The sequence below is a fragment of the Janthinobacterium violaceinigrum genome (genome assembly GCF_009208555.1).
Lineage (GTDB): Bacteria > Pseudomonadota > Gammaproteobacteria > Burkholderiales > Burkholderiaceae_D > Janthinobacterium > Janthinobacterium violaceinigrum.
In genome coordinates this window covers 55,384-113,054 of sequence record NZ_WFLI01000002.1, presented here as the reverse complement: position 1 = coordinate 113,054, position 57,671 = coordinate 55,384, and the positions used below count along the sequence as shown (strand labels likewise).

Here is a 57,671-nt window from a genome sequence, read left to right as displayed (position 1 = left end):
GACATGGGCGAATACATCGTGCAGCTGGCCGGCGAAAAGCCGTCGCACATCGTCATGCCGGCCATACACAAGACCAAGGCCGATATCGCCGGCCTGTTCGCCGAGCACATTCCCGATGCGCCGTACACGGAAGACGTCGACAGCCTGATCCAGACGGGCCGGCGCGCCCTGCGCCAGGCCTTCGTCGAGGCGGACATCGGCCTGTCGGGCGTGAACTTCGCGGCGGCCGACACGGGCACCCTGTGGCTGGTGGAAAACGAGGGTAATGGCCGGCTGACGACGTCTGTGCCGGAGATCCATATCGCCATCATGGGCATGGAAAAAGTGGCGGCCAAGCTCGAACATATCGTCCCGCTGGCCAGTTTGCTCACGCGGTCGGCGACGGGGCAGGCCATCACCACGTATTTCAACCTGATTTCCGGCCCGCGCCGCGCCGGTGAAAAGGACGGGCCGCGCGAAGTGCACCTGGTGCTGCTCGATAACGGCCGCAGCCAGGCCTACGCGGACGAGCAGCTGCGCGCCACCCTGCAGTGCATACGCTGCGGCGCCTGCATGAACCACTGCCCCGTCTACACGCGCATCGGCGGTCACGCCTACGGCACCACGTATCCGGGGCCGATCGGCAAGATCATCTCGCCCCATCTTCTGGGGCTCGATGCGACGGCCGACCTGGCGACGGCGTCCAGCCTGTGCGGTGCTTGCGGCGAGGTGTGCCCCGTGCGCATCCCGATCCCGCAGCTGCTGGTGCGCCTGCGCACGGAAGCGAACCGCAATCCGGCAGAGCAGGTGGCCCATCCGCTGCGCGGCCAGGGGGCCAAGTTCAGCCGCGGCGAGAGCCTGGTCTGGCGCTTCTGGAGCGGCGCCTTTGCGCGCCCAATCAGTTATCGCCTGTTCCGCTGGGCCGCCACGCGCCTGCGGATGCTGACGCCGCGCGCGCAGCTGGGCTGGACGCAGCACCGCAAGCCGTTGACGCCGGCGCCGCGCAGCCTGGCCGACCTGCTCGATGCACGGGGGCAGGCGGAATAGCCAGGCCCCGCCACTTCGCAAAAAACACGCTACACACAATTACATCAAAAGCCGTTTTTTCACTCAACCCGCATCCACCGGAGGAGACCCGACATGCACACCTGGACCCAACTTTACACACCGCTCGGCAGCTTGTGGCTGTCGTCGCTGGCGGCAGCCATACCCATCATTTTCTTCTTCATCGCCCTGGCGGCATTGCGCATCAAGGGCCACGTGGCGGCCGCCGTCACCCTGGCGCTGGCGCTGGCCGTGGCGATTTTCGCGTACGGCATGCCCGTGCCGCAGGCGCTGGCGGCGGCCGGCTATGGTTTTGCCTATGGTTTGTGGCCGATCGCATGGATCATCGTCACGGCCGTCTTCCTGTACAAGATCGTCGTCAAGACGGGGCAGATCGACATCATCCGCGCCTCCGTGCTGTCGGTCACGGACGACCAGCGCCTGCAGGTGCTGCTGATCGGCTTTGCCTTCGGCGCCTTCCTGGAAGGGGCGGCCGGCTTCGGCGCGCCCGTGGCCATCACCTCGGCCTTGCTGGTGGGCCTGGGCTTCAATCCGCTGTATGCGGCGGGCCTGTGCCTGATCGCCAACACGGCGCCCGTGGCGTTTGGCGCCATGGGTATCCCCATCATCGTGGCGGGGCAGGTGACGGGCATCGACCCTTTCCTCATCGGCGCCATGGCGGGCCGCCAGCTGCCGCTGCTGTCGCTGCTGGTGCCGTTCTGGCTGGTCTTCATGATGGATGGCGTGCGCGGCGTGCGCGAAGTGTGGCCGGCCGCGCTGGTGACGGGCTTCAGCTTTGCCGTGACCCAGTACTTCACTTCCAACCATATCGGCCCTGAACTGCCGGACATCACGTCGGCCCTCGTCAGCCTCGTGTCGCTGACCTTGTTCCTGAAAGTGTGGCAGCCGAAGAATGCGAAAGTGGCCCACGCCGTCGGCGGCGGCACGGCCGCATTGTCCGGCTTTGGCGGCGGCCAGGCGGGCGTGCGCGGCGGCGGCAACCGCGCCGCCTCGCCGTACACGATGGCGCAGACCATGCGCGCCTGGGCGCCGTTCGGCCTGCTGACGGCCATCGTCACCGTGTGGAGCCTGCCCGGCTTCAAGGCCCTGTTTGCGGCCGGCGGCGCCCTGTCCGGCCTCGTCATCAAGATCCATGTGCCTTACCTGGACCAGCTGGTGATCAAGACCGTGCCCATCGTGGCGGCGCCGAAGGCGTACGAGGCCGTGTTCAAATTGGACTTGCTGTCGGCCGTGGGCACGGCGATCCTGCTGACGGCTGTGTTGTCGATGCTGATGCTGCGCATGCAGCCGCGCGACGGCTGGAAGGCGTTCGTGGAAACCCTGGTGGAATTGCGCCGTCCCGTGCTGTCGATCGGCCTGGTGCTGGCGTTTGCCTTCGTTGCCAACTACTCGGGCATGTCGTCCACCCTGGCCCTGCTGCTGGCCGGCAGCGGCGCCGCCTTCCCGTTCTTTTCGCCGTTCCTGGGCTGGCTGGGCGTTTTCCTGACGGGCTCCGACACGTCCTCGAACGCCTTGTTCTGCTCCCTGCAAAACACGACGGCGCACCAGATCGGCGTGTCCGACACCCTGCTGGTAGCGGCCAACACGACGGGCGGCGTGACGGCGAAGATGATCTCGCCCCAGTCGATCGCCGTCGCCTGTGCGGCGACTGGCCTGGTGGGCAAGGAATCGGACCTGTTCCGCTTCACCCTGAAGCACAGCCTGCTGTTTGCCGTCATCATCGGCATCATCACCATGCTGCAGGCGTACGTGTTTACGGGCATGATCCCGCACTGAGGTCCTTGCGTAGAAGTACGTAGTAAAACTAGATGAAATGCTAGTGAAACGTGCAAAGGGTCATGAAAATAACCTGATGCACTGCAACATGGCGAGGATGGCCCGGCGCAATGCCGGGTCCGCGGCGATGCCGTCCGCATCGAGTCCCGAGCCCAGTAGAGGCAGACTGATGCAGGCCTCGTCGATCAGGCGCGCCGACATGGTGCGCACCGTTTCGCGCAGGGCCGCCTGCGCATGCGTGGCGCGCGGCGAGGCGTTCAGCAGCACCAGCGGCTTGTCGATGAATGACTCATTTCCCACCATCCAGTCCAGCGCGTTCTTCATGGGGCCGCTCACGCCATGCGCGTATTCGGGACTGGCCAGCATCAGCACGTCGGCTGCCAGGATGGCGTCGCGCAGGCCCGTCACGGACGGCAGGCTGTCGGCGTCGAGGTCGGGATTGAATAGCGGTAAGTCACCGAGTCCCTGATAGATGCGGATATCGAATGGCGCGGGGGCAAGCCCGGCAATGGCGTGCAGCAGGGCCGTGTTCAGCGAGGCGGCGCGCAGGCTGCCGGCGATGGCGAGGATGGTAATGGGTGTTTGCATCCCGTCTGTATAGCCCATCCTGTGCTCAAGCGCAAGGCGAGCAGGATGGTGCTATCGATGCTGCAACAGCCGATGAGGGGCTGCAATGCGGGGCTGGGTACTGCGGTGCTATTAACGGCTCAGGCCGCTCATCCAGCTTGGCTGCGGGTTGGCGCGGGCCAGTTCGCGCATGCGGTATTCCAGGTCGTAGCGGTCGGTCGATTCGGCCAGGTACGCTTCTTCATAGGCGCGTTCGCGGCGGTCGCTGCTTTGGTTCAGCCAGGCGCCGACGCGCTTGGCGGCGTGGACCAGGGTAGCGACGATGTTGTTGTTTTGCGTGGTGTGATAGCTAAATGCGGTAGACATGGAAGACTCCTTGTGTGGTGTGCCGCGTTGTGCTGCACTGCAATATAAGTATAGCGATTCCAAGTTATAAGGCTACTTTTGATTTCAAATGTCAGCTATTCAATTTTGAAATAACAGGCGGGAAAGCTGCGCAATACGGGGCTTTAAGGCATAATGCCGGCGCAGTATCGTAGTTTTACTACAAGACTGTTTTATCCTGGATGTTGTTTTCAGACGCAGCCCGCAGACGTGCCGCGCCCGCAAGACATCGTTCTGACGAGAAACGGTCGGCCGTGTGCCTGCCGCGCGCAAAATGTGCCATGCCTGCCCCCCGTATCGTTGATGGCAGTCATGGCCCACGCTGATATCTGCGTGCATCTTGCGCGCCTGGTGCTGCCCGGGTGGAATCGCTTCCATGCCTGGCAAGATCAACTTGGAATTGAAAAATGGAGAAGGTATGGAATACGTAAAGCAAGGCCAGGGCGTACCGTCCGCACGGGCCGGCACGCAAAACAATACAGGCGCCCTGATCATTGTCACGGTCCTGTTTTTCATGTGGGGGCTGCTGACCTCGCTCAATGATGTGCTGATTCCCCATCTGCGCTCGATCTACACCTTGACCTATGTCCAGGCGATGCTGGTGCAGTTCTGCTTCTTTGGCGCCTACGCCATCGTCTCGCTGCCGGCCGGCATGCTGATCAAGAAAATCGGCTACCAGCGCGGCGTCGTCGCGGGCCTGCTGATCGCGGCCGCCGGCTGCGCCATGTTCTATCCCGCGTCCACGGGCAGCTATGCGCTGTTCCTCTTGTCCTTCTTCATCCTGGCGGCCGGCATTACCGTGCTGCAGGTGGCGGCCAATCCGTATGTGACGGAACTGGGCGACCCGCAGACGGCGTCGAGCCGATTGACCCTGACGCAAGCGTTCAATGCGCTGGGCACCACCGTGGCGCCTGCGCTGGGCGGCATGCTGATCCTGTCGGGCACCGTGCTGACGGTACAGCAGTTCGACCTGCTGCCGGCGGCCGAGCAACTGGCCTACCGCGCCAAGGAAGCCGCTTCCGTGCAAGGCCCCTACCTGGTGCTGGCCGCGACCCTGGTGATCCTGGCCGTGCTGTTTGCGCTGGCAAAATTGCCGAAGATTTCGCATGCGGACGATGCGGCGGCCCTGGCGCAGGACGGCAACAAGGTCTCGATCTGGTCGCACCGCCACCTGGTGCTGGGCGCGCTGGCCATCTTCCTGTATGTGGGCGGTGAAGTGAGCATCGGCAGCTTCCTGATCAACTTCCTGGGCGAGAGCCATATCGCGGGCCTCAGCCACGCCGACGCCGCCTATTTCGTCAGCTACTACTGGGGTGGCGCCATGCTGGGCCGCTTCGTCGGCTTTGCCGTGATGCGCTATGTCAGCCCGGGCAAGACCCTGGCCTTCAACGCTGCCGTCGTCATCGCGCTGATCCTCGTTGCCGTATTCTCCAGCGGTCACACGGCCATGTGGGCATTGATCGCCGTGGGCCTGTTCAACTCCGTCATGTTCCCGACCATCTTCAGCATGGCCCTGAACAAGCTGGGCGCGCAAACGGGGCAAGGTTCCGGCATCCTGTGCATGGCCATCGTCGGCGGCGCCATCGTGCCGTTCATCCAGGGCTTCCTGGCCGACCACATCAACCTGCAACTGTCCTTCCTCGTGCCGGCCCTGTGCTACACCTTCATTCTGTACTTCGGCTGGAAGTACGCCAGCATGTACAAGGACGACGCCGCCAAATAAGCGCGGTGCCGTGCGGTAAATAAAAAGGGGGGCTGCGGCCACCCTTTTTTTTGGTTAGTGGGCGAACTGCGTGCCCAGCACGTCCTGGCAGACTTCGAGCCAGGCGCGCGCCGCGTGCGACAGATAGCGTCCGCTCCAGATGTGCGCCACCTGCCACGCCACTTCCGGCTCGACGATGCGCACCGCATCCAGCGGTTCGCCGGCCAGGCGCCTGATGAACGGCTCGGGCAGCAGGGCCACGCCCAGGCCCGCCGACGCCATCGCCACCAGCCAGTCCCACTGGCCGCTCTGCGCCGCGATCATCGGCGTGAAGCCCGCTTGCGTGAAATGCTGGCGCAGGCTGCGCGTGAGGGCGAAATCATCTTTCAGCAGCACCAGCGGCAAGTCGGCCAGCGCCTTGAACGGGAGTGTCGTGCGTTCTTTCTGGAACGTGCCCGGTTCGGCCAGGGCCCAGATCGGGTAGCTGGCCACTGCCACGGCCACCAGGTCGAGTTCCGGATCGGCCGGCAGCACCGTCATGCCGATTTCCAGTTCGCCGGCCGCCACCTTGCGCTCGATCTGCTGGCCCGTGTCTTCCTGCAGGGTCAGGCTGATGTTCGGGTGGCGCGCGCGGAACGCCTTCAATACGGGCGTAAACAGCACATTGATCATGGGCGGGATGCCCACCGTCAGGCTGCCGCGCTGCAAGGCCTGGGTGTCGCGCACTTCCAGGGTCAGCTGGCGCATATTGGCCAGCATTTCCTGGCCGTGCTGGTAGACGATGCGGCCCGTGTCCGTCAGGGTCAGCTTGCGCCCGTCGCGCACGAGCAGCTGCGCGCCCACCTCGTCTTCCAGCTGGCGCACCATCTTGCTGATGGTGGACTGGGTCAGGTGCAGCGATTCGGCAGCCTGCGTAAAGCTCGAGAGGCGCACGGTTTCCACGAAATAGCGCAGGGAACGGATATCCAAGAGGGTGCTCGGGAGTGGCAGGGCATGAAAATATCGACTGGATGTGGCGAAATTAATTCATGCCATGCATGTAAGCAGGATTTTATACTGAATCCCCTTATGGAGCTGGTGTATGACTGCCATCCAGTTTGAGAATATTAAGAAGATCAGGAGCATCACGATGTACGAGGACCGTATCCGCCACCCAGGCTTGCTCAGCAAAATCATGAGCGCCGATGAGGCAGCCAAATTATTCCACAACGGCATGCGTGTCGGCATGAGCGGCTTCACCCGTGCCGGCGACGCCAAGGCCTTGCCGCGCGCATTGGCCGAGCGCGCCCTGCAAGATCCGTTGAGCCTGACCCTGATCACGGGCGCTTCGCTGGGCAATGGCAGCGACGGCCTGATGGCCGAGGCGGGCGTGCTGGCGCGCCGCATGCCGTTCCAGGTCGACCCCGTCTTGCGCGGCAAGATTAACGACGGCGAAGTCATGTTCATCGACCAGCATCTGTCGGAAACGGCCGAGCAGCTGCGTTCGGGCAACCTGGCCGCCGTCGATATCGCCGTTATCGAAGCGACGGCCATCACGGCCGCGGGCGCCATCATCCCGACCATGTCGGTGGGCAATTCTGCCGCGTTCGCCCAGCAAGCCACGCAAGTGATCATCGAAATCAACCTGTCCACGCCGCTGGCGCTGGAAGGCTTGCACGACATTTATATCCCGCAAACCCTGCCGGGACGCGAGCCGATCCCCCTCACGCGCGTCGACCAGCGCCTGGGCAGCACGGCCATCGCCATCGACCCGGCCCGCATCGCCGCCATCGTCATCACGGACAGCCCCGACAGCCCGTCGAACGCCTTGCCGCCCGACGCGGAAACGCAGGCGATTGCCGGCCACGTGATCGCCTTTTTGCAGGGCGAAGTGGCGGCCGGGCGCATGGGGCCGGAATTGCTGCCGCTGCAGGCAGGCATCGGTACCATCGCCAACGCCGTGCTGCATGGCCTGATCGGCTCGCCTTTCAGCAATATGACCATGTATTCGGAAGTGCTGCAGGACAGCGCCATCGAGCTGCTCGATTCTGGCCAGCTGGCGTTCGCGTCGGCTTCGTCGATTACCCTGTCGGCCGCCGTGCACCAGAAGCTGATGGACAATATCGACCATTATCGTTCGAAGATCGTGCTGCGCCCGCAAGAGATCAGCAACCATCCCGAGATCGTGCGCCGCCTGGGCATTATCGCGCTGAACACGGCGCTCGAGTTCGACATCTACGGCAACGTTAATTCCACGCACGTGTGCGGCACGCACATGATGAACGGCATCGGCGGCTCGGGCGACTTTGCGCGCAATGGGCAAGTGTCGATGTTCGTGTCGAAATCGGCGGCCAAGGGCGGGCGCATTTCCAGCGTCGTGCCGATGGTCTCGCATGTGGACCATACGGAGCATGACGTCGACGTGCTGGTGACGGAATGGGGTTATGCGGACTTGCGCGGCCTGGCGCCGCGTGAACGGGCGCCGCTGATCATCGAGCGTTGCACGCATCCCGACTACCGCGCACAGCTGCGTGCCTATTACGATGCGGCATGCCAGCGCGGCGGCCACACGCCGCATATCCTGCAAGAGGCGCTGTCGTGGCATACGCGCTACCAGGAAACGCAGAGCATGCTGGCAGCACAGTAAGCGCGCGTCAGCGCAAAAAGAGGCAGGACGGGCAGGGCGGTGCAGCACCGCGCCTGCCTTTTTTATTGCTTAGTACATATGCAGCGCCTTGGCGCCCAGGCCCAGCAGGGCAAACGTGGTGGTGGCCTGGATGCCCATGAACCACAGGAAATGGGTGTGCATGTGCTTGCGGATGTCGCCCAGTTCCGTGCGCAGGGCGTGGCAGTCGCCGCGCAGATCGCCGCGAAACTGCGTCAGGTCGGCGCGCAGCAGCTGCGATTCGTCGCGCAGCTCCGTGCGTACATTGTCGAGGCCGTCGCCCAGGCGCTGTTCCAGGGTCTTGAACCATTGCCGGTCGTGTTCCCGGTCCGTTTCCAGTTTTGTCAGCCGCGCTTCCATACGGACAGCATTGTGCGCGCTTTGCTGTTTGTCAAGCCGGTCCGTGGCATAGGCTTCGTTCATCTCACGCTCCTTCGCGCCAGCCGCGCTGCACCAGCGCAGGCGGCTTCACTCCACTGTCCGCTTTTGGCGCCGGCGCGGTTTGCGCCGGATCAAACGTCAGACAGCTGGCGCAAAGCGCAGGCGGATGCCTGCCGTGACGACAGCCAGCAGGTCGTCGATATGCGCGTTCATTTCCGGGTGCGGCGTCCATGGGTCGTCCGCATCCATGACGATGCGCAGCGACACGAGGCCGTGCAGCGATTGCCAGAAGATCTGCGTCATCGTGTGCAGCGTCGGCTCGTCCTGGCGTACCTGGCCCGCCTGTGCCAGTTCCTTGAACAGGTGCAAGGCATACGCGTACGGGTCTTGCTCGATATTGCCATGTTCGACCAGGGCCGCGTCGATTTCCGCATGGGGACGCAGTTCCATGAAGATCAGCGAATACTCGTCAGGATGCTGGAATCCGTACTCGATGTAGGCGCGGCCGACCAGGGCGATGCGCTGCCACGGATCGTCGCTGGTGGCGCAGGCAGCGCGCATGGCGCGCACCAGTTCCAGCAAGTCCTTGTCCATGGCCTGGGCGATCAGGGTGGCCTTGTCGCGGAACAGGGCGTACACGACGGTGGTGGAAAATCCGGCCGCTTCGGCCACCTTGCGGATGGAGACGGCGCGCGCGCCACCCTTCTTGATGAGGTCTTTGACGACGTCGATGATGTGCTCGCGCCGCGCCTGAGCTTCGCGTAACTTTCTTTCCTGTATGTTAGTTAACTTCTTGTCCACGACTCTTTCCTGGCGACTCTATGAAAGCAAGAATTATAGGGCGGCGATGGGCCGCCAATGTGTCTGGCATTGTTACAATTCAGTTTTTTGTCCGGTCGATGCGACAGCTGGCCGATTTTTCGTGTTTTTGCCCGGCGCTTTTCCATCGATGCCCCGGATTGGTGCATAAATTGCCCGGCCAGGCTTTGCGAATGGGGCCAAAGGGCGGAAAATAGCGGGATAGCTTACACTGCGTTTTTTAGCGCAACGGCGGCAGCCCACGAGGCAACGCCGGAACACTTACATTGGACGGGATCATTACATGACCATTAAAATCAGCCAGAACTTCGACTCGGGTGCCATCGACGTGGTGAGCGCCACCAGTGCCGGCGCCATCGACCTGAACTTGCGCAAGGATAGCCACGCCGACATCCATCAGTGGTTCCACTTCCGCCTGCAGGGCGCGCGCGGCCAGGCGTGCACGATGCGCTTCCTGAACGCGGGCCAGGCCACCTATCCGGCCGGCTATGAAGACTACCAGGCCGTGGCCAGCTACGACAGCGAAAACTGGTTCCGCGTGCCGACCTCGTTCGACGGCCAGGTCATGACGATTTCGCATACGCCGGAACTCGACAGCGTGTACTACGCCTATTTCGAGCCGTATTCGTGGGAACGCCACTTGCGCCTGCTCGGTGAAGTGGCCGAGCATCCGCTGGCGCGCGTGTCCGACCTGGGCAGCACGGTCGACGGCCGCGACATGAACATGGTCACCATCGGCAACCCGCAGGCGGAAAAGAAGATCTGGGTCATCGCGCGCCAGCATCCGGGCGAATCGATGGCCGAATGGTTCGTCGAAGGCCTGATCGACTCGCTGCTCGACGACGCCAACCCGATTGCGCGCAAGCTATTGCAGCGCGCCGTGTTCCACATCGTGCCGAACATGAATCCGGACGGCTCCATCCGCGGCAATCTGCGCACGAATGCGGCCGGCGCCAACCTGAACCGCGAATGGATGACGCCTACACTGGAAAACAGCCCGGAAGTGCTGTGCGTGAAAAACAAGATCCACGAAACGGGCGTCGACATGTTCTTCGACATCCACGGCGATGAAGCGCTGCCGTACAACTTTGTGGCCGGCAACGAAATGCTGGAAAACTTTACGCCAGAGCAAGCGGCGCACCAGAAGGCCTTCATCGAGCGCTACAAGCAGGCCAGCCCCGACTTCCAGGACAAGTTCGGCTACGCGGCCAGCAAGTACAAGTCCGACATGCTGACCCTGGCGTCGAAATACATCGGCCACCACTTCGGCTGCCTGGCGCTGACCCTGGAAATGCCGTTCAAGGAAAACGCGGACTTGCCGGATCCGGCCGTCGGCTGGAACGGCGCGCGCAGCGCGGCCCTGGGCGCGGCCATGCTGCAGCCTATCCTGCTGTCGCTGGACTGATCGGCGTTGTTCATGGGTATCGAGATCGAGCGTAAATTCCTGCTGGCCGGCGACGCCTGGCGCGGCCTGGGGCAGGCGGTGCTGCTGCGCCAGGGCTATCTGTCGTCGGCGCGCGAGCGCGTGGTGCGCGTGCGCATCGAAGGCGAGCAGGCGATGCTGACTATCAAGGGCGCGAACGTGGGCGCGACGCGGGGCGAGTGGGAGTATCCGATCCCGCTGGCCGACGCGGCCGAACTGCTCGACGGCCTGTGCGAACAGCCGCTGATCGAAAAATACCGCCACCGCATCGAACACGCGGGCATGGTGTGGGAAGTCGACGAGTTCCTGGGCGCCAATGCCGGCCTGGTGGTGGCCGAGATCGAACTGGCCTCGGAAGACCAGCCGTTCGAGAAGCCCGACTGGGTCGGCGCGGAAGTGTCGGGCGATGCGCGCTACTACAATGCGAATCTGATCCGCCACCCGTTTTCACAGTGGTGACGAGGCGTCAAAAGGCTTGTTGAAATGAAAAAGGCGGAACTGGGGTTCCGCCTTTTTTTCTTTGAACGTCTTGTCGTCAACCTATCGACACCTCTTCAAACCGTAGCGAGCAAGCCCGATATCGGGTTGAGTACCGTGAGTAACGCCGACCCGAGAGCGGGCTGCGCAGTAGGTTTGAAGAGCGTGTCATCAGATCAATGGAAATGCTCGGTACCTTGCGGCGTATCTTCCGGCATTTCCGCATGCGCCAGCTCGCCCACGGGGTCGGCAAACAGGGGCGCGCCGCAATCGTCGCAGTATTCACCGACAAAACGTTCCGCGTGACGCTTGATCTGCGTCACGCCGGCGGCGTTCAGGTGCTCGATGATTTCATCGACGGGCGTCTTCTGTTTGTCCAGCGCGGCGATGCCCACCTGGATCAGGCCTTCGATCGGCGTGCCATCCTCGTCTTCCTGGCCGTACAAAGGCCAGACGATGCCGTAGATGACGTCCGGCGCCTGGCGCAGGGTGAAGGCGATGCGGTACTCGTCCACCTGGCCGTCGGCCGCTTCCTCGCCGAAGCCGGCGATGACGGCGCGCAGTTCCGACGGCTCGATGGCCAGGGTGTGCGTCAGGTAATGCACGGCGGCGCGCACGGAGACGGGGCGTATCAGCTTGTCCGCTTCGCGGCAGGCCACGTAGTACGCTTCCGGCAGCAGCAATTCCAGGCCGCAGCCGGGCAGCAGCCGGGCAATCGTCGGCGTCGCCTGCGTGCGCCATTGCTCCAGGGCAGCGCTGCGCTCGGCGATGAAGTCGAGCTGGCTGGCCGGCGTTTGCCAGCGGAACAGCGGCGCGCCGGCGGGCGCCACCACGGCCACCAGCAGGTAGCGCGTGTCGGCCAGGAAAGGCGCCGTTTCCGCTTCCTTGCTTGAAGGCTTGACGGCCGTGCCTTTCAGCGCGGCCTGCGCCAGCTTCTGTGTCTTGGCATAGGTTTCGACATGGCTGCGCGGCAACTGGTCGATCGAATACAGGGTCGGCGCCATGGCCATCTTCGTGCCGTCGGCCAGCAAATGGGCGGCAAAGTGCGCGGACAATACGCCGTGCGCGTCGCCGGCCATGGGGCCGGAGGCGATGGAAAAGCGCGTCCACGCGAGGATGGGCACGGCCACCAGCAGGGCGTCGTAGCGCACGTCGTCGTGCACCATGACGGTCGATTCGCTGACGGCTTCAACGCAGTCCATCAGCACGTCGTAGGCGTTCAAGTCTTCCTTGAACAGGCTGCCCAGGGTGTTGTCGATGGTGTCCTGGTGGCCGGTTTTGAGTAATTTCTGGAGCTGCGTATCCAGGCTGTGTTCCCAGGACCGCTCTTCGAGACGGCTGGCTGCCTGTACGATCGCCTGGGCAAAGGTGACCAGGCGCTGGCTGTCGGCAGTCAGTTTATGGGATGAATCTTTGGAAGGACGACGCATAGCGGGATAAGAGTCTCGGAAAGTGAAAAAAATGGATCAGTCAAACAATGATAAACCCTTATAACCGTATTGTAGAGGATTCGGCCGCACGCAATACGTAAGCTGTCCCTAGATCATGCCGATAGTCGAAATTTCAAGGAAAAACAGGGTGCAGGGACGAAAAAAAGCGCCGGTCGGAACCGGCGCTTTTATCTTGCCTCACGGCTGGGCTGATTACTCGGCCAGCAGTTGACGCAACACGAATGGCAGGATACCGCCATGCTTGTAGTAATCGACTTCGATCGGCGTATCGATGCGCAGCAGCACTTTCACGTCGACGCTGGTGCCGTCGGCGCGGTGGATGACCAGGGTGGCCAGTTGCTGTGGCTTGATTTCGCCTTCGAGGCCTTTCAGGTCGAAGGTTTCATTGCCGGTGATGCCCAGGGTTTGCACGCTGTCGTCGCCGATGAATTGCAGCGGCAGCACGCCCATGCCCACCAGGTTCGAGCGGTGGATGCGCTCGAACGAACGGGTGATCACGGCTTTCACGCCCAGCAGCTGGGTACCCTTGGCTGCCCAGTCGCGCGACGAGCCCGTGCCGTACTCTTCGCCGCCGAAGACCATGGTTGGCGTGCCTTCAGCAACATATTTCATCGCTGCGTCGTAGATCGACATTTCTTCGCCGGAAGGCTGGTGAATCGTGATGCCGCCTTCGACTGCCGAACCGTCTGCCTTGGCAGGGATCATGCGGTTTTTGATACGCACGTTGGCGAACGTGCCGCGCATCATGATTTCATGGTTGCCGCGACGCGAGCCGTAGGAGTTGAAGTCCGCTTTCAGGACGCCGTTTTCCTTCAGCCATTTGCCTGCAGGACCGTTTTCCTGGATCGAACCGGCTGGCGAGATGTGGTCGGTGGTGATGGAATCGCCGAACACGCCCAGTGCGCGCGCGCCTTCGATGCCGGTGGCCACGGCCGCTGGCGTCATCGAGAAGTTGTCGAAGAACGGTGGTTCAGCGATGTAGGTCGATTTCGGCCAGTTGTAGACTTGACCGGACACGGTGGTGACTTTCTCCCACAGCTTGCCTGGCGCGCCCTTGACGTCTGCGTAGTTGTCCTTGAACACCTTGGCGTTCATGGCGAACTTCATCATGGCCGAGACTTCAGCCGAGGTCGGCCAGATGTCGCCCAGGTAGATGTCCTTGCCGCCCTTGCCCTTGCCGACTGGTTCCGTCATCAGGTCGCGTGTCATGTTGCCGGCGATGGCGTAAGCGACGACCAGCGGTGGCGAGGCCAGGAAGTTCGAGCGGATGTTCGGGTGAATGCGCGCTTCGAAGTTGCGGTTGCCCGACAGCACGGCCGATGCGACGATGTCGTTGGCGGCGATGGCGGCGTTCATTTCAGGCGTCAGGTCGCCCGCATTGCCGATACAGGTGGTGCAGCCGTAGGCGGTCACGCCGAAGCCCAGTTTTTCCAGGTACGGCAGCAGGCCGGCAGCCGTCAGGTACTCGGTGACGACGCGCGAGCCAGGAGCCAGCGAGGTCTTGATGTGCGGAGCGACTTTCAGGCCCGCTTCCACGGCTTTCTTGGCCAGCAGGCCGGCAGCCAGCATCACGCTCGGGTTCGAGGTGTTGGTGCACGAGGTGATCGCGGCGATCAGCACGTCGCCGTTCGACACTTTCACGCCGTTCGTCGTTTCGTACACGGCAGCCAGGTCGGCCGGGTTCTTGTTGAAGCCGTTTTCCGTCGTCGGCTTGGCGAACAGCTCGGCGAAGTTGGCTTTCACGTTGCCGATTTCGATACGGTCTTGCGGGCGTTTCGGGCCGGCCAGCGACGGAGCGACGGACGCCAGGTTCAGTTCCACCACGCGGGTGTAGTCGATGTCGCCGGCTTTTGGCACGCCGAACAGGTTTTGCGCCTTGAAGTAGCCTTCGAACGCGGCGATTTCAGCCTTGCTGCGGCCGGTGCCCTTGAAGTAGTCGATGGTGGCTTCGTCGACTGGGAAGAAGCCCATGGTCGCGCCGTATTCCGGTGCCATGTTGGCGATCGTCGCGCGGTCGGTCAGGGTCAGCGATTCCGTGCCGTCGCCGAAGAATTCGACGAACTTGCCGACGACTTTCTCTTTGCGCAGCAATTCGGTGATGGTCAGGACCAGATCGGTGGCGGTGCAGCCTTCGCGCAGCGCGCCCGACAGGTTCACGCCGATGACGTCTGGCGTCAGGAAGTAGACCGGCTGGCCCAGCATGCCCGCTTCCGCCTCAATGCCGCCCACGCCCCAGCCGACCACGCCGATGCCGTTGATCATGGTGGTGTGCGAGTCGGTGCCGACCAGGGTGTCAGGGTAGTACACGTCGCCGGCTTTCTTGCCTGCGTGGTGCACGCCGCGCGCCAGGTATTCCAGGTTGACCTGGTGGACGATGCCGAAGCCTGGCGGCACGACGCCGAAGGTGTCGAATGCCTGCATGCCCCATTTCATGAACTGATAGCGCTCGTTGTTACGCGAGAATTCCAGTTTCATGTTCAGGTCCAGCGCTTTCTTTTCGCGGTAGTGATCGATGGTGACCGAGTGGTCGACCACCAGGTCGACCGGCACCAGCGGTTCGATTTTCTTCGCGTTGATGCCCATCTTGGCGGCCACGTTGCGCATGGCGGCCAGGTCGGCCAGCAGCGGTACGCCGGTAAAGTCTTGCAGCACGACGCGCGCCACTACGAACGGGATCTCGTCGGTGCGCTCGGCGGTCGGGCCCCAGCTCGCCAATTGCTTGACGTGTTCTTCGGTGACTTTTTTGCCGTCGCAGTTGCGCAATACCGATTCGAGCACGATGCGAATCGACACTGGCAGGCGGGAGACATTGATGCCCAGGCTTTTTTCCAGCGCAGGCAGGGAGTACAGCTTGCCCTTCTTGCTATCCGAAATATTAAAGTCCTTGAGCGTGTTCAGAGTGTTGCGGGACATGACCTCTCCTTGTTGGGTATCGTCTATTTATTGATTATTCAAATTACAAAACATGACTGAGCCCCCGAAGAGGCCCTTGCTGCTCACATCAGCCGCCGGTCGCCGGCAGCACGCCCAGCGATGGCGGGGCTTCCACCACTGCCGCCGGCTTGGCTTGCTCCGCATCCTTGCATTCGTTGGCCAGCTGGCGGCCTTGCTTGGAGTCGAGCAGCATGCCTTTGGCCGGGATGCCGATCCAGACCAGACCGTACAAGCGGTTCTCGAAGCGGTTGGCGCCGGTGGTGGTGCCCACGCGGCTCAGGCGGTGCAGGCGCTTCTTCCAGCGCAGGGCGATGTGTTTGTCGTCAGTCGCATTGGTGTAGATGGTAATCTTGTTACCAAGTTCACAATTGAAGTCGGTGGAGGCGGAGCCTGCCGTATCCGGTTCATCGGACTCTTCCTTGTCGACCACCGACATGGCCAGCGGATGCGCTTCCTTGGCGGCCGCCTTGGCCTTGGTGGTCTTGGCTTTCGGCTTGGCCTTGGCCGTCTTGACCGCCTTGGCGTTTGCCGCTTCCTTGGTGTCCGTGGCGGCGAAGCTGGCTGGCGCCAGCGTGAGGGTCATGGCGCCCAGCGCGACGCTGCAGGCAATTGCTAATTTGGAGATGGACATCGTGTAATTCCTGTCAGTTTTCAGTGGTGCTGGTAGGCAGCGCGTTCAATAATGCAGCGGCCGCCTCGGGCAGGCCCAGGCCTGCCAGTTTGGCGCGTTGCAAAACGGTCCAATAATATCGGTAGCTGGCGCGGTCGTGCAAGCGGCCATTTTGCGCAATCGGTCCCCAGTTGGCGCGCAGCGCTTCATTGAGGATGTTGCTGGCCTCGTTGACTTCGGACAGGCGCGGCGTGAAGGCCTTGATGATGGGCTTGATCTGGTCCGGGTGGATGCTCCACATGCGCGTGTAGCCGAACTCGGCCGTCGCGCGCTGGGCGTCGTTTGCCACCACGGCCGAATCGCGCACGTCCGTCGTCACGTTATGCGACGGCACCTTGCCGTGCGCGTGGCAGGCGGCGGCCACTTCCAGCTTGGCGCGCACCACCAGCGGGTGCGTGAACTGGCCCGGCGTGCGCATGGCGGCGGCGGGAATGGCGCCGTAATGGGCCGACACGAAATCCATGATGCCGAAGGACAGGCATTCGACCTGGGGCAGGGCGGCGATGGCGTAGGCGTCGCGCAGCGCGCCATGCGTCTCGATCAGGATGTGCACGGGCAGGTTGTCGCGGCCGGCGCGGCGCGCGTGCAGGTTGATCAGGTCGATGGCCAGCATGGCATCCTGCACGCCGCCCACCTTCGGCACGGCGATATAGGCCAGGCGGCTGGCGGCGCCGCAGATGATTTCCACGTCGCGCGCGAAAAACGGGCTGTCGACGTCGTGCACGCGCACGCCGATGCGGTTGAACTGGTTCTCGTCGCTGGCCAGCAGGCCGGCGATCATGTGGGCGTGGGTTTCTTCATTGCCGGCGCTGGCGCCGTCTTCGCAGTCGAACGTGATGTCGAACAGGGGGCCAAGCTCTTGTTGCAAAGCAATCGATTTACGCATCAGCTTTTCGGAGCCGGCGTAGTGGTCGCAAGCGGCGAGCAACAGCGGCTGGCGTTTGCCTTGGAATAAAACCTCGGAAGGGTGCATGCTTAAGGCATTTCTGCAGGTAAAAACTACTTGATAAACAGTCGGGCCGCACAGGCCGCGCCGCGCCATGCGCGTAGCGGCCTGCGTAGCGGGCGGCACGTCTGTGCCGCGCCGCCAGGACTGGACTTAGGCCAGCAGGTGTTTCACGCCTTCGCGCTCTTCGGTCAGTTCTTTCAGGGTCAGGTTGATGCGCTCTTGCGAGAATGCATCGATTTCCAGACCTTGAACGATGGTGTACTCACCGTTGTCGGTGGTGACCGGGAAGCCGAACACGGTGCCTTCAGGGATGCCATACGAGCCATCCGAAGGAACGCCCATGGTGGTCCACTTGCCGGCGGTGCCCAGCATCCAGTCATGGATGTGGTCGATGGCGGCGTTCGCTGCCGACGCTGCCGATGACAGGCCGCGCGCTTCGATGATGGCCGCGCCGCGCTTGCCGACGGTCGGCAGGAAGGTGTTGGCGTTCCATTCCTGGTCGTTGATCAGGTCCTTGACAGCCTTGCCGTTCACGGTGGCGAAGCGGTAGTCGGCGTACATGGTTGGCGAGTGGTTGCCCCAGACGGTCAGCTTCTCGATGTCTTTCACGGCGGTGCCGGTCTTGGCAGCGACTTGCGACAGCGCGCGGTTGTGGTCCAGGCGCAGCATGGCGGTGAAGTTTTTCGCCGGCAGCGATGGTGCCGATTTCATGGCGATGTAGGCGTTGGTGTTGGCAGGGTTGCCGACCACCAGTACCTTGACATTGCGCGAAGCGACGGCGTCGAGCGCCTTGCCTTGTACCGTGAAGATCTGTGCGTTCGCTTCCAGCAGGTCCTTGCGTTCCATGCCTGGGCCGCGTGGACGCGCGCCCACCAAGACGGCCACGTCGACATCCTTGAATGCGGTCAGCGGATCGGAGTGGGCGGTCATTTCCGTCAGCAGCGGGAATGCGCAGTCGTCGATTTCCATCATCACGCCCTTGAGCGCCTTCTGGGCTTTTTCGTCCGGGATTTCAAGCAGTTGCAAGATGACAGGCTGGTCTTTGCCGAGCATGTCGCCATTGGCGATGCGGAACAACAGGGCGTAGCCGATCTGGCCGGCGGCGCCGGTCACTGCAACACGCATTGGGGTTTTAGCCATGATGAATCTCCAAAAATGGGAAAGAAAACGGGCTTGAAGCTGGGCTTACGCTTATCCGGAAAAACTATAATGATACCAAAACCGGCCCGCGCCACCGAATTGCTGGTGTACGCTGCCGTCACGCTTGTGCTGCACGAGACCAGAGTGGCTGGCCGACAACATAAAACGCTGGCTCACAAGTTTTATCGAGGGCAGTTTAGGCCTCCGATCTGTATCTGTCAATCATATCTTATGTCTTATATAAGACAGATAACTACGTGTGTTTTACTGGACGCGGGCAGTGATTTGTGTTGAAATGTCGGACTATGAATTCCGCCTCGTCCAATCTGACCAACAATGCCACTGCTGCAAGCGGGGCGGTCAGTCCGACCGCGGGCACCCCGGCCACGCCCGTCGCCGCAGCGGCCAATGCCCCTGCCGCCGTGGTGGCCGGCACCAATACCACTGCGGCGGCGCTGCCCGTCGCTAGCGCTTCGCCCACCTTCAGTCCCCTGTACCAGCAGATCAAGGCGCTCATTACGCAGAGCCTGCAATCGGGCGAATGGAAGCCGGGCGAACTGATCCCCAGCGAAGTCGAGCTGGCCGGCCGTTTCAAGGTCAGCCAGGGCACGGTGCGCAAGGCCATCGATGAACTGGCCGCCGAGAATCTCGTCATGCGCCGCCAGGGCAAGGGCACTTTCGTTTCCACCCATCATGAGGCGCGCGCGCATTTCCGCTTCCTGCGCCTGGTGCCGGACGAAGGCGTGCCGCATTATCCGGAAAGCAAGTTTATCGAAGTCAAGCGCGTGCGCGCGCCGGCCGACGTGGCGCGCCTGATGGACCTGAAATCGGGCGACGCCGTCATCTTCATCAAGCGCGTACAGTATTTCGACGGCGTGCCCACCATCGTCGAGGAGCTGTGGCTGCCCGGCCTGATCTTCAAGGGCCTCACGGCCGAGCGCCTGGTGGAATACAAAGGGCCCATGTATGGCCTGTTTGAAACGGAATTTGGCACGCGCATGATCCGCGCGTCCGAGCAGATCCGCGCCGTGTGCGCCGATGCGGGCGCCGCGCAGCTCCTGAATATCGACCTCGGCACGCCCTTGCTCAGTTCCGAGCGCGTGTCGTTTACCTACGGCGACAAGCCGGTCGAACTGCGCCGGGGCCTGTACCTGACCAGTCGTCATCATTATCAGAATGAACTCAGTTGAAGCGGCGGGGCGTCTGCGGGCGCCCGAACAAGCAGCAAAACTGAAGTGCATCGCTTGCAAGATGCCTGCCGCAAGGCGGGCAACGGAGACAACAGAAAGCGCAGCGACAGCATGGCCAGCCCCGGCGGGCCGTGCTTTGCCGGCGATTCTGTAATTAAATTACGTGAACTACGGAAAGTAGCGCGGTATTTTGTAGTAAAAAACCATTTTGGTTATATGTAACAATAGATATTGGTATGGGTTGCGAAAATCGGCGAAAATCGCGGCTTCAATATTTAGTTGAAATTCAAAGGGGAGGTTTTTGTTATGTCTGAAGCCGTAAGAGAAGTACCAAAAAAAGAACGGCCGCAATTCCGTAACATTCATGTTACCGAATTGTCGAACTACCGCATGGCTGTCGGCGCCATCGTCTCGATCCTGCATCGCATCAGCGGTTTCATCATTTTCGCCTTGCTGCCGTGCATCCTGTACATGCTGGAACTGAGCCTGCGTTCCGAGATGTCCTACGCCTACTTCCAGGGCATCGCCTCGCACTGGTTCGTCAAGCTGATCACCCTGGGTCTGGTCTGGGCCTTCCTGCACCACTTCTGCGCCGGTATCCGTCACCTGTTCATGGATGTGCACGTTGCCATCGAAAAAGATTCGGCACGCAAGACCGCGTCGTCCGTGCTGGTCGTGAGCCTGGTGTTGACGGCCCTGGTCGCTTTGAAACTGTTTGGAGTATTTTAAACATGGCAGACAATAATATCGGACCGAAACGCCTCGTCGTCGGTGCCCATTACGGCTTGCGCGACTGGCTGGCGCAACGCGTCACCGCCATCGTCATGGTGGCATATGTTGCCATCCTGCTTATTTCTTTCTTGACTGGCAGCAACTTCAGCTATGAAGGCTGGGCCGGTCTGTTCGCACAGCAGTGGTTTAAATTGTTCAGCCTGGTGACCTTCGTCGCCCTGTTCTACCACGCATGGGTCGGCGTACGCGACATCTGGATGGACTACGTGAAAAGCGCTGGCCTCCGTCTGACCCTGCAAATTGCCACCATGCTGTGGTTGATCGCTTGTGCCGGCTGGACGGTACAGATACTCTGGAGTGTGTAATCGTGGCAGCATATAAATCTGCAATCCCTACCCGCCGCTTTGACGCGGTGATCGTTGGCGCCGGCGGTTCCGGCATGCGCGCGTCGTTGCAACTGGCTGAAGCCGGCTTGAACGTCGCCGTCCTCTCGAAAGTCTTCCCGACCCGCTCGCACACCGTTGCGGCGCAGGGCGGTATCGGCGCGTCGCTCGGCAACATGGCCGAAGACAACTGGTTCTGGCACATGTTCGACACCGTCAAGGGCGGCGACTATCTGGGCGACCAGGATGCCATCGAATTCATGTGCCGCGAAGCACCGAAAGTCGTGTACGAGCTGGAACACTTCGGCATGCCATTCGACCGCAACCCTGACGGCACCATCTATCAGCGTCCATTCGGCGGCCACACGGCCCACTTCGGCGAAAAGCCGGTGCAGCGCGCTTGCGCGGCAGCCGACCGTACCGGTCACGCCCTGTTGCACACCCTGTACCAGCGCAACGTGCGCGCCCGTACGCACTTCTTCGTCGAATGGATGGCACTCGACCTGATCCGTGACGCCGACGGCGACGTGATCGGCGTTGTGGCGCTGGAAATGGAAACGGGCGAATGCATGATCCTGGAAGCAAAGACGACGGTCATGGCAACGGGCGGCGCAGGCCGTATCTTCGCCGCGTCGACGAATGCGTTCATCAATACCGGCGACGGCATGGGCATGGCGGCACGCGCCGGCCTGCCGCTGCAGGACATGGAATTCTGGCAGTTCCACCCGACCGGCGTGGCCGGCGCGGGCGTATTGATCACCGAAGGCGTGCGCGGCGAAGGCGGCATCCTGATCAATAGCGAAGGCGAACGCTTCATGGAGCGCTATGCGCCGACCCTGAAGGATCTGGCGCCGCGCGACTTCGTGTCGCGTTCGATGGACCAGGAAATCAAGGAAGGCCGCGGCTGCGGTCCGAACAAGGATCACGTGATGCTGGACCTGCGCCATATCGGCGCCGACACCATCGCCAAGCGCCTGCCATCGATCCTGGAAATCGGCCACAAGTTCGCCAACGTCGACGCCACCAAGGAACCGATTCCTGTCGTGCCGACGATTCACTACCAGATGGGCGGTATCCCGACGAACATCCACGGCCAGGTCGTCACCCCGACCGGTCCGGATAATTCGGCGAAAGTCGTCAACGGCCTGTACGCGATCGGCGAATGCGCCTGCGTCTCCGTGCACGGCGCCAACCGCCTGGGCACGAACTCGCTGCTGGACCTGGTGGTCTTCGGCCGCGCGGCCGGCAACCACATCGTCAACAGCGGCCTGAAAGCCAAGGAAAACAAGCCTTTGCCAGCCGATGCAGCCGACTTTGCCATGGGCCGCTTGCAGCGCCTGGAAAACTCGACCGGCACGGAAACCGTGCAGGGCGTGGCGAACGACATCCGCGCAACGATGCAGAAGTACTGCGGCGTGTTCCGTACCGACGAGATGCTGAACAAGGGCGTCGAAGAAATCATGAAGCTCGACGAGCGCCGCAAGCACGTCTCCTTCAAGGATAAATCGATGGTCTTCAACACGGCCCGCGTGGAAGCGCTGGAGCTGGACAACCTGATCGAAACGGCGAAAGCGACCATCGTTTCGGCAGCAGCCCGCAAGGAATCGCGCGGCGCCCACGCCCAGGACGACCATCCGCAACGTGACGACGACAACTGGATGAAGCACACTCTGTGGTATTCGGAAGGCAACCGACTGGAATACAAGCCAGTCGTGACCAAGCCGCTGACGGTTGATACCTTCAAACCGAAACCACGTACTTTCTAAGGCTATACCATGGCACGCACTCTCAAATTCAAAATCTACCGCTACGATCCTGACCAGGATGCCAAGCCGTACATGCAAGACCTGACGGTCGAACTGAAAGACACCGACAAGATGCTGCTCGACGCGCTGCAGCGCATCAAGGCGGACGTCGATGACTCGCTGGCCCTGCGCCGCTCGTGCCGCGAAGGCGTGTGCGGTTCGGACGCGATGAACATCAACGGCAAGAACGGCCTGGCATGCACGACCAACCTGAACGAGCTGTCCGAGCCTATCGTGCTGCGTCCGTTGCCAGGTTTGCCGGTCATCCGCGACCTGATCGTCGACATGACGCAATTCTTCAAGCAGTACGATTCGATCAAGCCTTTCCTGATCAACGACTCGATCCCGCCTGAAAAAGAGCGCCTGCAGTCGCCGGAACAGCGCGAAGAACTCGATGGCCTGTACGAGTGCATCCTGTGCGCATGCTGCTCCACGTCGTGCCCGTCGTTCTGGTGGAATCCGGACAAGTTCGTCGGCCCGGCCGGCCTGCTGCAAGCCTACCGCTTCATCGCCGATTCGCGCGACGAAGCCACGGGCGCGCGTCTGGACAACCTGGAAGACCCGTACCGCCTGTTCCGCTGCCATTCGATCATGAACTGCGTCGACGTCTGCCCGAAAGGCTTGAACCCGAACAAGGCGATTGGCAAGATCAAGGAATTGATGGTCCGCCGCGCGATCTGATTCTCCTGATCGCGTCCGCCGGGCGCCGTTTGCGGGAAGAGGGTATCCTCTCTTGCCTGCAGGCGGCGCCTGCAAAGCAGCACCGTGCCGCAAGGCACACGTAAAGTGGTAAACCAAATGACAGAATCAATTTTGTCCTCGCATCAGGCCGACCCGGCCAATCGCGCCCGCCTGCGCTGGCGTTCACGCCGTGGCCTGCTGGAAAACGACATTATCCTGACCCGTTTTCTCGATGCGTATGAAACCGAATTGACCGATGAAGAAGTTGACGCGCTGACGCGTTTGCTGGATTTATCGGACAATGCGTTAATGGATCTGGTACTGGCCCGTAAAGAGCCGGAAGGCGAAGTCGATCTGCCGCATGTGCGCGCACTGCTGCAACGACTGCGCATTGCCTAGACGCCTGGGCGATATATTGCAAACGGTGCGAGTGGCGCGCTGTAGCACTGCCGAATTGCGGTGCGAATTGCAGCCAGAATTTTTGATTTTAATTTCGACTCACTCCCGAGAAGGAAGAGCCCATGAATATCTCTGACACAAAAGCTACCCTGTCGTTCTCCGATGGCAGCCCATCGCTTGAATTTCCAATCTACAAAGGCACGGTTGGCCCGGACGTCATCGACATCCGCAAACTGTACGCCGGTAGCGGCAAGTTCACCTACGACCCAGGCTTTATGTCGACGGCCGCCTGCAACTCGTCGATCACCTACATCGACGGCGACAAGGGCGAGCTGCTGTACCGCGGTTACCCGATCGAACAGTTGGCCGTCAACGCCGACTTCATGGAATCGTGCTACCTGCTGCTGAACGGCGAATTGCCGAACGCAGCGCAAAAAGCCAAGTTCGTCGATACCGTCACCAAGCACACGATGGTGCACGAACAGATGCAATTCTTCTTCCGTGGCTTCCGCCGCGACGCGCATCCGATGTCGGTCCTGGTGGGCACCGTCGGCGCGCTGGCATCGTTCTACCATGACTCGCTGGACATCAACGACCCGCGTCACCGCGAAGTGTCGGCCATCCGCCTGATCGCCAAGATGCCTACCCTGGTCGCCATGACCTACAAGTACTCGGTCGGCCAGCCGTTCGTGTACCCACGCAACGACCTGTCGTACAGCGCCAACTTCATGCACATGATGTTTGCCAATCCGTGCGAAGAGTACAAGGTCAACGACGTGCTGGTGCGCGCCCTGGACCGCATCCTGATCCTGCACGCAGACCACGAGCAAAACGCTTCGACCTCGACCGTCCGTCTGGCCGGTTCGTCGGGCGCCAACCCGTTCGCCTGTATCGCTGCCGGTATCGCCTGCCTGTGGGGCCCTGCCCACGGCGGCGCCAACGAAGCGGCACTGAACATGCTGAAGGAAATCGGCACCGTCGAGAACATCCCTGCCTTCATCGAGCAAGTCAAGGACAAGAACTCCGGCGTCAAGCTGATGGGCTTTGGCCACCGCGTGTACAAGAACTTCGACCCACGCGCCAAGCTGATGCGTGAAACCTGCTACGAAGTGCTGCAAGAACTGGGTCTGCAAGACGACCCGCTGTTCAAGCTGGCGATGGAACTGGAAAAGATTGCACTGAACGACGACTACTTCGTGTCGCGCAAACTGTACCCGAACGTCGACTTCTACTCGGGCATCGTGCAATCGGCGCTGGGCATCCCTGTCTCGCTGTTCACCGGTATCTTCGCCATGGCCCGCACCATCGGCTGGATCGCCCAGTGGAACGAAATGATCGCCGACCCAGAGCAAAAAATCGGCCGTCCACGCCAGCTGTTCGTCGGTTCGACGACCCGCGAAGTACTGCCACTGGACAAGCGCGCTTAAGTCAAGCCGCCGCATCCTTGCCGGACCTTGCGGTCCGGTGCGTAAAAGCGAGCCTCCGGGCTCGCTTTTTTTATGCGCGTTTTATCGGGCGTTGCAACGGCAGGCTGCCGGGCTGTTATGCTCGGGCCCTGGATCAACAGGAAGTACAACGCAATGAACGAAGACATATGCGCCCCCAGCGGCGTGGCCCTGGGCGACACGGGCTTTGGCTACACCCTGTCGCTGATCGGCGGCAAATACAAGATGCTGATCCTGTACGCGCTGGCGGGAAACACCGTGCTGCGGCATAACGAACTGAAGCGCCATCTCGGCGGCATCGCCTTCAAGACCCTCAGCGTCGTCCTGAAGGAGCTGGAAGCCGACGCGCTGATCGTTCGCAAGGAATATCCGCAGGTGCCGCCCAAGGTTGAGTATTTCCTCTCCAGCAAGGGCGCATCGCTGATTCCCGTGCTCAATACCCTGTGCGAATGGGGCGAGCAGCACCAGCCAGGCTGATCCGCATGCGCATGCCACTGAAGGGCTTTCTGCGCTCGTGCAACTTACTTTTCTTACTGTATGAGTAGTAAATGTGCGTACTTGTGAAAAGTACTCGCTATGGCTATGCTGTTTCTGCCCCTGAAGGCGCGACCGCGCGCCTGGGGGCAGGGTACCGGCTTGCCTGTTTTCCTGCGAATGCGGGCCCGGCGCGCCCATCCCATACTCAGGAAAGCAGCCTCATGAAAACTCTCGTTATCGTCTTCCATCCCTCCATCGCCACCTCGGTGGCCAACAAGCGCTGGCTGCAGGAGCTGGCGCAGTATCCCGAGCGCTACACCATCCACCATGTGCACGAGGCCTATCCGGACGGGCACATCGATGTGGCGCGCGAGCAGGCGCTGGTGGAGGCGCACGCCAATGTGATCTTGCAATTCCCCGTCTACTGGTTCAACTGTCCGCCCCTGCTGAAGCGGTGGCTCGATGACGTGCTGGCGTATGGCTGGGCCTACGGCACGGGCGGCGACGCCTTCAAGGGCCGCAAGGTGGCGCTGGCCGTCACGGCAGGCATCCGCCAGGAGGACTTCACGCCGGAAGGCAAGTGGAACGTCACCCTGGCGCAGCTGCTGGCGCCGTTCGATGTCACCCTGGCATACATCGGTGCCGACAACCGCCGCTTCTTTGCCTTCTATGGCGCGGAAGACGGGCCGAAGGAGGCGGGCTATGCCGAACGGCTGGCGCGCAGCGCGCAGGAATACGAGCGCTTCCTGGCCTCCTTGTAAGGCAGCCTACGCCTCAATTCAGTGCTGCTACCAGGCAGTGCAGTTCGACGTGCCGGCCCTCGAGTTGCAGGCTGCTGCCCTCATAGGGCTGGGGCATGACGATGCAGCGCGGCGCATTGTGCTTGAGGATGCCGCCCCAGTGGGCGACCCTGGCGCCCGCCTGGCGGCGGATGGCCTCTACCGTGGCGCTGCTGGCGAGGATGCGGGCTTGCGGAAAGGCGTGCTGCAGCACGCCCAGGCCGAAATACGCTTGCGGTTCGGCGGCGCTGATATAGATGGTGGTCAGGCGCTTGCCGCTGGCGGCGATGGTGTGCGCTAACTGCGCCGCATCGTCGCGCAGGAACTGGGCATTGACGAGGATGGCATCGGCCACGCCGCTCAGCAGCAGCGAAGTCGATGGCGCGCGGCCCAGCACATCCAGATGAAAGGTGTCCAGCGTGCGGAAGGGGCGGGCGGCGCGTGCAAGCATATTATTCTTTCGATATCAGATACTCTGCCGCATATTATCCTTTCGACCAGGCGGGGAAAATAGGGTAGATTGCAATACTTAGTTGCATGAATCGAACGAATCATTGGAGAGCTGCAGATGGACCGCATCACCGCCGCACAAGTGTTTGTCGCCATCGCCGAGCGCGGCAGCATGGTGGCCGCCAGCGAAGCGCTCGACATGTCGCGCGCCATGGTGACGCGCTACCTGGCCGAGATGGAGCAGTGGGCAGGGGCGCGCCTGCTGCATCGCACCACGCGCCGCCTGAGCCTGACGGATGCGGGCGAGGCCACCCTGGCGCGCTGCCGGCAGATGCTGGAGGTGGCCGGCGCCATGGCCGTCACGTCGCCCGAAGGCGCCGAGACGCCGCACGGCTTGCTGCGCATTACCTGTTCGCAATCGCTGGCGCAGACGGCATTGGCCGGGGCAGTGACCGCTTACCTGCGGCGCTACCCGCGCGCCGCCGTCGACCTGCAGATGGAGAACCGCGCCGTCAATCTGGTGGAACAGCGCATCGACCTGGCGATCCGCATCACGAACGCGCTCGAGCCGAACCTGATCGCGCGCCAGCTGGCCAGCTGCGCTTCCGTGGTGTGCGCCGCACCATCGTATTTGGCCGCGCATGGCACGCCGCGCCGGGCGGAAGACCTGGCCCTGCACAACTGCCTGACCTATACGTATTTCGGCAAGAGCCTGTGGCAGTTCACGCACGACGGGGAAGCGCTTACTGTCCCCGTCAGCGGCCGCCTGTCGGCCAATGAGTCGCTGGTCCTGCTGGTGGCCACGGTGGCGGGGGCCGGCATCGCCATGCAGCCGCGCTACTCGGCCGCGCCGCTGATCGCCAGCGGGCAACTGGTGGAACTCCTGCCCGCGTATCAGCCGCAGGACATGGGCATCTACGGCATCTATACCTCGCGCCGGCACATGTCGCCGTTGCTGCGCACCATGCTTGATTTCCTGGTGGAATGGTTTGCCGGCGATCCCGATTGGCTGGCGGCCATCGCGACGGCGCCATTGCCTGGCAGACCAGTTGGGCGCAAGCGGCTCGCCGGCGGGGACAGGGAAGTGCCGTAAGGGCAACAATAACAGGCTGGCAAGCCCGGGAAAATCAACAACACAGCTTACATTTGCTTGCCAAATAAAATTCAACTAGCGGTTGTTGCGTTACAATACCGCGTGCTATTCTAAATGACGGTATGAAGAATGCTGGCGCAATAAAAAAGCCCTTCCCCCACAACTTGATGTGCAATCCGCTAACCGGTCAGGCCGTGTCGCGGAAGGTTAGATTAACCCGCTAATCTCGCGAAGCGCGAAGAAAGGTGAGCAATATGATGCAACAATTTACGTCCAACTCCTACCTGTTCGGTGGGAATGCTCCGTACGTGGAAGATCTGTACGAAGCGTATCTCAATAACCCAGGTTCGGTACCGGACAACTGGCGCGCCTATTTCGACGCGATGCAGCACGTGCCTGCAGTCGACGGCACCAACAAGCCTGACGTGGCGCATGCCTCCGTCGTCGCCTCGTTCGCCGAGCGCGCAAAAGCAGGCCCGATCCGCACAGTGACCGCTTCCTTCGATGCCGAAATGGGCCGCAAGCGTGTTGCTGCTACGCAACTGATCGCCGCTTACCGCTACCTCGGTTCGCACTGGGCAAACCTGGATCCGCTGCAACGCCAGGAACGTCCGATGATCCCCGAGCTGGAGCCGAGCTTCTACGGTTTCACCGATGCGGACATGGACACCGTGTTCAACATCAGCAATACCTATTTTGGCCCCGAGACCGCCACCCTGCGCGATCTGCTGAACTATCTGCGCGATACCTACACGCGTTCGATCGGTGCCGAATTCATGTACATCTCCGATCCGGCCGAAAAGCGCTGGCTGCAGGAGAAACTGGAAGCGATCCGCTCCACCCCGAATTTCACCCCAGAGAAAAAAATCCACATCCTCGACCGCCTGACCGCGGCTGAAGGCCTGGAACGCTATCTGCACACCCGTTACGTGGGCCAGAAGCGCTTCTCCCTGGAAGGCGGCGAAACGTTCATCGCCTCGATGGATGAAACCATCCAGCGCGCCGGCGAAAAAGGCGTGCAGGAAATCGTCATCGGCATGGCCCACCGCGGCCGCCTGAACGTGCTGGTCAACACCCTGGGCAAGGCGCCGCAGGAACTGTTCGAAGAATTCGAAGGCAAGCATGGCGACGACCTGCCTGCCGGCGACGTGAAGTACCATCAAGGCTTCTCGTCGGACATCTCCACTGCGGGCGGCCCGGTCCACCTGTCGCTGGCGTTCAACCCGTCGCACCTGGAAATCGTCAACCCTGTGGTCGAAGGTTCCGTCAAGGCCCGCATGGACCGCCGCGGCGACGCGCAGGGCGCGCAAGTGCTGCCTATCCTGGTGCACGGCGATGCCGCTTTCGCCGGCCAGGGCGTGGTCATGGAAACGCTGAATCTGGCGCAAACCCGCGGCTACCATACGGGCGGCACGGTGCATATCGTGATCAACAACCAGATCGGTTTCACCACCTCGGACCCGCGCGATGCGCGCTCGACCCTGTACTGCTCGGACGTCGTCAAGATGATCGAAGCACCGGTCCTGCACATCAATGCCGATGATCCGGAAGCCGTGGTACTGGCGACGCAGATCGCGCTCGACTACCGCATGGAATTCAAGAAGGACATCGTCCTCGACATCATCTGCTACCGCAAGCTGGGCCACAACGAGCAGGATACGCCGGCACTGACGCAACCGCTGATGTACAAGAAGATCGGCCAGCATCCAGGCACCCGCAAGCTGTACGCGGACAAACTGGTCGCGCAAGGCGTGATCCCTGCCGATGGCGGCGACAAGATGGTAGCCGCTTTCCGCGACGCCATGGACGCCGGCAAGCACACCGTCGATCCGGTCATCTCGAACTTCAAGAACAAGTACGCCGTCGACTGGCTGCCGTTCCTGAACAAGAAATGGACCGATTCGGCCGACACCGCCGTGCCGATGACGGAACTGAAACGCCTGGCCACCCGCATCACCACCGTGCCGGAAGACTTCAAGGTCCACTCGCTGGTGGAAAAAGTACTGGGCGACCGCGGCACCATGGGCCGTGGCGAAATGAACCTGGACTGGGGCATGGGCGAACACCTGGCCTACGCATCGCTGGTATCGTCCGGCTACGCCATCCGCCTGACGGGCCAGGACGCCGGCCGCGGCACCTTCGTGCACCGCCACGCCGTGCTGCATGACCAGAACCGCGAGCGTTGGGATGCCGGTACCTACATTCCGCTGCAAAACGTGTCGGACAACCAGGCGCCGTTCACCGTCATCGACTCGGTGCTGTCCGAAGAAGCCGTACTGGCCTTCGAATACGGCTACTCGACCGCCGAACCGAACACCCTGACGATCTGGGAAGCCCAGTTCGGCGACTTCGCCAACGGCGCGCAAGTGGTGATCGACCAGTTCATCAGCTCCGGCGAAGTGAAGTGGGGCCGCGCTTCGGGCCTGGTCATGATGCTGCCGCACGGTTACGAAGGCCAGGGTCCTGAGCACTCGTCCGCGCGTCCGGAACGCTTCCTGCAGCTGTGCGCAGACAACAACATGCAAGTGGTGCAGCCGACGACGGCTTCGCAGATCTTCCATCTGCTGCGCCGCCAGATGGTGCGCCAGTTCCGCAAGCCGCTGGTCATCCTGACGCCGAAGTCGCTGTTGCGCAACAAGGATGCCGGTTCGCCGCTGACCGACCTGGCCAAGGGTGGTTTCCAGACCGTCATCGGCGAAGTCGACGACAAAATCGATGCCAAGAAGGTCAAGCGCGTCATCGCCTGCTCGGGCAAGGTCTACTACGACCTGGTCAACGCACGCAAGACACGCGGCCAGACCGACACGGCCATCGTGCGCCTGGAACAGCTGTATCCGTTCCCGCACAAGTCGTTTGCTGCTGAACTGAAGAAGTTCCCGAACCTGGTCGAAGTCGTCTGGGCACAGGACGAGCCGCAAAACCAGGGCGCCTGGTTCCAGATCCAGCACAACATCTTCGAAGGCCTGGAATCGGGTCAGCGTCTGGCCTACGCCGGCCGTCCTGCTTCGGCGTCGCCTGCTGTCGGTTACTATGACAAGCACTACGCCCAGCAAAAAGACCTGCTGGAAACGGCATTCTCGAAGCTGAAGGGTTTTATCCTGACCAAGTAAGCGGCAGGACAAGGGGCGCGGCGCGGTTTGCGCGGCGCCCGACCAGTATATGATGACGGAGCGCTGTCCTTGCTACGCAGGGACGGCGCCGCAATAACAAAATAAACGGAGTTTTACATGGCACAAATCGAAGTCAAAGTTCCCCAGTTGTCGGAATCGGTTGCAGAAGCGACCCTGCTGGCATGGCACAAGAAAGTCGGCGAGCCAGTCGCGCGCGACGAAAACATGATCGATATCGAAACCGACAAAGTCGTGCTGGAACTGCCAGCGCCTGCCGCTGGCGTGATCGTGCAGATCATCAAGGATAACGGCGCCACCGTCGTGGCCGGCGAAGTCATCGCCATCATCGACACCGACGGCTCGGCCAAGGTCAGCCCGATGGAAGTGTCGGCCGTTGCCGCACCAGCCCTGGCTGCCGCTGCACAAGACGCTTCGACCGCTTCGGCTCCTGCCGCTGCAAGCAAAGGCGATGTCGCCATGCCTGCCGCCGCCAAGATCCTGTCCGAAAAAGGCCTGTCCGCTGGCGACGTCGCCGGTTCCGGCAAAGATGGCCGCGTGACCAAGGGCGACGCCCTGGCCGCTTCCGCCAAGCCTGCCGTTGCGCCGCTGGCGCCAGCCGCTGCCAAGCCAGCGCTGCAGCAAGTGGCCACGCCGGCCGCCGCCAACCTGGGCGACCGTCCGGAAGAGCGCGTGCCGATGAGCCGCCTGCGCGCACGTATCGCCGAGCGCCTGCTGCAATCGCAATCGACGAACGCCATCCTGACCACGTTCAATGAAGTGAACATGCAGCCGGTCATCGACCTGCGCAACAAGTACAAGGACAAGTTCGAGAAAGAGCACGGCGTCAAGCTGGGCTTCATGTCCTTCTTCGTCAAGGCCGCCGTCGCTGCCCTGAAAAAGTACCCGATCATCAATGCTTCCGTTGACGGCAACGACATCGTTTACCACGGCTACTTCGACATCGGCATCGCCGTCGGTTCGCCACGCGGCCTGGTCGTGCCTATCATCCGCAATGCGGACCAGCTGTCGATCGCCGACATCGAGAAAAAAATCGGTGAATTCGGCGCGAAAGCCAAGGAAGGCAAGCTGACCCTGGACGACCTGACGGGCGGCACGTTCTCGATCTCGAACGGCGGCACCTTCGGCTCCATGCTGTCGACCCCGATCATCAACCCGCCGCAATCGGCTATCCTGGGCGTGCATGCGACCAAGGACCGCGCCGTTGTCGAAAACGGCCAGATCGTGGTGCGTCCGATGAACTACCTGGCCATGTCCTACGACCACCGCATCATCGACGGCCGCGAAGCCGTCCTGGGCCTGGTGGCGATGAAAGAAGCGCTGGAAGATCCTGCACGCCTGCTGCTGGACCTGTAAGCACCGTAGTCCCCCGGCGTAGCCGCCGGGGCAATGTAGTTGATACCCCTTGCCAGAAGACGCAGCTGGCTGATCTCAATGAAAGAGGATTCCTATGAACGTCTCTGAAGAAATCAAGCGTCTGCACGAGTTGCACCTGGCGGGCGCCCTGAGCGAGGCGGAATTCGCGCAAGCGAAAGCCAAGCTCCTGAGCAATATCAACCTGGACAAGCCGGACAGCACGTCCGGCGCCGCCGCCGGCCCCGCGAACGACCTGGTGCAGGAATTCAACCGCCTGCGCCGTTCGCGCAACGACCGCTGGCTCGGTGGCGTGTGCGGCGGCCTGGGCCGCGCTTCCGGCATGGAAGCGTGGATCTGGCGCCTCGTCTTTGTCCTGTTTACATTGACCTTCGGCTTCGGCGTGGCGATTTACCTTCTATTGTGGATTTTCGTACCAGACGAAGAGATTGGAATAACAAAACATGAGTACTAAACAATTTGACGTAGTTGTCATCGGTGCGGGCCCTGGCGGCTACATCGCCGCCATCCGCGCAGCGCAGCTGGGCTTTTCCGTCGCCTGCGTCGACGAGTGGTCGAACGCCAAGGGCGGCGCCGCTCCCGGCGGTACCTGCACCAACGTGGGCTGCATCCCGTCGAAAGCGCTGCTGCAATCGTCCGAGCATTTCGAACACGCGGGCCACAGCTTCGCCGAGCACGGCATCGATGTCGCCGGCCTGAAGCTGAACCTGGGCCAGATGCTCAAGCGTAAAGACACGGTCGTCAAGCAAAACAACGACGGCATCCTGTACCTGTTCAAGAAGAACAAGATCGCCTTCTTCCACGGCCGCGCCGCTTTCGCTGCCGCCGCCGCTGGCGCGTATGAAATCAGCGTGACGGGCGAAGCCAACGAAACCTTGTCGGCCAAGCACGTGGTCATCGCCACGGGCTCGAACGCGCGCGAACTGCCGGGCGCACCATTCGACGAGAAACTGATCCTGTCGAACACGGGCGCACTGGCCATCGACGCCGTACCAGCCAAGCTGGGCGTCATCGGTGCCGGCGTGATCGGTCTGGAAATGGGCAGCGTCTGGCGCCGCCTGGGTTCCGACGTCACCGTGCTGGAAGGCCTGCCGGTCTTCCTGGGCGCCGTGGACGAGCAGATCGCCAAGGAAGCGTCGAAGCTGTTCACCAAGCAGGGCTTGAAGATCAACCTCGGTTGCAAGATCGGTGCGATCACGCCAGGCAAGAAAGACGTCACCGTGGAATTCGTGGACGCCAAGGGCGAAGCGCAAAAAGCCGTGTTCGACAAACTGATCATCTCGATCGGCCGTACGCCGAACACGAATGGCCTGGGTGCCGACAAGGTCGGCCTGCAGCTGGACGAGCGCGGCTTCATCGCCGTCGACGGCGACTGCAAGACCAACCTGCCGAACGTGTGGGCAGTGGGCGACGTCGTGCGCGGCCCGATGCTGGCGCACAAGGCGGAAGAAGAAGGCGTTGCCGTGGCCGAGCGTATCGCCGGCCAGCACGGTCACACCAACTTCAACACGATTCCCTGGGTGATCTACACCTCGCCGGAAATCGCGTGGGTCGGCAAGACCGAGCAAACCCTGAAGGCGGAAGGCATCGCCTACAAGGCCGGCACTTTCCCGTTCATGGCCAACGGCCGTGCGCGCGCGCTGGGTGACACCTCGGGCATGGTGAAATTCCTGGCCGATGCGACCACCGATGAAATCCTCGGCGTGCACATCGTCGGGCCGATGGCGTCCGAACTGATTTCCGAAGCCGTCGTGGCGATGGAATTCAAGGCGTCGGCCGAAGACATCGCGCGCATCTGCCACGCCCACCCATCCTTGTCGGAAGCGACCAAGGAAGCGGCACTGGCCGTCGATAAGCGTACGCTGAACTTCTAAGCGCTACAGTACTTCGCAGCGGGCCGGCAAAGCAGTTTCTGCCTTGCCGGCCCGTTTGCGCTATGTCAAGAATCCCTGTTGAATCGAATCCCATGAACGTTGAAGAGTTTTACCAGCACGCGTTGCAGAAGCGCGATTTCAAGGCCGATGCCGCCCAGCGGCGCGCGGTCGACCGCCTGCAGCTGTGCTATGACGAGTGGGTGGCCTACAAGGGCCAGCGCTCGAGTACCTTCAAGCGTCTGCTCAACCGTCCCGCCGTGCCGAAGGGCGTGTACATGTGGGGTGGGGTGGGGCGCGGTAAATCGTTCCTGATGGATAGTTTTTACTCGGTCGTGCCCCTGGTGCGCAAGACGCGATTGCATTTCCACGAATTCATGCGCGGCGTGCACCAGCAGCTCGATGAATTGAAAGGCGTGGCCGACCCGCTCGACGAGGTGGCCAAGCGCATCGCCAAGAAATACCGTTTGATCTGCTTCGATGAATTCCACGTCTCGGACATCGCCGACGCGATGATCCTGTACAACCTGCTGTCGGCCCTGTTCGCCAATGGCGTGTCCTTCATCATGACCTCGAATTACGATCCGGACCTGCTGTATCCGGACGGCCTGCACCGCGACCGCATGCTGCCGACCATCGCGCTGCTGAAGGAAAAGCTCGACGTGCTGAACGTCGACGCGGGCGTCGATTACCGGGGCCGTGCGCTGGAACAGGTGGAAAGCTACTACACGCCGCTGGGCGCGGCCACCGACAAGGCCTTGCGCGACGCCTATACGCGCATCGCCGAGACGGCCGACGAAGATGCGCGCATCCGCATCGAAAGCCGCGAAATCCATTGCCTGCGCCGCGCCGGCGGCATCATCTGGTTCGATTTCGCCACCCTGTGCGGCGGTCCCCGCTCGCAAAATGACTACCTGGAAATCGCCAGCCGCTTCCATACGGTGATATTGTCCGGGATACCGGCCATGTCGGCGGCGCAGTCGTCCGAGGCGCGCCGCTTTACCTGGCTGATCGACGTGTTCTATGATCAGAAGGTCAAGCTGATCATGTCGGCCGAAGTGGCGCCGGACCAGCTGTACACGAACGGCATGCTGGCCAACGAGTTTCACCGTACCGTTTCGCGTATCATCGAGATGCAATCGCGCGAATACATGGAAAAAGAACAGCGCGGCGCGGCCGACGCGATCGTTTGAGGCAGGGATAATGAAGATGATGGCAAATACGATGTACAAGCTGGGAGCGGCGCTGGGCCTGGCCCTGGCATTGTCCGCCTGCGCGCACCAGGGTGTCGCGGCACTGGACGAAGTGGGCGTACCGCAGGTGCCCGCCACCTTGTCGGTGGAAGAAGCGGACGCCAAGCTGAAGCAGTCAGCCAGCGAGCGCGAGGCGGCGGAAAACGAGTTTGCCGCGCGCGAACTGGAATGCTACAGCAAGTTTTTCGTGAATAACTGCCTGGACGCTGCCAAGGAAAAGCGCCGCCTGATCCTCGTGCGCCTGCGCGCCATCGACGCGGAAGCGAACTACTTCAAGCGGGCCGAGTCCGTGCGCCTGCGCGATATCGACCTGGCGCGCACGCAGGAAGATGCGCGCCTGGATGCCGAACAGCGGGCCGCGGCCGTGCCCAAGCCCGTGAAAGTGGTCGCGCCCGAGCCGGAACCACCCAAGCCGCAAGGCAAGAGCGTGGCCGAGCGCGAGGCGGAGCACGCGGCAAAGGTAGCGAAACAGGCTGCCGACGATGCGGCCGAAGCGCCGCGCCGCGCGGCCCGCGAAGCGGCTTACGCGCGCAAGCAGGCCGACGCCGTGGCGCGCCAGAAGCGGGTGGCGCAACGGCTGGCCGAGCGCCAGGCCGAAGCGCAGGCCAAGGCGGCCAAGGCGGCCGCGGAAGCTGCCGGCACGCCGGCCGCTGCCGTGCCTGTTCCAGTGCCCGTGCCGCCGGCCAAATAAGACGGCCGCGCAGGGGGCATGCCGGAAATGGCGTGCCCTAACACGCGCGGCAGGTTAAACTACGCACTTGCCGGTGATGCCGGCCCCATGGCTGCCTGCGTACGCTGCGCGCGCCTGTTTCCCAACACTGTTACCAACACTGCCTGGAACGCAACACATGAGCGATGCACAGCATATAGAGCGGCGCCTGATTGAACTCAACGTGGAACACCGTGACCTCGATGCCGTCATCGAGTTGCTGATACTCGATGGTCACCATGACGAGCTGCAACTGCGCCGCCTGAAAAAGCGCAAATTGCAATTGAAGGATCACATCACCTTGCTGAAAATGCAGTTGGTGCCCGACGTTCCCGCCTGAGGGGCGCCAGCAGCGCCCAGTCCAGTCTTCACCTAAGTATATTTTGACCGATCACAATTTATTGCCCGCAAGCCCAGATGGCCAGCCTGCCGCTCTGCCAGCCGATGTGCCAGCCGAACCCCAGGCCGCCCCTGGCAAGCACGATGCCGACATCGAGCGCCTGTTCGGCGCCGGCGGCCCGCTCGGTCCCGCCGTGGGCAGCTACAAGCCGCGCCGTTCGCAAACGGAGATGGCCAAGGCCATCGCCAGCGCCATCGACAGCCAGACGACCCTGATCGCCGAGGCGGGCACGGGCACGGGCAAGACTTTTGCCTACCTGGTGCCGGCCCTGATGTGGGGCGGCAAGACCATTGTTTCCACCGGTACCAAGAACTTGCAGGACCAGCTGTTCCTGCGCGATATCCCCACTGTGCGCGCCGCGCTGCAGGCGCCCGTTTCCGTGGCGCTGCTGAAGGGGCGCTCGAACTACGTCTGCCACTATCACCTGGAACGCACCCTGCAGAACGGCCGCATGACGTCGCGCGACGACGTGGGCCACCTGCGCGAAATTTCGCGCTTCATCAAGATGACGAGCTCGGGCGACAAGGCGGAACTGGCCAAGGTGCCGGAAAACGCCATGATCTGGAACCTGGTGACGTCCACGCGCGACACCTGCATGGGCGCCGAGTGCCAGTATTACCAGGATTGCTTCGTCATGAAGGCCCGCAAGGAAGCGCAGCAGGCCGACGTGGTGGTGGTCAACCACCACCTGTTCTTTGCCGACGTGGCCCTGAAGGACACGGGCGTGGCGGAATTGCTGCCGTCGGCCAATACCATCATCTTTGATGAGGCGCACCAGCTGCCCGATACGGCCACTTTGTTTTTCGGCAACACGGTGTCCACGTCGCAAATCCTGGAACTGTGCCGCGACGTGCTGGCCGAGGGCCTCGCGCATGCGCGCGGCATCGACTGGGCCAAGACCGTGACGGTGGTGGAAAAGGCGGCGCGCGACCTGCGCCTGACCTTCCCGCAGGATATCGTGCGCCTGTCCTTGCCGCAAATCGCCCCGTCGAGCGACTTCTTTCCCGCGCTCGATACGCTCAAGGATGAGCTTGACGGCATGGTGGCCGTGCTGGAAACCCAGGCGGAACGGGCGGAAACGCTGGAACAGTGCCGCGTGCGCGGCGTCGAGCTGGCGCAGCAGCTGAGCGGCTGGAAATTCGATCCGAAGGCGAAAGTGGCGGCCGGCGAAGAAGCCGTGTTCTGGGTGGAAGCGTTTTCCAGCTCCCTGCAACTGCATAAAACGCCGCTGTCGATCGCCCCGATCTTCAACAACCAGCGCGAAGGCACGCCGCGCAGCTGGATCTTTACGTCGGCGACCCTGGCCGTGAAGAACGATTTCAAGCACTTTTCCGAACAGATGGGCTTGACGGGCGAACCGTCGCACACCTGGCCGAGCCCGTTCGACTATGGCCAGCAAGGCTTGCTGTTCGTGCCGCAAAACCTGCCGCAGCCGAACTCGCTGGGCTACACGGACGCCGTCATCGACTGCGCCCTGCCCATCATCGAGGCGGCCGGCGGGCGTACCTTCTTCCTGTGCACGACCTTGCGCGCCGTGAAGCGGGCGGCAGAACGCCTGGCCGACGAATTCAAGCAGCGGGGCCTGAACTTCCCCCTGTTCGTGCAGGGAGAAAAGGGCCGCACGGAATTGCTGGACCAGTTCCGCGCCGCCGGCAATGGCGTGCTGATCGGCAGTCAGAGCTTCTGGGAAGGCGTCGACGTGCGCGGCGACGCGCTCTCGCTGGTGATCATCGACAAGCTGCCGTTCGCGCCGCCCGACGATCCCGTGCTGGCCGCGCGCATCGAGGTGATGGAAAAGCAGGGCAAGAACGGCTTCATGCACCATTCGCTGCCGGAAGCCATCATCAACCTGAAGCAGGGCGCGGGCCGCCTGATCCGCGACGAGGGCGACCGGGGCGTGCTGATGATCTGCGATCCCCGCCTCATTTCCAAGCCGTACGGCAAGCGCATCTGGCAAAGCCTGCCGCCGTTCAAGCGCACGCGCGATACGGCCGAAGTGGTGGAGTTCTTCCGCAACCTGCCCGCTAGGGGCGCTTAAGTCTTCGCTTAAGTTCTGCCTGCCGGCGCTATCCGCGCGCCGGCTTATTTCCCTTTGTTATCAATCACATGGCGGTTTTCGCGCGGCGCCTGCCTGCGCGCCCGGCATGCCAGAAATGGGCGTGATCGCGCCAGTTTCTGGCATTTTTCTCCATGTCCAGGACGCCAGACACATCTTTGCGCCAGCGCAAACAGGCTTGTTGCCGAGCGGTCTACAGTGAGCGCATGCCTTGCAGGGTCAAGGCGCGGCGATGGCAGCGCCGCACGGGGAACAGGGGGATGCCATGGAGATCCGCTACGGCTGTTTCTTGAGCTATGCACACGGCCAATATGCGTTCATGAACAAGTTCAAGAATGATCTTATCGAGGCGCTGGCCTGCTACTTGGAGCCGCACCTGGACCGCGAGGAAGTCCTGTTCATCGACAGCGAACAGCTGGGCGGCGGCGACGATATCGACCTGCGCGTGGCGCGCGCCATGTGCCAGAGCGTCTGCATGATCGTGCTGTACACGCCAAAATATGAAGCGCACGGCTACACGCGGCGCGAATTTGCTGCCATGCAGCTGATCGAGCAGGAGCGGCGCGCCTGGTATGAGCTGCCCAGTCACCTGATCATCCCCATCATCATGACGCGCCATCCGGACGGCTTGCCGCCACAGATCACGGAGTCGGGGCTGTACGTGGATTTCTCCGGCTACACGCTGGCCAGCGGCGACCTGAAATCGAACCCCCAATACCTGCCCGATATCGAACGCATCGTGCAGCGCATCGCCACGCACTACCACTTGCTCAAGCGGTCGACGCCGCCCGGCCACGATTGCAGCCGCTTCGTGCTGCCCGATATTCCACCGGAATGGCGCGCCATTCCGCCTCCTCACTTTCCACGTTAATCACGTAAAAGGTCCTGTCATGGAATGCCAACGCCTCTCCCTGCCACCTTTGAGCGCCCCTGGCGAAGTCGTCACCTTCTATTCCTACAAGGGCGGTACCGGCCGCACCATGGCCCTGTCGAACATCGCCGTGCTGCTGGCGCGGCGCGAAAACGCCAGCGTGCCCGTACTGATGCTGGACTGGGACATGGAAGCGCCGGGCCTGCACCATTATTTCGAGCAGCACGAGGAGCGGCCGGGCGTGCTCGAGTTCTTCGAGGCGTGTCGCCAGCAGCTCGAGCGCATCGGCCTGGAAACGGCGGGCGCGCGCGCCGGCGGGCAGGGCGGGGGCCGCGAGGATGCGGCGCTGGCCCAGCGCGTGCTCGACGCCATCGACTGGCAGCAATACGTGGTGCGCGTCGACCAGGGCAGTCCGCTGTACCTGATGCGCGCGGGGCGTTTCGACGCCAGCTACAGCGAGCGCCTGGCGCAGATGCGCTGGGATCAACTGTTCGACACGTGCCCGGCCCTGTTCCGCTGCTTCGCCGATACCCTGGCCCAGCATTTCCGCTATGTGCTGGTCGATTCGCGCACGGGCCGCACGGACAGCGCGGGCATCTGCACCACCTTGCTGCCGAAAAAGCTGGTGGTGGTCTTCACGCCGAACCGGCAAAGCCTGGAAGGCGTCGATGCGCTCGTCACGCGGGCCATCGAGTACCGCCGCAGCCACGAGGACGAACAGCGTCCGCTGCTCGTCTACCCCTTGCCGTCGCGCATAGAAATGGGCGATGGCGCGCAGCGCGCCGAGTGGCGCCGCGGCGATGCGCACAAGGGCATCGCCGGCTTCCAGCCCATGTTCGAGCGCCTGCTGCGCACGTCCTACGGCTTGTCGCAGATCGCCCTCGACAGCTATTTCGACGAAGTCCAGCTGCAGCAGACGAAAACCTTTGCCTATGGCGAACAGCTGGCCGTGCGCATCGACCAGGGCGGCGACCGCTTTTCCCTCACGCGCACCTTCGAAGCCTTCCTGCACTGGCTGACGGGCGGCTATTTTCCATGGCAATCGAGCCGTGAAATCGCCTTGCTGGGCGCCATCGGCGAAGCGCGCCAGGCCCTGCTGCTGGAGCCGGGCCGCGCCGTGGCCCTGCCGCTGGCGCGCGATCTGGCCCGCCTGGGCGAGCTGTACCGCAAGGATGGGCGCAGCGCGCAGGCGCTCGATGCCTTCCGCCAGAGCGTCGAGATCCGCGTGCGCCTGCTGGGCGAGGAGCATCCGGACAGCCTCGCGTGCAAGAGCGGCATGGCGCGCCTGCTGCGCCAGCTGGGCAAGCTCGACGAAGCCCGTTTCCTGGAAGAAGACGTGGTCGACGTGCGCGAGCGCGTGCTGGGCGGCGAACACCCCGATACCCTGGCCGCGCGGGCTTGCCTGGCGCAAACCCTGCTGCTGCAGGGGGAACTGGCGGCGGCCCTGCTGCTGCAGGACACGGTGCTGGCCACGTACGCGCGCCAGCTGGGCGGCGAACATCCGCTGACCCTGGACGCGATGGATGGCCGTGCCGCCACCCTGCTGCGCATGGGCCGGCTGGCGCAGGCGCAGCAAGTGCTGGCGACGGTGGTGGCGGCGCGCGAGCGCCTGTTCGGCGCCGAGCATGGCGATACCCTGCGCAGCAAGCTGGCCCTGGCGCAGGCGCTGGGGCGCGAAGGCGACCTGGAAGGCGCGCGGCGCCTGCTCGCTGCCGTCCTGCAGGCGCAGGAGCGGCGCCTGGGCAGCGACCATGCGGCCACCCTGGCCACGCGCGATTTGCTGGCCGATATCGTGGCCGGGCAGGGCGACTGGGCCGGCGCGCGCCAGCTGCATGAAGACCAGGTGGCGGCGCGCGAGCGCACGCGGGGGCTGGACCATCCGGAAACCCTGATGAGCCAGCGCAAGCTGGCCGAGGCGCTGCTGCGGCGCGGCGAACTCGATGCGGCGCGCAGCGTGCAGGAACAGGTGCTGGAAGTGCATGCGCGCCTGCTGGGCGAAGACCACCTCGATACCTTGCACAGCAAGACGCAATTGGCCGGCACCCTGCAGCAGCAGGGCGACAGCGCGGCGGCGCGCCTGCTGGAAGACGCCGTGCTGAGCGGCAGCGACCGGCTGTTGAATGCGCCCGTCACGGGGCATGCGGACAGCGTGCTGGACGGCGCGCGGCATTTGCAGGAAACCATCCTGGCCGGCCGCGCCAGCGGGCACGACGCAGCCGAGCCCGATACCCTGGCCAGCATGATTTCGATGTTGCAAGGCATGATAGAGCGCGAACAGTATGCGCAGGCGGGCGAACTGGCCGAACATCTGAAGTCTTGCCTGCTGCGCCCGGGCGTGCCGGGCAAGCTGCGCCGGCGCGGCATGGCGCAGCTGAAAAGGATGTATAAACTGCAAGGCGACCTGAATGCCTTGCTGGCCTTGCAGGAGGATGAAGTGCAGGCGCTGGAAGGGGCCTTGTCCGAGGCGCGCACCGAGCAGCGCTGACCTTGCGCGCCATGCCTGTGCGATGGCACAAATAATGCCGTCAATCGGCGTGCGGCACGCGCAGTGTTGGCATTGCTTCAGGTAAAATCTCGTTATGAGAATTCTTATCAGTAACGACGACGGTTACCTGGCGCCAGGCTTGGCAGCCCTGGCCGACGCGCTCGCGCCCATTGCCGACATCGTCGTGGTGGCGCCCGACAGCAACCGCTCGGGTGCGTCCAATTCGCTGTCGCTGGACCGACCCTTGTCCGTGCACAAGGCCGCCAACGGCTTTTATTTCGTCAACGGCACGCCCACCGACTGCGTGCATGTGGCGCTGACGGGCATGCTCATGGAGCGCCCCGACCTGGTGGTTTCCGGCATCAACAACGGCCCCAATATGGGTGACGACACCTTGTATTCGGGCACGGTGGCCGCCGCCACGGAAGGCTATCTGTTCGGCATTCCCGCCATCGCCTTTTCCCAGTCGCAGTTCGGCTGGGCCAACCTGGACGCGGCTGCCCGCGTGGCCAGGGACATCGTCGAGCGCCAGTTTGACGCCTTGCAGAAACCGTATCTGCTGAACGTGAACATCCCGGCGATTCCCTACGAGCAGATGCAAGGCATGGCGGCCACGCGCCTGGGCAAGCGCCATTCGGCCGAGCCGGTGATCCGCGCGCTCGACCCCCGCGGCCGTGAAATCTTCTGGATCGGCCCTGCGGGCGCTGCCAAGGAAGGGGGGCCGGGCACGGACTTCCATGCTGTTGAACATGGGAAAGTGTCGATCACCCCGCTGCAGATCGACCTCACCCATACCACCCAACTCGATGCGCTGGCACAAGGCCTGGCATGAGCGCTCACGATGACCGACAACCATGACCGATAAGCCGCGCACCTTCCCCTTGTCCCTCGATTCGCTGGCCGGCAAGCCCGCCAGGCAGGGCGGGGGGCAGTCGCTGGCGCAGTCGCGCATCGCCACGCCGCAGACGGCCACGCAGAATGCGGCGCAAAGCGCGGCCCGGGGCGGGGCGCCGCACCATGGCGCCGTGCCCATCGCGCCATCGCGCGCCCAGGCCATCGCCAATGAACGGGCGCAGCCGGCCACGGCGTCGCCGCCGCGGCAAAACCCGCTCGTCTCGGACGCCGTGCGCCGGGCCATGGTGGCGCGCATCGCGAAACAGGGCGTCAAGGACCCGGTGGTGCTGGACGCCATGCAAGCCGTGCCGCGCCACATGTTCATGGATGAGGCGCTGGCGTCGCAGGCGTACATCGACGCTTCCTTGCCCATCGGCCACCACCAGACCATTTCGCAGCCGTATATCGTGGCGCGCATGATCGAAGTGATGCGCCAGGGCGGCAGCCTGCAGCGCGTGCTGGAAATCGGCACGGGCTGCGGTTACCAGGCGGCGGTGCTGTCGCTGGTGGCAAAAGAGGTGTATTCGATCGAACGCATCCGGCCCTTGCACGAGCTGGCGAAGGCGAATCTGCGGCCGCTGCGCGTGTCGAATCTGCGCTTGCAGTACGGAGATGGTATGCTTGGCCTGCCGCAGGCGGCGCCCTTCGACGGGATCATCCTTGCCGCAGCCGGCCTGGAAGTCCCGCAAGCCCTGCTGGAACAGCTGGCGCCCGGCGGGCGTCTGGTTGCGCCGGTGGGGGCTAAATTGCAACACTTACAACTCATTACCCGGGTGGGAAAAATGGAATGGACCAGCCAGACCCTGGAAGATTGCCATTTCGTGCCTTTGCGCCCGGGCACCATATGATCCCCGGATCAGCTAGCAAGCAGGACCTAAATATACATGCGAATGATTAAGAAAAGTAACATACTCCTCTGCAGCCTCGCGCTGGCCGCCCTGTTGAGCGGTTGCGGCACCACAGGCGTCCAGGCGCCCGTCGTGGAGCGCCATCCCACGAGCAGCAGCGCCGCCGCCAGCGATCCCCGCGACCGCGACCCCGCTTTTTATACGGTCAAGCGGGGCGACACCCTGTTGCGCATCGCGCTGGAACACGGCCAGAATTACCGCGACCTGGTGGCCTGGAATGACTTGAGCAACCCGAACGACATCAAGGTCGACCAGGTATTGCGCGTGCTGCCGCCGAATGGCGACACGGGCGGCGCGCAGACGTCGGCCATCGTCATGCCGCCCGCCACGGAAGTCAAACCGGCGGCACCCGTCGTGCCGAAGAAAACGGGCCCGCGCGGCGAGAAGCGCGCGTACTCCGACGCCACCCTGGCCGAGCTGCGCGCCGATGGCGGCACCGGCGACACCAAGCCGGCACCGGCGCCGGCAGCCGCCGTTGCCGCCGCACCGGCTGCCGCAGCGGCAGCAGCGCCTGCGGCATCGGCGCCTGGCGACGACAAGATCAGCTGGATGTGGCCTTCCGAAGGCAAGGTCATCGGCACTTTTGACGAAGGCAAGAACAAGGGCGTCGATATCGCCGGCAAGGCGGGCCAGCAAGTGGTGGCCGCCGGCGCGGGAAAAGTCATGTATGCCGGGAGCGGAATCCGTGGTTATGGTAATCTTGTCATCGTGAAGCACAGTAATAGCCTGTTGTCGGCATATGCGCATAACCGCAGCATTCTGGTGAAGGAAGGGCAGAACGTCAACAAAGGCCAGGCCATCGCTGAAATGGGCGATTCCGATGCCGACCGCGTGAAGCTGCACTTTGAAATCCGCCAGCAGGGCAAGCCTGTCGATCCTTCGAAATTCCTGCCTAACCGTTAGGTAAAGCAATGACACACGCGCCGCACGATCAACTGGACGATGACCCGGAACCGCCGGAAGACGGGGCGGACGAAGTCGTGACGGACGATGCCGGTGAACTCGACGGCATTGACGCCGTCGACGCAGGCGAGGGCGGCGAAGTGGCCAGCGTCAGCGTGCTGGTCGAAAGTGTCGATGAACTGAAAAAAGTGCTGGCGGCCGAGCTGTCGACCGATACCACGCAGCACTATCTGAACCAGATCGGCACGCGGCCCCTGCTGACGGCGGCGCAAGAGGTGCATTACGCCACCCTCGCCAAGCAGGGCAATTTCGAAGCGCGGCAAACCATGATCGAGCACAACCTGCGCCTGGTGGTGTCGATCGCCAAGCATTACATCAACCGCGGCGTGGTCTTGCTCGACATGATAGAAGAGGGCAACATCGGCCTGATGCGGGCCATCGACAAGTTCGAGCCCGAACGCGGTTTCCGCTTTTCCACGTACGCCACCTGGTGGATACGCCAGAGCATCGAGCGGGCCATCATGAACCAGGCGCGCACGGTGCGCCTGCCCGTGCACATGGTGCGCGAACTGAATCAAATACTGCGCGGCAAATATCACCTGGAAGCCCAGCACCACGACGGCAAGGATGCCACCGCGGAAGATATCGCCCACCTGGTGGGCCGTCCCGTGGAAGAGGTGCAGGATATCCTGGCCCTGTCCGAGCATGCCACCTCGCTCGACGCGCCGCTCGACAACGACCCGCAGTCATCCCTGATGGACATGTTGCCCGGCGCCAGCGAAGACAGCCCCGACGCGCGCGCGGAACACCATGAAATGACGGTGCTGGTGCGCGACTGGCTGACCAAGCTGCCCGACAAGCAGCGCGTGGTCATCATGCGCCGCTTCGGCCTCGACAACGACGACCCCGCCACCCTGGAAACCCTGGCCGAGGAAATGGGCGTGACGCGGGAACGAGTGCGGCAGATCCAGCAGGAAGCCTTGATCAAGCTCAAACGGGCCATGGCCGCACGCGGCGTCGTGCGCGACTCCCTACTGTAGCAAGTCTGATAAAAAGCACATGGCGGCGTTGCATGGCCTCGCCGTACTGACGTACTGTCTTCGGCCACGCGCCTTGCCCTGCGCATTTTCTCAGGCTTGCTGCCCGGTGAGGGCTTGAGCGGCTTTTGCCTGTCGCGATCTGCTATCATACGCCCCGCTCGCGGCGCCTGACCTTTCCCCCATTGTTTGCAAGTTCCAGCGCGGCCCTGCGTCCTGGCCCACTCTTACCTATTGATCGCTATGCAAGAAAATATCATCGAAATCAAATCGCTCGACATGGACGCCCGTGGCGTTGGCCATATTGAGAACGAAGACGGCTCGCCGGGCAAGGTCGTGTTTGTCGAGGGCGCGCTGCCGGGCGAGCGCGTCAGCTTTGTGACGTTCAAGAAAAAGAAGAACTGGGAAATGGCCCGCATGACGGCGCTGCACCGCGAATCGTCGATGCGCGTGACGCCCAAGTGCAAGCATTTCGACAATTGCGGCGGCTGCTCGATGCAGCACCTGGAACCGTCGGCGCAGGTGGCGATCAAGCAGCGCGTGCTGGAAGATAACTTGTGGCATATCGGCAAGGTGCGTCCGCAAAGCATCATGCGCCCCATGTATGGCCCGACGTGGGGCTACCGCTACCGCGCGCGCCTGTCCGTGCGCCACGTCAAGAAGAAAGACGCCGTGCTGGTGGGCTTCCATGAAAAGAAATCGGCGTTCGTGGCCGACATGGATAGCTGCGAAATCTTGCCGCCGCACATTTCCGCCATGCTGCTGCCGCTGCGCGGATTGATTGCTTCGCTGTCCATCTTCGACCAGATGCCGCAGATCGAACTGGCCGTGGGCGAAGACGTCACGGCCATGGTCTTGCGCATCATGGCGCCCCTGACGGCGGACGATGAAACGAAATTGAAAGCCTTTGCCGACGAATACGGCGTGCAATGGTGGCTGCAGGTGAAAGGCCCGGAAACGGCCGTGCCGTTTTATCCGCTGGACAAGCAATTGCACTACCTGCTGCCGGAATTCGGCGTCAAGATGCCGTTCAAGCCCGTCGATTTCACGCAGGTGAACCACCACATCAACCGCGTGCTGGTGTCGAAAGCCCTGCGCCTGCTGGAAGTGCAGCCGACCGACCGCGTGGCCGACCTGTTCTGCGGCCTGGGCAATTTCACCTTGCCGCTGGCTACGCAAGGCAGCGAAGTGGTGGGCATCGAAGGCAGCACCACCCTGACGGAGCGGGCGCTGGAAAACGCGCTGGCCAATGGCCTGGCGGAAAAAACTTCGTTCTCCACGCGCAACCTGTTCGAAGTGACGACGGACGACCTGATCGCGCTGGGCAAGTTCGACCGTATCCTGATCGACCCGCCCCGCGATGGCGCCATGGCCCTGTGCCAGGCACTGGTCGGCCTGTCGCAAGTGCGTCCCGACATGCTGCCCAAGCGCATCGTCTACGTGTCGTGCAGCCCGTCCACCCTGGCGCGCGACGCCGGCATCCTGGCGCTGGAAGCGGGCTATGTGCTGAGCAAAGCCGGCGTGGTGAACATGTTCCCGCACACCTCGCACGTCGAGTCGATGGCGGTATTTGATCTTGCGCAATAAGTATTAAAGATACGGCGGGTGGCCAGGCAGGCACCCGCCGCTGCAATCGCCAGCGGCATGCATTTCCACCCTAATACCACTTACGCTGTTTTATAAAATTGGTCTGTTTTTTCTCGATCAATCCTTCCCGTTCCTCCTCCCTCTGCCGTTTTTTTCATTGTCCAGTAGGACAACACGCCGTCCGCATAAGCCGCTGCGTTTTTCGCGCGAAGTGGTATTGCGCGGTTTGATGCCACTTCAAAACCACTTGACCGCCTATTTTTTCAGCAGCATGCTGTTCTTGCAACTGCAGAAAAACAAGATCACAGGGTAGCTCTTATCGAAGCAGAGTGGTATTTCCGCAACCTGAACAGGAGACAACGTGGAAAATTTAATACTCAGAAAGACGATCAGAAACATGATGGTATGCCTGGCCAGCGGTGGCGTGCTGGCCGCTTGCGGTGGCGGCGGCGACGCCGGCGCACCGGGCGGCGCGCAATTGCTGGCGGCCAGTGCGGCGGTGGCCTGCGTGCCATGGCAGGAGGGCGGCACGTATAACGCGGGCACGGTGGTCACTTACCTGGGCGCCAACTATACGGCCCTGGTGACGCAGACCGATCACGTGGGCTCGGGTTGGAATCCCGTCGCCACGCCTAGCCTGTGGAGCGCGGGCGGCACCTGCGATGGCGGCACCACGCCGACCCCAACGCCGACTCCGACCCCGACGCCCACACCCACGCCGACACCGGCGCCTACGCCAAATCCAACGCCCACCCCGACGCCAACGCCAACCGGCGGCACCTGCGCGCTGGCATGGGTGGCCAGCACGGCCTACAGCGCGGGCGCCACCGTCAGCTATGCGGGCACGAATTACCGCGCCAACTACTGGACACAGGGCGACAACCCGTCGACCAGCAGCGGCGCCGCCGGCACGGGCAAGCCATGGACCAGCCAGGAAATCTGCAGCATCACGCCGACTCCTACCCCGACGCCAACGCCAACCCCAACGCCAACCCCAACGCCAACCCCAACGCCGACGCCAACTCCGACCCCAACCCCGACGCCGACGCCGACCCCGACCCCAACGCCAACGCCAACGCCAACGCCAACGCCAACGCCGACCCCAACGGGCCGCGAAGTGGGTTCCTATTTCGCGCAATGGGGCGTGTATGGCCGCGACTATGAAGTGGCGAACGTGCATTCCAGCGGCGTGGCCGACAAGCTGACCTTCATCAACTACGCTTTCGGCAACATCTATCCGAAGAATGGCGGCTACGAGTGCGGCATGATCACCAAGACGGAGCCGGGCGCGTCGAATCCGAATTCGCCGGATGCGGGCACGGGCGGCGATGCCGAGGCCGACTACATCCGCACGCCGAAGCGCACCGTCGATGGCCAGGCCATCCCGTGGGACGCTCCCTTGTCGGGCAACTTCCTGCAGCTGAAAAAGCTGAAGGCGGCGCACCCGAACCTCAAGCTGTTCATTTCGCTGGGCGGCTGGAGCTGGTCGAAGAACTTCTCCGTCGGCTCCGCCACCGATGCGCTGCGCAAGCAGATGGTGCGTTCGTGCATCGACATTTACATCAAGGGCAACCTGCCGGTGCAGGGCGGACGCGGTGGCGTGGGGGCGGCAGCCAACATCTTTGACGGCATCGACATCGACTGGGAATATCCGGTCGGCGGCGGCCAGCCGTACAACACGGTCAGCCCCAACGACAAGCGCAACTTCACCTTGCTGATGGCGGAATTCCGCAGCCAGCTCGATGCGCTCGGTGCAGCCAACGGCAAGCGCTATCTGCTGACGGCCGCTGTCGGTGCGGGCAAGGACAAGATCGACAACACGGAACCGGCCCTGTACTCGCAGTACATGGATTGGATCAACCTGATGACCTACGACTTCCACGGCGGATGGGAAAACAGCACCAACTTCAACGCCCAGCTGTTTGCCGACCCTGCCGATCCGTCGACGGGCATGGCGCGCGAATACGTGGGCGACAAGGCGGTGCAGTACATGATTGCCGCCGGCGTGCCGCGCGACAAGCTGTTGCTGGGCATACCGTTCTATGGCCGCGGCTGGACGGGCGTGGCGCCGGGACCGAACGGCGATGGCCTGTACCAGGCTGCCACGGGCACGGCGCCGGGCACCTACGAGTCGGGCATCGAGGACTATAAAATCCTCGTGGCCAAGTCCGGCACGCGCTACTACCATCCCGTCACCAAGCAGCTGTACCTGTACACGGGGGCGGGCGGCCAGTGGTGGAGCTATGACGATCCGACCGTCATCGGCACCAAGGTGAAATACGTCAAGGACCAGGGCTTGCGCGGCGCGTTCTCGTGGGAACTCGATGGCGACGCGAATGGCGTGCTGGCGACGGAGGTGTGGAAAGTGCGCTGATACTGCGCTAGAGTAGGATGCAGTCGGGCGGCATTGCTGCCCGGCTGCTTTATCACATAAAAAAACAGGAGACGGCGATGGCGGCGGTATCGACATTGGGAGTCAAGCAGCAGACGCAGGAGCAGGAGCTGAGCCGCGAATGGCGCAGCTGGATCGCGGAAAACCTCATGCTGGGCAGCCACCCATCGGCGCTGATGCCGGTGCTGCAAAAGGCCGGCATCGCCGAGCCGCTGGCGCACCGCGAAGTGGAACTGGCGCTGCACAGCCCCTACTTGGCCGGCGCCGTGCGCTTGTCGAACCGGCTGGCCAAGCGCGACTGGGTGATCGACATCCAGCGCAAGCTGAACCACCTGCGTCCTCCCGAGATTCCGCGCCGCGACAAGCTGTCCGCGCAGCAATTCCTGGACGAATACTATTCCACCAACCAGCCCGTGATCATCACGGGCATGATGGACGACTGGCCCGCCATGGCCAAGTGGAGCCCGGCGTATTTCCGCGAGCATTACGCGCAGCGCGAAGTGGAAGTGCAGTTCGGCCGCGAGGCGGACGCGCAGTACGAAATGAACAGCGTGGCGCACAAGCGCAAGATGGCCTTTGGCGAGTACGCCAGTCTGGTCGAGGGCAGCGGCGCCACCAACGATTTCTACATGACGGCGAATAACAATTCGCAGAACCGGCAAGCCTTGCGCGAGCTGTGGGACGATATCGGCCAGCTGCCCGAATACCTGCGGCAGGATGGCGGCCCCACGGGATTTCTATGGTTCGGCCCGGCCGGCACGGTGACGCCGTTCCACCACGACCTGACGAACAACTTCATGGCGCAGGTCAAGGGGCGCAAGCGGCTGCGCATCATGGCTGCCTGCGAGGTGGCGCGCGTGTACAATCAGCGCCACTGCTTTACGCCCGTCGACGGACGCGACATCGACCTGCAGCGCTATCCGCTGATGGCCGACGTGCAGGTGCGCGAATGCGTGCTGGCGCCCGGTGAAATCCTGTTTTTGCCCGTCGGCTGCTGGCATTTCGTCGAGGCGCTCGACATCTCCATGACGGTGGCGTTTACCAATTTCAAATGGGATAACGATTTCTACACGAAGTATCCACCGAATCACGACTTTTGATTGCGGCGCCGCATGGCGCGAACCTGCCGTGAACAGCCGCCGTACAGGCGGCTTTTTTCATGCTACGGCACGCTTCGTGCTGCATATATTTCCATAGAATAATTGATTCAAATCATTTTGAAGCAAATATTTTGATATGAACGGTCATGATGTTTCATTATCCAGATGGCGATGGCGGGCGGATAATTTTATTGCTGGTGCGCCGCCGGGCACCTGATGACTTGCCGGCGCGCGCCAGCACCGACAACCATCTGGAGGCGGCAGGGCATGAACACGCAGCACACGACACAAGCACGAATGCAGTTGCAACAGACACCGGCAAGTGGCGCCGGACGCCAGCCCGACACGCGGCTGACCCGCGAAGCGGCCGAACTGCTGGCCAGGGCCGACATCCACCTGAATGGCCGCGCCGCCTGGGACATGCAGCTGCGCAAGCCGGGCGTGCCCGAACGCGCCTTTGCCAGCGGCAACCTGGGCCTGGGCGAAGCGTACATGGATGGCGACTGGGATGCGCAGCAGCTCGACGAATTCTTTTGCCATCTGCTGCGCGCCCGGGTGGCCGACGACGTGCGCCCCATGCGCCTGGCCTTCCACGCGCTGTATGCGCGCCTGTTCAACCTGCAGACGGAGCGCCGCGCCTGGATGGTGGGCAAGGAACACTACGACCTGGGCAACGCCTTCTATGCGGCCATGCTCGATCCGCGCATGACCTATACCTGCGGCTACTGGAAGGATGCGGCCAACCTGGCCGAGGCGCAGGAAGCCAAGCTGGACCTCGTCTGCCGCAAGCTGCGCCTGGAACCGGGCATGCGCGTGCTCGACATCGGCTGCGGCTGGGGCAGTTTCATGCGCTATGCGGCGGAAAACTACCAGGTGCAGTGCGTGGGGGTGACGATCTCGAAAGAGCAGGCCGCGTATGCGCGCAGCCTGCCGGGCGGCGAGCACCTGGACTTCCGCCTGCAGGATTACCGCGACACGGACGAGAAATTCGACCGCATCGTCAGCATCGGCATGTTCGAGCACGTGGGGCATAAAAACCACCGCACCTTCATGGAAGTGGCGCACCGCTGCCTGGAAGACGACGGCCTGTTCCTGCTGCACACGATAGGCAAGAACAAGCGCCATTCCACGTGCGATCCGTGGATCGACAAATACATCTTCCCGAATGGCGACCTGCCGTCGATCGGGCAGATCGGCGACGCCATGGATGACCTGTTCGTGGCCGAGGACCTGCACAACTTCGGCGCCGACTACGACAAGACCCTGATGGCCTGGCATGCCAATTTCGAGCAGGCGTGGCCGCAGTTTTCCGCCCAGCTGGGCGAGCGCTTCCACCGCATGTGGTCGTACTACCTGCTGTCCTGCGCGGGTGCCTTCCGCGCGCGCGACTTGCAGCTGTGGCAATGGGTCTTGTCGAAGCAGGGCGTGCTGGGCGGTTACGAGCGGGTCAGTTGAGAGGCGCGGCAACTGATATGATGGATTGATGGACATTAATCAAGCGCGTACCTTCCTGGAAGTGGCTTCCTGCGGCAGCTTCATCATGGCGGCCGAACGCATGCACGTGACGCAGACGGCCGTCAGCGCCCGCATCCGCACCCTGGAGCAGCAACTGGGGCGCCAGCTGTTTGTGCGCAACAAGGCGGGCGCGCGGCTGACGTCGGCCGGCGAGCGTTTCATGCGCCACGCGGCCACCATGGTGCAGGTGTGGGAAAGGGCGCGCCACCAGGTGGCCTTGCCGCCGGGGCGCGAAGATGCCGTCAGTATCGGCTGCGAGCTGAGCTTGTGGCAGCCGCTGCTGGGCGACTGGCTGATACGCATGAGCCGCGATTGTCCCGAGATCGCCCTGCGCGCGGAAGTCGACAGCCCCGCGCGCCTGCTCGACGCCGTGCACGACGGCTCGCTCGACCTGGCCGTGCTGTACAACCCGCCGCAGCGCCCGGGCCTGGCCAGCGAACTGCTGGCCGAGGAAAAGCTGGTGATGGTGACCACGCGCGCCGACGGGCAGATGCATGCCGATACCTACGTGTACGTGGACTGGGGGCCCAGCTTTGCGGCCAATCACCAGGCGACGTACCCGGAGCTGAGCAGTCCGCCCGTCTCGATTTCGCTGGGACCGCTGGCCCTCGTGTACCTGCTGGAAGTGGGTGGCGCCAGTTATTTCCGTATCGGCTCGGCCCAGCCCTATCTCGATGCGGGCCTCCTGCACCGCGTGCGCGACGCGCCCGAGTTCTCGCATTCCGCCTATGCCGTCTACGCTGCCCAGCGCGACAACCCCACCCTGGACCGCGCCCGCGCCTGCCTGCTGGAGGTGGCGGAAAAGGTGTAGTGAAGCTGCAGACGTAAAAAAGCCGACCCGCGGGTCGGCTTTTTGTTCAAGCGCAATGCCTGGTCTTAATCGCGGCTGCCGCCAGCGAAACCCAGCAAGGACAACAGGCTGGTGAAGATGTTGTACACGTCCAGGTAGATGCGCAGGGTGGCCGAGATGTAGTTGGTCTCGCCGCCGTTGATGATTTGCTGCACGTCATACAGGATGTAGGCCGAGAAGATGGCGATGGCGACCATGGAGATCACGATCGACAGTGCCGACAGGCCCAGGAAGATGTTCGCCACCGATGCCAGGATCAGCACGATCACGCCGGCGAACAGCCATTTGCCCATGGCCGAGAAGTCGCGCTTCGACACCGTGGCGATGGTGGCCATCACGGCCAGGATCGTGGCCGTGCCGCCGAACGCCGTCATGATCAGCATGCCGCCGTTCGAGTAGCCGAGCGTGCGCGTCAGGATAGGCGTGAGCATCAGGCCCATGAAGAAGGTAAAGCCCAGCAGGACGGCGACGCCCAGGCCCGAGTTCTTGGTTTTTTCAATCGCGTACATGAAGCCGAATGCGACGGCCATGAAGATGATGAAACCCATGCCGCCGGTCAGCATCGGCAAATGCATTTGCACGCCGATGAAGGCGCCCAGCACGGTCGGTATCATGGACAGTGCCAGCAGCCAGTAAGTGTTGCGCAAGACCTGGTGGCGGACTTGCTGCATGCCTCCCGACAGGTCAAAGGTGCGTTGCATGTTCTGATTCATAGTGCCTCCGTGTTGTCAATTCAAATTACTACTTTGCCCAAGGATAGCATGGACCCCGGTTTTTACAAAAAAACCAGCTTAAGATTTAATTAAACTCAGGCAAGGGCAGAAGATGCCCACCTGCCTGTCTGGGTGATATGGGGTGGAGTATGGTAAAATCAAAGGTTGATTGAGTTATCAATTTACCGTTTTAAACCTTTCTTTTTATTGGAGTTTTCACACATGGCAATCGAACGCACCCTGTCGATCATCAAACCAGACGCAGTTGCAAAAAACGTAATCGGTCAAATCTACACCCGTTTTGAAAACGCTGGCCTGAAAATCGTTGCAGCACGCATGACCCAACTGTCGCGCGAACAAGCTGAAGGCTTCTACGCAGCGCACAAAGAACGCGGCTTCTTCAAGGATCTGGTCGACTTCATGGTTTCCGGTCCAGTCATGATCCAAGCCCTGGAAGGCGAAAACGCCGTTCTGGCCCACCGTGACCTGATGGGCGCGACCGATCCGAAGAAAGCAGAAAAAGGCACGATCCGCGCCGATTTCGCCGATTCGATCGACGCCAACGCCGTACACGGCTCCGACGCTGTCGAAGCTGCTAAAGTGGAAATCGCTTACTTCTTCCCAGAACTGAAGGCTTAATTGCCTTAGATAACGTTATTTCCTGGCGTTATCTGTGAAATAACTTATCACCCCCTGTTCCCGCTGCGCTGTGGTGCTTTGCCCCTGATGCGCGCGGGGACGGATTTTTAGAATAGACATGATCATGAATACGACGACCCTCACCAACTTGCTGGACCTCGATCCCGCGCAACTCATCGCCTACTGCGCCGAGTTGGGAGAGAAACCGTTTCGTGCGAAACAATTGCAACGTTGGATACACCAGTTCGGCGCTTCCGATTTCGACGCCATGACGGACCTGGCCAAGTCGCTGCGCGACAAGCTGGCCACGCGCGCCGAAGTGCGCGCCCCGGCCATCATCAGCGACCATACGTCGACGGATGGCACGCGCAAGTGGCTGGTCGACGTGGGCAATGGCAATGCCGTGGAAACCGTGTTCATTCCGGAAGACAACCGCGGCACCCTGTGCATCTCGACCCAGGCCGGCTGCGCCGTGAACTGCCGTTTCTGCTCGACGGGCAAGCAAGGCTTTAACCGCAACCTCAGCGTTGGCGAAATCATCGGCCAGCTGTGGATGGCGGAATTCGAATTGCGCCGCACCAAGGGCATCGAACCGGGCCCGAAAGGCGAGCGCCAGATCACCAACGTGGTGATGATGGGCATGGGCGAGCCCCTGCTGAACTTTGAACCGACCGTCACGGCCCTGAAATTGATGCTCGACGACAACGCCTACGGCCTGTCGCGCCGCCGCGTGACCTTGTCGACCTCGGGCGTGGTGCCGATGATGGACAAGCTGTCGCAGGAAGTGCCGGTGGCCCTGGCCGTTTCGCTGCACGCCTCGAACGATACCTTGCGCGACGGTTTGATTCCACTGAACAAGAAGTACCCGCTGAAGGAATTGATGGCGGCCTGCAAGCGCTACCTGGAATTCGCCCCGCGCGATTTCATCACCTTCGAATACTGCATGCTCGATGGCGTCAACGACAGCGACGAGCACGCGCGCGAACTGCTGGCGCTGGTACAGGACCGCGAGTTCGGCGTGAACTGCAAGTTCAACCTGATCCCGTTCAATCCTTTCCCCGAGTCGGGCCTGTTCCGCTCGAAAAACCCGCGCATCAAGGCGTTTGCCCAGGTGCTCATGGATGGCGGCATCATCACCACCGTGCGCAAGACGCGCGGCGACGATATCGATGCGGCCTGCGGCCAGCTGGCGGGCGAAGTCAAGGACCGCACGCGGGTGCAGGAACGCATGGAAAAGATGACTGAGTATCAACAGAAATTTGGCGCCAATTTCGGCAAGATCGTGGAAATCCGCTCCTGATGAGGGAAGGCATGGCTTACCAACGCTCGCTCGCTGTGGCCGCTGTCTGCCTGGCTGTGCTGCTGGTCGGCTGTGCTTCCGCTCCTGCCGCGAGCCGCGCTGCGGCCGCTGGCCAAGAGGGGCAGGCCAGCGCCGATGAGCGCGCCGCGCTGCGCCTGCAGCTGGCCAGCGCGTATTATGCGCAAGGCCAGCTCGACGTGGCCCTGGCGGAAGCGGAACAAGCCGTGCAGCTGGCGCCGAACGATGCGCAGGCTTACGGCGTGCGTGCCCTGATCCTTGCGGCCCAGCGGCAAACTGGGCCTGCCGAGAAAGATTTCCTTTACGCTTTGCGCCTTGCGCCCCACAATCCTGAGTTGAGCAATAATTACGGCCTGTTTTTGTGCCAGACGGGACGCGCCGCGCAATCGCTGGCGTATTTCGATGCGGCGCTGGCCGATGCGGCGTATGTGTCGCCGGAAAAAGCGCTCAACAATGGGGGCGCTTGCAGCCTGGCCCTGAATGATTACCCGCGTGCCGGCGCGTATTTGATGCGCGCGGTACGGATCGCACCGGACGTGGCAGTAACGAATGCCGGCCTGGTGCGCGTGTATTACCAACAGCAAGACTACCGGCAGGCGGCTTATTATTTGCAGCGGCTGGGCAGGATAGCAACAATGGAGAGCCAGACGGCCGATGTGCTGTGGCTCGGGATCAAGGTGCAGCATAAGCTCGGGGATGCGGGTGCGGAAGCTGGCCTGGGGGCGCATTTGCGCAACCACCATTCCGGCTCCCCCGAATATGCTGCTTATCAAAATGGGGCGTTTGATGAGTGAGACAGGGATACCAATGAATTCAGAGTGGGCAGAAACGCCTCAGCAGCAGCCCCAGGGCAATCTTGCGTTGGCAGGCGCACAGTTGAAGGCGCAGCGCGAAGCGCTGGGCTGGCCCGTGGAACAGGTGGCCGACCAGCTCAAGCTGGCGCCGCGCCAGGTGATCGCGCTGGAAGAGGGCGACATGGCGGCCTTGCCGAACGTGGCCGTGGTGCGCGGTTTCGTGCGCGCCTATGCCAAGGTGGTGCGTCTCGACGCGGCGCCGCTGGTGGCCATGATCGAAGTCCACCCGGCGCCGGCGCAAGACCCGGCCGCGCCCGTGCGACGCGAGATTTCCGCCACGTTTTCCGAATCGCGCTTCCCGTCGATGACGCAGCGCTCGTCGAACCAGACTCCCCTCTGGATCGCCGGCGCCGTGGCCGTCGTCGTGGCCGCCGCCTTCGGCGCGTATAAACTTGGCTATGTGCCGGCCAGCCTGCTGTCTTCGCACGCGGAGAAAGAAACGGCGCATGCGGACGTGGGCCCCGTGGAAACGACCCTGATCAAGCCGGGCCAGGATCTGACGCCCGTGCAGACGCCGTCCGTGCCCCTGATTTCCGTGCCGCCGCCGCCAGGCAACGACACGCAGACGGGCGCACCGGCCGCCAACGCCGCGTCGGCGCCGGCCGTGGCCGCCGTACCGCCAGCGGCCGTTCCGGCGCCCGCGCCAGCGGCGACGGCTGCCGTTGCGCCGCCCGTTGCCGCCGCAGCCGTGGGCGCCAATGCGCTGGTGCTGAAGGTGGAGCAGGATTCGTGGGTGGAAATTCGCCGCCCTGGCACCACGCCGCTGATTTCGCGCATGGTCAAGGCGGGCAGCACGGAAACGTTCGATATCACGGGCCCGGCCACCCTGGTGGTGGGCAAGCCGGGTGTCGTGCAGGCAACCTTGCGCGGCGCTAAGCTGGATCTGCCGACCGTTGCCGGCGGCACGATCTCGCGCGTGAGCATCAAATAAGCATCCAGTACATCAGGCAACCAGTTCAAGCAAACTCAGAAGATAATATTATGGCTACCTCGAAAACAGCGATCGGCTCTGGTCCATC

The 57,671-nt window shown here is 62.6% G+C and carries 52 protein-coding genes (2 of these 52 only partly in view); 40 read left to right on the top strand and 12 right to left on the bottom strand.

The genetic code is table 11. The features are described from left to right. Positions 1-1,026, top strand: partial view of a LutB/LldF family L-lactate oxidation iron-sulfur protein gene (locus GCN75_RS02160; RefSeq protein ID WP_152281141.1) — the 3' portion only. 420 nt of this gene lie to the left of the window's left edge; only the last 1,026 of its 1,446 coding nucleotides appear in the window; the start codon falls outside the window, past its left edge; it ends in the stop codon at positions 1,024-1,026. 93 nt (positions 1,027-1,119) lie between these two features. Beyond that, positions 1,120-2,820, top strand: coding sequence for a lactate permease LctP family transporter (locus tag GCN75_RS02155; protein ID WP_152281140.1), 1,701 nt, complete (start codon positions 1,120-1,122; stop codon positions 2,818-2,820). A 60-nt stretch (positions 2,821-2,880) separates the two neighbouring features. On the opposite strand, the gene GCN75_RS02150 is transcribed toward GCN75_RS02155, so the two are convergent. After that, complete coding sequence (locus GCN75_RS02150) at positions 2,881-3,408, bottom strand: NADPH-dependent FMN reductase (RefSeq protein ID WP_193317349.1); 528 nt, start codon at positions 3,406-3,408, stop codon at positions 2,881-2,883. Between the two features lie 111 nt (positions 3,409-3,519). Next, the gene (locus GCN75_RS02145; protein ID WP_152258524.1) at positions 3,520-3,753 is read right to left on the bottom strand and encodes a DUF3563 family protein; all 234 of its coding nucleotides are present in this window, start codon (positions 3,751-3,753) and stop codon (positions 3,520-3,522) included. A 436-nt stretch (positions 3,754-4,189) separates the two neighbouring features. On the opposite strand from GCN75_RS02145, the gene fucP reads away from it, so the two are divergent. Then, entirely contained in the window at positions 4,190-5,494 is a 1,305-nt protein-coding gene (fucP, locus tag GCN75_RS02140; RefSeq protein ID WP_152281139.1) for an L-fucose:H+ symporter permease, read from the top strand. Between the two features lie 54 nt (positions 5,495-5,548). Here the strand turns inward: fucP and GCN75_RS02135 are convergent, their stop codons facing one another. After that, positions 5,549-6,442 (bottom strand): LysR substrate-binding domain-containing protein, encoded by an 894-nt coding sequence (locus GCN75_RS02135; RefSeq protein ID WP_152281138.1) that lies wholly within the window; start codon positions 6,440-6,442, stop codon positions 5,549-5,551. 160 nt (positions 6,443-6,602) lie between these two features. Here GCN75_RS02135 and GCN75_RS02130 point away from each other — a divergent pair, with 160 nt between their 5' ends. Then, positions 6,603-8,099, top strand: coding sequence for an acetyl-CoA hydrolase/transferase family protein (locus tag GCN75_RS02130; RefSeq protein WP_152281137.1), 1,497 nt, complete (start codon positions 6,603-6,605; stop codon positions 8,097-8,099). A gap of 69 nt (positions 8,100-8,168) precedes the next feature. Here GCN75_RS02130 and GCN75_RS02125 read toward each other — a convergent pair whose 3' ends face one another. Together GCN75_RS02125 and GCN75_RS02120 are read right to left on the bottom strand one after the other, a co-directional pair. After that, the gene (locus GCN75_RS02125) at positions 8,169-8,540 is read right to left on the bottom strand and encodes a hypothetical protein (protein WP_152281136.1); all 372 of its coding nucleotides are present in this window, start codon (positions 8,538-8,540) and stop codon (positions 8,169-8,171) included. Between the two features lie 96 nt (positions 8,541-8,636). After that, positions 8,637-9,299, bottom strand: coding sequence for a TetR/AcrR family transcriptional regulator (locus GCN75_RS02120; protein WP_152281135.1), 663 nt, complete (start codon positions 9,297-9,299; stop codon positions 8,637-8,639). A 301-nt stretch (positions 9,300-9,600) separates the two neighbouring features. Here GCN75_RS02120 and GCN75_RS02115 point away from each other — a divergent pair, with 301 nt between their 5' ends. Together GCN75_RS02115 and GCN75_RS02110 are read left to right on the top strand one after the other, a co-directional pair. Then, complete coding sequence (locus tag GCN75_RS02115) at positions 9,601-10,722, top strand: M14 family metallopeptidase (protein WP_152258530.1); 1,122 nt, start codon at positions 9,601-9,603, stop codon at positions 10,720-10,722. 12 nt (positions 10,723-10,734) lie between these two features. Further along, positions 10,735-11,199 carry a CYTH domain-containing protein gene (locus GCN75_RS02110; protein ID WP_152281134.1) on the top strand — a complete coding sequence of 155 codons (465 nt, stop codon included), beginning with the start codon at positions 10,735-10,737 and terminating at the stop codon, positions 11,197-11,199. Between the two features lie 194 nt (positions 11,200-11,393). On the opposite strand, the gene GCN75_RS02105 is transcribed toward GCN75_RS02110, so the two are convergent. The 5 genes from GCN75_RS02105 to GCN75_RS02085 form a co-directional block, all read right to left on the bottom strand. Continuing rightward, on the bottom strand, positions 11,394-12,647 hold the full coding sequence (locus GCN75_RS02105; protein ID WP_152281133.1) for a DUF2863 family protein: 1,254 nt from the start codon (positions 12,645-12,647) through the stop codon (positions 11,394-11,396). Positions 12,648-12,860: 213 nt separating this feature from the next. After that, a complete protein-coding gene (gene acnA, locus GCN75_RS02100; protein WP_152281132.1) occupies positions 12,861-15,581 on the bottom strand; it encodes an aconitate hydratase AcnA in 2,721 nt (906 codons plus the stop codon). A gap of 88 nt (positions 15,582-15,669) precedes the next feature. Further along, positions 15,670-16,233: a hypothetical protein gene (locus tag GCN75_RS02095; protein ID WP_152281131.1), complete on the bottom strand. Its 564-nt coding sequence runs from the start codon at positions 16,231-16,233 to the stop codon at positions 15,670-15,672. Positions 16,234-16,246: 13 nt separating this feature from the next. After that, positions 16,247-17,245, bottom strand: coding sequence for an HpcH/HpaI aldolase/citrate lyase family protein (locus tag GCN75_RS02090; protein ID WP_152281130.1), 999 nt, complete (start codon positions 17,243-17,245; stop codon positions 16,247-16,249). A gap of 126 nt (positions 17,246-17,371) precedes the next feature. After that, positions 17,372-18,361 carry a malate dehydrogenase gene (locus GCN75_RS02085; protein ID WP_034789110.1) on the bottom strand — a complete coding sequence of 330 codons (990 nt, stop codon included), beginning with the start codon at positions 18,359-18,361 and terminating at the stop codon, positions 17,372-17,374. 305 nt (positions 18,362-18,666) lie between these two features. On the opposite strand from GCN75_RS02085, the gene GCN75_RS02080 reads away from it, so the two are divergent. The 9 genes from GCN75_RS02080 (at position 18,667) to GCN75_RS02040 (ending at position 26,234) form a co-directional block, all read left to right on the top strand. Beyond that, positions 18,667-19,551 carry a GntR family transcriptional regulator gene (locus GCN75_RS02080; protein WP_152258536.1) on the top strand — a complete coding sequence of 295 codons (885 nt, stop codon included), beginning with the start codon at positions 18,667-18,669 and terminating at the stop codon, positions 19,549-19,551. Positions 19,552-19,857: 306 nt separating this feature from the next. Then, entirely contained in the window at positions 19,858-20,280 is a 423-nt protein-coding gene (gene sdhC, locus GCN75_RS02075) for a succinate dehydrogenase, cytochrome b556 subunit (RefSeq protein WP_034752080.1), read from the top strand. Between the two features lie 2 nt (positions 20,281-20,282). Next, on the top strand, positions 20,283-20,648 hold the full coding sequence (gene sdhD, locus GCN75_RS02070) for a succinate dehydrogenase, hydrophobic membrane anchor protein (RefSeq protein ID WP_034752078.1): 366 nt from the start codon (positions 20,283-20,285) through the stop codon (positions 20,646-20,648). A gap of 2 nt (positions 20,649-20,650) precedes the next feature. Continuing rightward, entirely contained in the window at positions 20,651-22,432 is a 1,782-nt protein-coding gene (gene sdhA, locus GCN75_RS02065; RefSeq protein WP_152281129.1) for a succinate dehydrogenase flavoprotein subunit, read from the top strand. Positions 22,433-22,441: 9 nt separating this feature from the next. Further along, positions 22,442-23,152, top strand: coding sequence for a succinate dehydrogenase iron-sulfur subunit (locus GCN75_RS02060; protein WP_034752075.1), 711 nt, complete (start codon positions 22,442-22,444; stop codon positions 23,150-23,152). 117 nt (positions 23,153-23,269) lie between these two features. After that, a complete protein-coding gene (locus tag GCN75_RS02055) occupies positions 23,270-23,551 on the top strand; it encodes an FAD assembly factor SdhE (RefSeq protein WP_034752073.1) in 282 nt (93 codons plus the stop codon). A gap of 122 nt (positions 23,552-23,673) precedes the next feature. After that, positions 23,674-24,978 (top strand): citrate synthase, encoded by a 1,305-nt coding sequence (gltA, locus tag GCN75_RS02050; RefSeq protein ID WP_101482189.1) that lies wholly within the window; start codon positions 23,674-23,676, stop codon positions 24,976-24,978. Between the two features lie 153 nt (positions 24,979-25,131). Then, the gene (locus GCN75_RS02045; protein WP_152258539.1) at positions 25,132-25,473 is read left to right on the top strand and encodes a winged helix-turn-helix transcriptional regulator; all 342 of its coding nucleotides are present in this window, start codon (positions 25,132-25,134) and stop codon (positions 25,471-25,473) included. A gap of 221 nt (positions 25,474-25,694) precedes the next feature. Beyond that, positions 25,695-26,234: an NAD(P)H-dependent oxidoreductase gene (locus GCN75_RS02040; RefSeq protein ID WP_152281128.1), complete on the top strand. Its 540-nt coding sequence runs from the start codon at positions 25,695-25,697 to the stop codon at positions 26,232-26,234. Positions 26,235-26,247: 13 nt separating this feature from the next. On the opposite strand, the gene GCN75_RS02035 is transcribed toward GCN75_RS02040, so the two are convergent. Next, entirely contained in the window at positions 26,248-26,703 is a 456-nt protein-coding gene (locus tag GCN75_RS02035) for an MBL fold metallo-hydrolase (RefSeq protein WP_152281127.1), read from the bottom strand. 117 nt (positions 26,704-26,820) lie between these two features. On the opposite strand from GCN75_RS02035, the gene GCN75_RS02030 reads away from it, so the two are divergent. The 20 genes from GCN75_RS02030 to GCN75_RS01935 all read left to right on the top strand — a co-directional run bounded on the left by GCN75_RS02030 (position 26,821) and on the right by GCN75_RS01935 (position 53,089). Next, on the top strand, positions 26,821-27,795 hold the full coding sequence (locus GCN75_RS02030; protein ID WP_152281126.1) for a LysR family transcriptional regulator: 975 nt from the start codon (positions 26,821-26,823) through the stop codon (positions 27,793-27,795). A gap of 254 nt (positions 27,796-28,049) precedes the next feature. After that, the gene (locus tag GCN75_RS02025) at positions 28,050-30,905 is read left to right on the top strand and encodes a 2-oxoglutarate dehydrogenase E1 component (RefSeq protein ID WP_152281125.1); all 2,856 of its coding nucleotides are present in this window, start codon (positions 28,050-28,052) and stop codon (positions 30,903-30,905) included. A gap of 117 nt (positions 30,906-31,022) precedes the next feature. Next, on the top strand, positions 31,023-32,279 hold the full coding sequence (odhB, locus tag GCN75_RS02020) for a 2-oxoglutarate dehydrogenase complex dihydrolipoyllysine-residue succinyltransferase (protein ID WP_152258544.1): 1,257 nt from the start codon (positions 31,023-31,025) through the stop codon (positions 32,277-32,279). 94 nt (positions 32,280-32,373) lie between these two features. Next, positions 32,374-32,751: a PspC domain-containing protein gene (locus tag GCN75_RS02015; protein WP_152281124.1), complete on the top strand. Its 378-nt coding sequence runs from the start codon at positions 32,374-32,376 to the stop codon at positions 32,749-32,751. Further along, on the top strand, positions 32,741-34,171 hold the full coding sequence (gene lpdA, locus GCN75_RS02010; RefSeq protein ID WP_035820749.1) for a dihydrolipoyl dehydrogenase: 1,431 nt from the start codon (positions 32,741-32,743) through the stop codon (positions 34,169-34,171). Before GCN75_RS02015 ends, lpdA begins: the two co-directional genes overlap by 11 nt. 92 nt (positions 34,172-34,263) lie before the next feature. Continuing rightward, positions 34,264-35,361 carry a cell division protein ZapE gene (gene zapE / locus GCN75_RS02005; protein WP_152258546.1) on the top strand — a complete coding sequence of 366 codons (1,098 nt, stop codon included), beginning with the start codon at positions 34,264-34,266 and terminating at the stop codon, positions 35,359-35,361. A 16-nt stretch (positions 35,362-35,377) separates the two neighbouring features. Continuing rightward, on the top strand, positions 35,378-36,112 hold the full coding sequence (locus tag GCN75_RS02000; RefSeq protein WP_226941013.1) for a hypothetical protein: 735 nt from the start codon (positions 35,378-35,380) through the stop codon (positions 36,110-36,112). A gap of 157 nt (positions 36,113-36,269) precedes the next feature. Then, on the top strand, positions 36,270-36,470 hold the full coding sequence (locus GCN75_RS01995; RefSeq protein WP_010399897.1) for a YdcH family protein: 201 nt from the start codon (positions 36,270-36,272) through the stop codon (positions 36,468-36,470). A 43-nt stretch (positions 36,471-36,513) separates the two neighbouring features. Then, positions 36,514-38,568, top strand: a complete 2,055-nt coding sequence (locus GCN75_RS01990) for an ATP-dependent DNA helicase (protein WP_405002773.1) — start codon at positions 36,514-36,516, stop codon at positions 38,566-38,568. Between the two features lie 283 nt (positions 38,569-38,851). Then, positions 38,852-39,457, top strand: a complete 606-nt coding sequence (locus GCN75_RS01985) for a toll/interleukin-1 receptor domain-containing protein (protein WP_034752049.1) — start codon at positions 38,852-38,854, stop codon at positions 39,455-39,457. Between the two features lie 19 nt (positions 39,458-39,476). Then, entirely contained in the window at positions 39,477-41,942 is a 2,466-nt protein-coding gene (locus tag GCN75_RS01980) for a tetratricopeptide repeat protein (RefSeq protein ID WP_152281122.1), read from the top strand. A 94-nt stretch (positions 41,943-42,036) separates the two neighbouring features. Further along, complete coding sequence (surE, locus tag GCN75_RS01975; protein WP_152281121.1) at positions 42,037-42,774, top strand: 5'/3'-nucleotidase SurE; 738 nt, start codon at positions 42,037-42,039, stop codon at positions 42,772-42,774. A gap of 22 nt (positions 42,775-42,796) precedes the next feature. Further along, positions 42,797-43,684: a protein-L-isoaspartate(D-aspartate) O-methyltransferase gene (locus tag GCN75_RS01970; RefSeq protein ID WP_152281120.1), complete on the top strand. Its 888-nt coding sequence runs from the start codon at positions 42,797-42,799 to the stop codon at positions 43,682-43,684. Positions 43,685-43,726: 42 nt separating this feature from the next. After that, positions 43,727-44,647, top strand: coding sequence for a peptidoglycan DD-metalloendopeptidase family protein (locus tag GCN75_RS01965; protein ID WP_152281119.1), 921 nt, complete (start codon positions 43,727-43,729; stop codon positions 44,645-44,647). Between the two features lie 8 nt (positions 44,648-44,655). Then, positions 44,656-45,687, top strand: coding sequence for an RNA polymerase sigma factor RpoS (gene rpoS / locus GCN75_RS01960; RefSeq protein WP_099374978.1), 1,032 nt, complete (start codon positions 44,656-44,658; stop codon positions 45,685-45,687). A 240-nt stretch (positions 45,688-45,927) separates the two neighbouring features. Continuing rightward, positions 45,928-47,271, top strand: coding sequence for a 23S rRNA (uracil(1939)-C(5))-methyltransferase RlmD (rlmD, locus tag GCN75_RS01955; RefSeq protein ID WP_152281118.1), 1,344 nt, complete (start codon positions 45,928-45,930; stop codon positions 47,269-47,271). 397 nt (positions 47,272-47,668) lie between these two features. After that, the gene (locus tag GCN75_RS01950) at positions 47,669-49,645 is read left to right on the top strand and encodes a glycosyl hydrolase family 18 protein (RefSeq protein WP_405002772.1); all 1,977 of its coding nucleotides are present in this window, start codon (positions 47,669-47,671) and stop codon (positions 49,643-49,645) included. Positions 49,646-49,722: 77 nt separating this feature from the next. After that, on the top strand, positions 49,723-50,763 hold the full coding sequence (locus GCN75_RS01945; protein ID WP_152281117.1) for a cupin-like domain-containing protein: 1,041 nt from the start codon (positions 49,723-49,725) through the stop codon (positions 50,761-50,763). A gap of 297 nt (positions 50,764-51,060) precedes the next feature. Further along, positions 51,061-52,218: a cyclopropane fatty acyl phospholipid synthase gene (cfa, locus tag GCN75_RS01940; RefSeq protein ID WP_152281263.1), complete on the top strand. Its 1,158-nt coding sequence runs from the start codon at positions 51,061-51,063 to the stop codon at positions 52,216-52,218. Positions 52,219-52,246: 28 nt separating this feature from the next. Continuing rightward, on the top strand, positions 52,247-53,089 hold the full coding sequence (locus tag GCN75_RS01935) for a LysR family transcriptional regulator (RefSeq protein WP_152281116.1): 843 nt from the start codon (positions 52,247-52,249) through the stop codon (positions 53,087-53,089). 65 nt (positions 53,090-53,154) lie between these two features. On the opposite strand, the gene GCN75_RS01930 is transcribed toward GCN75_RS01935, so the two are convergent. Continuing rightward, complete coding sequence (locus GCN75_RS01930; RefSeq protein ID WP_034752039.1) at positions 53,155-53,841, bottom strand: Bax inhibitor-1/YccA family protein; 687 nt, start codon at positions 53,839-53,841, stop codon at positions 53,155-53,157. A 222-nt stretch (positions 53,842-54,063) separates the two neighbouring features. On the opposite strand from GCN75_RS01930, the gene ndk reads away from it, so the two are divergent. The 5 genes from ndk to ispG form a co-directional block, all read left to right on the top strand. Continuing rightward, positions 54,064-54,480 (top strand): nucleoside-diphosphate kinase, encoded by a 417-nt coding sequence (gene ndk / locus GCN75_RS01925; protein ID WP_070223377.1) that lies wholly within the window; start codon positions 54,064-54,066, stop codon positions 54,478-54,480. A gap of 124 nt (positions 54,481-54,604) precedes the next feature. Then, complete coding sequence (rlmN, locus tag GCN75_RS01920; protein WP_071326298.1) at positions 54,605-55,780, top strand: 23S rRNA (adenine(2503)-C(2))-methyltransferase RlmN; 1,176 nt, start codon at positions 54,605-54,607, stop codon at positions 55,778-55,780. Between the two features lie 11 nt (positions 55,781-55,791). Continuing rightward, the gene (gene pilW / locus GCN75_RS01915; RefSeq protein WP_226941010.1) at positions 55,792-56,592 is read left to right on the top strand and encodes a type IV pilus biogenesis/stability protein PilW; all 801 of its coding nucleotides are present in this window, start codon (positions 55,792-55,794) and stop codon (positions 56,590-56,592) included. A 67-nt stretch (positions 56,593-56,659) separates the two neighbouring features. Then, positions 56,660-57,583 carry a helix-turn-helix domain-containing protein gene (locus GCN75_RS01910; RefSeq protein WP_319633276.1) on the top strand — a complete coding sequence of 308 codons (924 nt, stop codon included), beginning with the start codon at positions 56,660-56,662 and terminating at the stop codon, positions 57,581-57,583. A 50-nt stretch (positions 57,584-57,633) separates the two neighbouring features. Further along, a protein-coding gene (ispG, locus tag GCN75_RS01905) for a flavodoxin-dependent (E)-4-hydroxy-3-methylbut-2-enyl-diphosphate synthase (protein WP_152281113.1) crosses the window boundary here: on the top strand, positions 57,634-57,671 show its 5' end (the start). The gene runs 1,231 nt beyond the window's last position; only the first 38 of its 1,269 coding nucleotides appear in the window; the start codon lies at positions 57,634-57,636; the stop codon falls past the right edge of the window.

Coding starts and splice junctions, on each gene's coding strand:
- fucP (WP_152281139.1), top strand. CDS start 4,190: ATGGAATACGTAAAGCAAGGCCAGGGCGTACCGTCCGCACGGGCCGGC.
- GCN75_RS02105 (WP_152281133.1), bottom strand. CDS start 12,647: ATGCGTCGTCCTTCCAAAGATTCATCCCATAAACTGACTGCCGACAGC.
- GCN75_RS02115 (WP_152258530.1), top strand. CDS start 9,601: ATGACCATTAAAATCAGCCAGAACTTCGACTCGGGTGCCATCGACGTG.
- pilW (WP_226941010.1), top strand. CDS start 55,792: ATGGCTTACCAACGCTCGCTCGCTGTGGCCGCTGTCTGCCTGGCTGTG.
- GCN75_RS02030 (WP_152281126.1), top strand. CDS start 26,821: ATGGACCGCATCACCGCCGCACAAGTGTTTGTCGCCATCGCCGAGCGC.
- GCN75_RS02095 (WP_152281131.1), bottom strand. CDS start 16,233: ATGTCCATCTCCAAATTAGCAATTGCCTGCAGCGTCGCGCTGGGCGCC.
- GCN75_RS01935 (WP_152281116.1), top strand. CDS start 52,247: ATGGACATTAATCAAGCGCGTACCTTCCTGGAAGTGGCTTCCTGCGGC.
- GCN75_RS02055 (WP_034752073.1), top strand. CDS start 23,270: ATGACAGAATCAATTTTGTCCTCGCATCAGGCCGACCCGGCCAATCGC.
- GCN75_RS02015 (WP_152281124.1), top strand. CDS start 32,374: ATGAACGTCTCTGAAGAAATCAAGCGTCTGCACGAGTTGCACCTGGCG.
- lpdA (WP_035820749.1), top strand. CDS start 32,741: ATGAGTACTAAACAATTTGACGTAGTTGTCATCGGTGCGGGCCCTGGC.
- GCN75_RS02040 (WP_152281128.1), top strand. CDS start 25,695: ATGAAAACTCTCGTTATCGTCTTCCATCCCTCCATCGCCACCTCGGTG.
- GCN75_RS02155 (WP_152281140.1), top strand. CDS start 1,120: ATGCACACCTGGACCCAACTTTACACACCGCTCGGCAGCTTGTGGCTG.
- rlmD (WP_152281118.1), top strand. CDS start 45,928: ATGCAAGAAAATATCATCGAAATCAAATCGCTCGACATGGACGCCCGT.
- GCN75_RS02085 (WP_034789110.1), bottom strand. CDS start 18,361: ATGGCTAAAACCCCAATGCGTGTTGCAGTGACCGGCGCCGCCGGCCAG.
- GCN75_RS01950 (WP_405002772.1), top strand. CDS start 47,669: ATGATGGTATGCCTGGCCAGCGGTGGCGTGCTGGCCGCTTGCGGTGGC.
- GCN75_RS02090 (WP_152281130.1), bottom strand. CDS start 17,245: ATGCACCCTTCCGAGGTTTTATTCCAAGGCAAACGCCAGCCGCTGTTG.
- GCN75_RS02150 (WP_193317349.1), bottom strand. CDS start 3,408: ATGCAAACACCCATTACCATCCTCGCCATCGCCGGCAGCCTGCGCGCC.
- GCN75_RS01945 (WP_152281117.1), top strand. CDS start 49,723: ATGGCGGCGGTATCGACATTGGGAGTCAAGCAGCAGACGCAGGAGCAG.
- rlmN (WP_071326298.1), top strand. CDS start 54,605: ATGAATACGACGACCCTCACCAACTTGCTGGACCTCGATCCCGCGCAA.
- ndk (WP_070223377.1), top strand. CDS start 54,064: ATGGCAATCGAACGCACCCTGTCGATCATCAAACCAGACGCAGTTGCA.
- cfa (WP_152281263.1), top strand. CDS start 51,061: ATGCAGTTGCAACAGACACCGGCAAGTGGCGCCGGACGCCAGCCCGAC.
- GCN75_RS02130 (WP_152281137.1), top strand. CDS start 6,603: ATGTACGAGGACCGTATCCGCCACCCAGGCTTGCTCAGCAAAATCATG.
- acnA (WP_152281132.1), bottom strand. CDS start 15,581: ATGTCCCGCAACACTCTGAACACGCTCAAGGACTTTAATATTTCGGAT.
- GCN75_RS02025 (WP_152281125.1), top strand. CDS start 28,050: ATGATGCAACAATTTACGTCCAACTCCTACCTGTTCGGTGGGAATGCT.
- GCN75_RS01980 (WP_152281122.1), top strand. CDS start 39,477: ATGGAATGCCAACGCCTCTCCCTGCCACCTTTGAGCGCCCCTGGCGAA.
- GCN75_RS02125 (WP_152281136.1), bottom strand. CDS start 8,540: ATGAACGAAGCCTATGCCACGGACCGGCTTGACAAACAGCAAAGCGCG.
- GCN75_RS02145 (WP_152258524.1), bottom strand. CDS start 3,753: ATGTCTACCGCATTTAGCTATCACACCACGCAAAACAACAACATCGTC.
- GCN75_RS02000 (WP_226941013.1), top strand. CDS start 35,378: ATGATGGCAAATACGATGTACAAGCTGGGAGCGGCGCTGGGCCTGGCC.
- GCN75_RS02060 (WP_034752075.1), top strand. CDS start 22,442: ATGGCACGCACTCTCAAATTCAAAATCTACCGCTACGATCCTGACCAG.
- GCN75_RS02080 (WP_152258536.1), top strand. CDS start 18,667: ATGAATTCCGCCTCGTCCAATCTGACCAACAATGCCACTGCTGCAAGC.
- GCN75_RS01970 (WP_152281120.1), top strand. CDS start 42,797: ATGACCGATAAGCCGCGCACCTTCCCCTTGTCCCTCGATTCGCTGGCC.
- rpoS (WP_099374978.1), top strand. CDS start 44,656: ATGACACACGCGCCGCACGATCAACTGGACGATGACCCGGAACCGCCG.
- GCN75_RS01985 (WP_034752049.1), top strand. CDS start 38,852: ATGGAGATCCGCTACGGCTGTTTCTTGAGCTATGCACACGGCCAATAT.
- GCN75_RS01995 (WP_010399897.1), top strand. CDS start 36,270: ATGAGCGATGCACAGCATATAGAGCGGCGCCTGATTGAACTCAACGTG.
- odhB (WP_152258544.1), top strand. CDS start 31,023: ATGGCACAAATCGAAGTCAAAGTTCCCCAGTTGTCGGAATCGGTTGCA.
- GCN75_RS02035 (WP_152281127.1), bottom strand. CDS start 26,703: ATGCTTGCACGCGCCGCCCGCCCCTTCCGCACGCTGGACACCTTTCAT.
- GCN75_RS01965 (WP_152281119.1), top strand. CDS start 43,727: ATGATTAAGAAAAGTAACATACTCCTCTGCAGCCTCGCGCTGGCCGCC.
- GCN75_RS01930 (WP_034752039.1), bottom strand. CDS start 53,841: ATGAATCAGAACATGCAACGCACCTTTGACCTGTCGGGAGGCATGCAG.
- zapE (WP_152258546.1), top strand. CDS start 34,264: ATGAACGTTGAAGAGTTTTACCAGCACGCGTTGCAGAAGCGCGATTTC.
- surE (WP_152281121.1), top strand. CDS start 42,037: ATGAGAATTCTTATCAGTAACGACGACGGTTACCTGGCGCCAGGCTTG.
- gltA (WP_101482189.1), top strand. CDS start 23,674: ATGAATATCTCTGACACAAAAGCTACCCTGTCGTTCTCCGATGGCAGC.
- GCN75_RS02045 (WP_152258539.1), top strand. CDS start 25,132: ATGAACGAAGACATATGCGCCCCCAGCGGCGTGGCCCTGGGCGACACG.
- sdhC (WP_034752080.1), top strand. CDS start 19,858: ATGTCTGAAGCCGTAAGAGAAGTACCAAAAAAAGAACGGCCGCAATTC.
- sdhD (WP_034752078.1), top strand. CDS start 20,283: ATGGCAGACAATAATATCGGACCGAAACGCCTCGTCGTCGGTGCCCAT.
- GCN75_RS02110 (WP_152281134.1), top strand. CDS start 10,735: ATGGGTATCGAGATCGAGCGTAAATTCCTGCTGGCCGGCGACGCCTGG.